The organism is Dictyobacter halimunensis (assembly GCF_036245075.1).
Genome location: NZ_BSRI01000001.1, coordinates 2997484 through 3055154 on the forward strand (window position 1 = coordinate 2997484; position 57671 = coordinate 3055154).

Below are 57671 nucleotides of genomic sequence, written 5' to 3' on the forward strand. Positions count from 1 at the left end.
GAGGCTATCGCACGCCACCAGGAGCAGGATGGCACGCCGGATGTCATTCGAGACTATGCGCGCCAGCAATTTGAGAAGCGGCTCAAGCGTATTAGCCGCGCCCGCACGCAGAGCCTGGAACAGGTCTATCATACCCCAGAGAACGAAGAGGCCGAAGCGGTTTAAGCGGGGCAAGCCCCGCACCTACGCGGCGGGCGGAGAGAGAAAAATCGGACGCAAGGTCCGAACATATGCGATTCAGCATGATCGTGCGTCGAGAGGCTAAATCGGACGCGAGGTCCGAACATATGGGAGGCTAGAATGCAGGTTAAGGCTGCTGTGTTGTACGAGGTGGGCAAGGCTGCCCCCTATGCGGATTCGAAGCCGTTGCAGGTTGAGCAGGTTGAACTGGCCGCGCCGGGTCCGGGTGAGGTGCTGGTGGAGGTGGTGAGCGCGGGTCTGTGCCATTCCGACCTGTCGGTGATTAATGGTTCGATGTATCCGCAACTGTCCAATCCGATGATCCTGGGACACGAGGCCAGCGGCGTCGTGCGTGAAGTCGGGTCGGGTGTTACTGATCTCAAGGTTGATGATCACGTGGTCTTCTCGTTTGTGCCCATGTGCGGTCACTGCGACAACTGTGCCGTGGGGCGTCCCGTGCTGTGCAAGAATGGGAGCGTCGCCAGTGCGCGAGGTACCCTGCTCAGCGGCGCGCGGCGCTTCAGTACCACCAGCGGGCAGCCGATCAGCTATTTTACGGCCACCTCGGCCTTCTCGCAGTTTACCGTGGTATCGCAGGAATCGCTGGTAGCCATCGATCGCGAGGTGCCACTGGATAAAGCCGCCCTGCTGGGCTGCGCGCTGATCACAGGTGTCGGAGCGGTCGTGAATACGGCCCGGGTCGAGGCCGGTGAGTCTGTCGTCGTCTTTGGTCTGGGTGGAGTTGGACTGAGCGCGATTATGGGCGCGAAGCTAGCTGGCGCCTCACCCATCATTGCTGTTGATATGCTCCCCTCCAAATTTGAACTGGCCCGACGGCTGGGGGCCGACCACACCATCGATGCCAGCAAGGACGATCCGGTCGCGGCCATCAGAGAACTGACCAGGGGAGGCGCCGCCTACGCTTTTGACGTTGTGGGCAACACCAATGTGCTGGCCCAGGCTTTCAGCGCCATTCGCCCGGGAGGCAAAGCCATCGCCGTGGGCATCCCACCCAGCGACAAGTTTCTCTCGCTGCGTGCCGCCGCCATGGTTGTGCAGGAGAAGGTTATTCAAGGCTGCTTTATGGGATCGGCGGTCCCGCGCCGTGATATCGCGCGCCTGGCCCACCTGTACATGACCGGCAAGCTGCCGCTGGAAGAACTGCTCAGCCCTTCGATCACCCTGGAGGAGATCAACACCGGCTTTGACCGTCTTGCTCAAGGAACGGCCATTCGGCAGTTGATTCGCTTCAAGGAATGATGGCGCCATGAATACGCTCCCCTAGGATGAGACGTGGGCGCCCGGGAACGAGGTCGAAGCCGGGGCGAGCCCGGCGGTGGCGATGATGATGTTATGACGGCTTTTCATCGGGGGCGCGGAGCACCTGTAAGCGGGCGCCACACGATTGGCGTACGATGAGCTGGGTTGGCAAGACAATGTGTTTGGGTTCGCCGAGTACATGCTTTTCGATACGATTAATCAAGAGCGTGGCGGCGTGCATTCCCATCGCGATACCCTGCTGCGCGATTGACGTGAGCGGCACACTCAAATGCTCGTCGTAGCTTAGATCATCGAAGCCGACGATGGCCACATCTTCTGGGATGCGCACTCCGGTGCGGGTGGCGGCCTTGATAAATTCCAGCGCCACCCAATCGTTTACCGCAAAGATCGCGCTGGGAAGATCCGGCCGCCGAATGAGCGCATCAAATAGATCTGTATCGGGCTCCGCATCGGTGGGCAGATCGGCCAGAATCAGGGAGTCGTCGAAAGGACGCTGGTACTCGTATAGCGCCTTGCGATAGCCTTCCCAGCGATCGCGCACCGACGTCGTGCGCAGATCGCCCGCGCGCGAGTAGGCAAAACCAATGCGTGTATGCCCCAGAATCGCCAGATGCTCGGTTGCCCGATAACCTCCCCCTACGTTGTCGGAGACGACGTAGTCATTATCCATATCAGCCAGATAGCGATCGACCAGCACTACAGGGAAGCCGACCTGCTTTAAGCGGACGATCGTGCTATCGATCGATCGATTGCTAAGTGGGAAGAGGATCAGGCCAGCCGTTGTCATCTGCAGGCTCGCGATATCACGAGCCAGTAACTGATCATTCTCTTCGCTATAGGCGAAGATTACCTGGTAGCCACGCGATCTGGCAGCCTGCTCAATGCCACGCAACAACCTCATGTTCAGCTCATCGGTGGCGTGGCTGAGAATGACCCCGATATTCTTTTGCGCGGGAAGCGACGTCTCTGCTTCATGCGTGTGTACAGACGAACGAACGAACGTTCCGCTGCCCTGAACGCGCTCCAGCAATCCCTCGCGGGTCAGTTCACCCAACGCCTGACGTACCGTTCCCCTGCTCACATGATACTGTTGAGCGATCTCATACTCGGTCGCGATCCGACTTCCCTGTGTTAGCTCACCAGACAAGATACGCGCACGCAGTTCGTTGACGATCTGCGTATACATGGCCTTGATTGTCTTCGTGCGTGACTCATTTTCGGGTTTTCGCACAGTACGAAATTCCTTCACTCGATGAATGGACGAATAGTAGTAAATAGGTATAGTGCAATTCATTGTACCGCTCTAAGCCAGTCGCTCATGCGATACTCGGTATACAAATTTGTACAGACAAATTTGTATACATATTCATGCCTGTCACAGTTCCTCCTCGGGCCATATATACCTGATCTTTATCCCTTTGTGTTTGCAGGGCTTGCGGATGGATCACCGACGTGAAAGACCTGTAACGCATAGTCATTATACCCATAGCGGCACATAGAGAGACAGGTCTTATTAGATAGAATGCCATAGGCCCTGGGGGTAATCGTGGCGAGATATTGGCTATTGGGCGACCAGGATAACTGGGTTGGATTCTTTGGGGCCGGGTACGAGAATACCGTTTTCCCATTGTGCGCGTCCCAGAACTGTATGACCGAACGATTGCCATTATCTCCCTGCACCAGTTCACCACCGCCCACCAGATAATTGCCCGCCGCCAGATAAGAGCCATCGGGCGACCATGTCGGGTAGACAGGTTGACCCGGAACCGCCTGGCAGGAAAAGAGATGCCGCCCCGTCTGGCTTGAATAAACGACCATCGTCGCGTTATGCTGGCCCGGAAGGCTAAAGGCCAGGCGCTGGCTATCGGGTGACCAGGCAATACTTCTATCCTTATTGTTGGGTGCGTTGGGACTGACCAGGGCATCCATATGGAAGCGCGCACGCCCACTATGGGCATCCCATACCTCCAGCGCTCCCTTTCCCTGGACGCCCGGCGTAGAAAAAGCCAGGGCCGAGCTATCAGGTGACCAGCTTAGCAGGGTAAGTAGAGTGCTTTTGGTCGCATAGCGCCAGAGAAGATGCCCATCAGAACCGTGATGTACCTGTACAGAGCCATCCTGGCCATTAATGGCTAGCAGAGTACTGTCGGGTGACCAGACAAGCGTATTTTTCGTGGAGGACGTTTGATAGTGCGAGAGCAGGCGCCGGGTGGAGACATCCCATACCTGCAGAGAATCGGGACCAGATGTAGTGGGCAGCGTCAGGGCGACGCGTGCCCCGTCGGCTGAGAACGCAATGGAGTGTGTGGTTGAGGGTATCATCGTGTGCGTCCACTGATTCTCGCCGCTGAGCGCGTTCTGGACCAGGATGGCGCTATTAGCCACGTAGAGGAGGTGCGTCCCATCGCTTGACCAGGCGACCGCGTAGGCATCGGTGTAGCGATAGCCCGGCCAGCTTTTCTGTTTCCATGCTTGCTGTTGCTGCTGGACATCGACTACGGATAGGCCCTGCGTGCTGGCGCAGGCGATATGTTTATTATCCGGCAGCCAGGCAAAGTCTATCCCCTGCCAGGGTATATCGCAGACCAGGTTCGTGGCGGACTTCTGCGGCGCGGCCGTATTGAGCCGTGCCGAGATGTCAGGGACGCAGCCAGCGCTTAAGAGCGCGCCACCTAGTAACACACCATTGCGCAAAATAGCGCGGCGTGAATAAGTCTTAGCGGTACCATAAAGGCTATGATGCTGTTTCGTATAACTACTCATAAAGCAATGACCTCCTTGTCAATACAGCATGGAATTAGTATACCCAATAGATGGACAAATTACGAGTTTAAAAAGACAAATTTGTAAAATTTGTTTCTAGCTATTGACAAAGTGATCCATACTTCATTAATATAACTTGTATAGATAATTTGCAAGAAGTCATTATTGATTCTTAAAGATTTCTAGTGTATTACTTTGTCAAACTTCGTTTGCTGGGTTATTCGCCCGCTATGCGGGCGATATGGGGGAGGAGATGCCGGGGGCACGGCCTCCGCTCCCCCAGTCAAGGGGCTCGCCGCTGGATCATGCCCCCGGCATGCTCGCTTGCATCCCTGCTCTCCCGCCAATTGAAAGTTGACAGAATAGTAGGTCTCTTGCTACCTTTGCCGATAAGTGATCGACAAAAGCAAGCCATGGCAGCGGATGCCATGCAACTTTCTACCTGTTGCTATCCCACAGTTATGTTTGAGCTTGCGTAAAGTGAGAACAACGGTATCAAGGAGGATGCCTATGAAATGTGTAGATTGCTTCATCACTCCCGGTTTATTACCGCATCCAGTCTCTAGCTACGACAAAAAGTATTACCTCCATTACCATGGCCCTTGCGTTACCTGCTGGTAAACATGACAACGATGTATCCATGTAAGTAGTTTACTGGCCTCAGCGCGCGTTATGGATGCTCAAGGAGCCGCCTGGGCGCGAACACATGCCAGTACAAGCAACCGATCTTCGCAGATCAGGAAAAGGGGTATTTTATGCCTGAGCAACCGAACATTGAGCAGCCCACTGGAATCGCGGAACAGCTATCCATGTCGCGTCGACAAGCGCTCCAACTCATGCTTTTGACCGGCGGCGGCCTGGCTCTGGGTAATGTGCTGGCCGCGTGTAGCGACAGCTCTCCACAGAAGCAGCAATCCCAGTCACTCTCACCCACGCCGCGCAACCAGACCGTTATTGTTGATCAAGGGCCACAGTTCGCCGTCTTTGATAGCTTTAATCCCTTCATCCCAAACGGGCAGGAGTACGAGACCGGGTTTGGCCAGATCTGTAAAGAGTTTCTCTTTTACTACAACATGATCAGCGGTGAAATAAAACCCTGGTTGGCTACGGGCTGGAAATACAACAATGATCATACGCAACTCACCCTGAACCTGAATCCCAAAGTGCACTGGAATGATGGCACCCCCTTCACCTCCAAGGATGTTGTATTTACCATTCAGATGTTGTTGGGAAACACCGCCCTGATCGGCGCATCCAGCTATACGCCGTACGTCAAGTCGGTCTCCGCACCGGATGCGCACACCGTCCTCTTCGATCTCAAGAGCGCCAATCCCCGCTTCCACTACAACTTTATTTGTTCTATTGTCTCCTCACAGGAGATCGTGCCCGAGCATATCTGGTCCAAACAGAATCCCATGAACTTCAAGGCGGCCCCGCCGGTCTGGACCGGGCCATACAAGCTCGATCGCACCATCCCGTCTCAGTTCATGTATATCTGGAAGAAAGATCCCAACTACTGGAACAAGGATGAGTTAGATCCCAAGCCGCAGTATGTGGTGTATCGTACCGCGCCCAGCATGGACTCGGAGGTAGAGCAGTTCAAGCGAGCCCAGGTAGATGTCCCGGCTTTTGACTATCAGCATGCTACCGCCCTCAAAAATAGCTACAGCAACATCATTATTGAGAGCAAGTTCCGTGATCCCTGTCCACGCGCTATCGGCATCAACAGCGATCCCTCCAAAGGCCTGCTATCCGATCCACGCATGCACTGGGTTATCTCATATTTGATTGATCGCAAGACGCTGGGACAGACCGTCTGGCCCGTACCCACGCCACCGGCGCAGTATCCCTGGGCCGACTATCCCGCCAACGACAAATGGTCCGACCCGGCGGTAGCTTCAAAGTATGCGCTGACCTATGATCCACAGAAGGCAAAGGATCTGCTCGACCAGATGGGTGCCAAAGCCGATAGCAGCGGGAAGCGCAGCTACAAGGGGCAGCCGCTGCAGTATGAGATCATGACCGGGGCCAAGGTCGGCGATCCGGAGTACATCAACGGTCAGAAGCTGGCCGATGAATTGAACAAGGTTGGCGTGGGCGCGACCGTTCGCTACTATGAGAACTCGGTCTGGACCAACAAGCTCAATAACGGTCAATTTGACATCACCACCTGGTGGCTGTGCGGCGACGTCTTTGATCCGGGCCAGTTGTACACCGGTTTTGAGATTAGCAAGTCCAAGCCCATCAACCAGGACGCCAGCGCTGGCGGCAACCTCTTGCGCGCCCAGTACAAGGACCTGAGCGACATCGCGACCAAGCTGGATAGCACCGATCCGCAGAGCAGTGCCAGCAAGTCGCTCTTCAGTCAGGGATTGGAGGCCTATTATAAAGACATGCCGCTGATCCCGCTCTATCAGACAACCTATCCGACCATCTTTAACAACAGCTACTGGAGCAACTGGCCCACCGACGACAACCTCTACCAGGTACCCTCCAACTGGTGGGGACAGTTCCTGTTCGTCATCGGCAGCCTCAAACCAACCGGAAAAGCGTAACGCGACCACCAGATTACACCCATCCTGACAACCACTTCATGCTGGTCAAGGCACAGATGTCTTGCCAGCATGAAGCTCGCATAAAGGAGCTTTGAGATGATCACGAGTGAGCCACAAAGAAGTGTTGCGGGTAAGGCCGCACCCTTCTCCGCCGCGCGCTCATGGCTGGTAGCCCATCCCTTAATCGCCTATGCACTACGGCGCTTTGTCGCCTATCTGCTCACACTCTGGGGATCGCTGACCGTCACCTTCTTCTTCTTCCGCCTCATTCCGGGCAATCCGATCGCCTCATTTGTGCAGAGCCTGCAATCGCGCCAGGTCTACAACGTGCACTCCAGCCAGGACGTTGTCCAGTATTATAACAAGATATTTGGCCTGGACGGCAACCTGTTTCAACAATATCTGCACTACATGTATCAACTGGTAGTGCTACACGACCTGGGACCATCCCTGATTAGCTTCCCCACCTCGTCGCAGGTGCTCATCGGCCGTTCGCTGCCCTGGACCATTGGCCTGCTGGGCCTCTCGACCATCATCTCCTGGGTACTCGGTCTCCTGCTGGGAGCGCTGATCGGCTGGAAGCGTGAGAAAAAGACCTCAGAATGGCTGACCAATCTGTGCATCGGGTTGTCGCACATCCCCTTCTACTTCATCGCCCTGATCCTCATCTTCTTTATCGCCTACCGGCTCGACTGGTTCCCCCCCACCTCGGCCTACGATCCCGCCCTCGATCCCAGTTTCAACCTCGACTTTATCCTCAGCGTCATCAACCATGGCACCCTGCCCGCCCTGTCGATTGTCGTGATTGGCGTGTGCAGCTGGATGCTCTCCACGCGCATGCTGATGATTACCATCGTTGGCGAGGACTATCTGACCTTCGCGGAGGCCAAGGGGCTCAAGCCGCGCAGCATCTTGACGCGCTACGCGTTGCGCAACTGCTACCTGCCGCAGATCACCGGCCTGGGTATTACGCTGGGATCGATCTTCAACGGCAACGTGTTGGTTGAACAGCTCTTCGCCTATCCGGGCGTGGGCAACCTGTTTGTGACCGCCATCCAGCAGCTGGATTTCAACACAATTCAGGGGATCGTCGCTATGGCCATTTTTGGCGTACTGACCGCGAACCTGATTCTAGATCTATTGCTGCCCGCCTTTGATCCACGGGTCAAGTACAACTAGGAGAGGTACCTCAATGCAAAGATTCCTGCACGCACTCTGGAAATTATGGACCTCCAGCATCAAAGTCCAGGTTGGCATCGTGATCCTGCTGTTTTTTGTTGTGCTGTCCCTACTCCATCCGGTCATCAACGGCATCATCGGCCACGGCAATGATCCGCTGGCCATCTCAGTCAACTCTCCCTGGCAGATGCCGAATGGACAGCACTGGCTTGGCACCGATCGCTATGGACGCGACATCCTGGCCATGACGGTGACCGCCCTCGCCGCCTCGCTTGAGGTTGGGGCTATCGCGGGTGTGCTCTCCACCGTCATCGGAGTCGTCATCGCCTTTGTCGCCGGCTATAAAGGGGGCAAGACCGACAGCATCCTCGCCACCATCACCGACGTATTTCTTGTAGTCCCAAGTTTTCCACTGCTGATAACCCTCTCGGCTTACTCCAAAGGGGTCAGCCTCTTTTCCGTGGCCGTGATCCTGGCCGTCTTCAGCTGGCCCTTTGCCGCGCGCACCATTCGCTCACAGGTACTGAGTCTGCGCAGCCGCCCCTACGTGGAACTGGCCAAGGTTACCAAGCTTAACGATTTCGAGATCATTTTTGAGGAGCTGCTGCCCAATCTGCTGCCATTTATCGGGGTTGGCTTTGCCTCGGCCTCGCTGGGCTCGATCTTCGCCCTGGTGGGGTTAGAGGTAATTGGCCTGGGACCCAGCAGCACGCTGGACCTTGGCCTGATGCTCAACTGGTCACAGAGCTGGGGGGCTTTGAGCCTGGGCGCGTGGCCTATCTTCGTCGCCCCCGTCATCGTGCTGGCCCTGCTCTTCTTCTCAGTCAACCTGATCAATATCGGACTTGAAGAGGTATACAATCCACGCCTGCGCAAGACGGCTGGCGCATAAGCAGGAGGCAGATCATCATGGCAAACAGTACATTGCAGAGTGTAGATAAACAACCACGGATAGGCTCGCCCTTGCTGGAGATCGAGGATCTGCGCGTCTACTACGACACGGTTAGCGGCATCTCCAAAGCGATCGATAGCGTCACCCTGAACGTCAAGCGAGGCGAGATCCTGGGCATCGCCGGTGAATCGGGGTGTGGAAAAAGTACCCTGACCACCGCCCTGCTGCGCCTGACGCAGCGACCCGGCTATATCGCCGGTGGCAGCATTCGCTTCTATCCCTCCGGTCAGAAGCCGATCAACCTGTTAGAGCTAAGCGGCGAACAACTGCGTACCATCCGCTGGAAGCATCTCTCCTATCTCCCACAGGGATCGATGAACTCGCTCAATCCCGTGCTGCGCATCGCTGACCAGTTCGCCGATGTTATGATCGAGCACAGCGCGATCAGCAAGCGCGAAGCCTTACAAAAGGTCCCGCAACTCTTGCAGCAGGTTGGACTGGACGCGCGGGTTGCCAGAATGTTTCCCCATGAGCTCTCAGGAGGCATGAAGCAGCGCGTCACCATCGCCATGGCTATCGCGCTCGACTCGGACCTGGTCATCGCAGACGAGCCGACTACCGCCCTCGACGTCCACAATCAGCGCATCATTATCCAGATGCTGGGCGAATTGCGCGATAGACTGGGGATGACCATCATCCTGGTCACCCATGACATGGCGGTCCATGCCGAACTGGCGGACCGCGTCGCCGTCATGTACGCGGGCTCGTTTGTCGAAGTGGGCGATGTGAGGCAGATCTTTAAGGCGCCCCGTCATCCCTATACCCAGGGTCTCATCAACTCTATTCCCAGCGTTGGCGGACCCCGCGTGCGATTGGCTGGCATCAAGGGTAATACCCCCAGTCCCCGCAACTGGCCGAGCGGCTGCCGTTTTCACACGCGCTGTCCCCAGGTCATGCCGCGCTGCTCGCAGGAGGTGCCTCCGCTGATCGCGCTCTCCAATCCAGATACGGCAGGTTTATCAGAGGCACAGATAGAGCAGCAGAGACAGATCCTGGTGGCGTGCCACCTGTACCCACAGCCTGAAATGGAGGGTGTTCATGGCAACTAGTTCCGGCGATATCGTACTAAATAACATTACCCAGATCTTTCACGGGGCGGTGATGCGGAGCACGGGCGGCGAATTTAGGGCCGTGGACGACGTATCGTTTACCCTCTCGGCTGACCCTCCGAGCATTGTCAGCCTGGTGGGGCAGAGTGGTAGCGGCAAGAGTACGATTGCCCGCATCATCCTGGGGCTGCAAAAGCCGACCCAGGGGAGCGTAACCTATCGCGGCAAGGATATCTATAAGCTGTCGGCGCATGAATACGATGCCTATCGCCAGGAGATCCAGCCGGTCTTTCAAGATCCCTACGGCATCTTCAATCCTTTCTACCGCGTTGATCGTGTCTTCTGGACCGCGATCAAAAAGTTCAAGCTGGCCGGTAACCGGCAGCAGGCGTTGAGCAAAATCGAGGAATCGCTGCACGCGGTCGACCTGCGACCGGAAGACGTCCTGAACCGCTATCCACACCAGTTGAGTGGAGGGCAACGCCAGCGCGTCATGCTCGCGCGCGTTCATCTGCTGCAGCCCAGGTTCATCATCGCCGACGAGCCCATCTCGATGCTCGACGCGGCGGTGCGCGTCCTCTTCCTCAACATCCTGATCGACTTCCAGCAGAAGTATGGCATGACCACGCTCTTCATCACGCACGATCTCTCAACCGCCTATTACGTAGGGGGTGAGATCCTGGTCATGTCGAAGGGGCAGATCGTTGAGCGAGGCGACATCGACGACGTCCTGGTGCATCCCACGCACCCCTACACCAAAATGCTCCTCTCTTCCATTCCCATTCCCGACCCCGATGCGCGCTGGCAGGACAAGACCAGCCTGGTCGATATCGAAGGCGCGACGCCCGACGTCGCACTACCAGACATAGAAGTACCTAGATAAGCAAGCAAGAGAAGGCCGGTGGAGCGCTCCACCGGCCTTCTCTTGTTAGAAATCATTGAAGAATCGCTATTTGACCAGCGCCACCAGGCGCCAGCCGCCGAAGATGCGCACGGCCAGGTCGGGATTGATCTCATAACAAAGCTTACCGGGCAATCTAAACAGACCTCTCTTTGCCATGCGCAGCGCCTTGACCAGGTCCTGTTTGGGATTGCTTCCGTGTGACCAGGGCGTGGCGTCGAGCGGCTGCAGACTATAAAAACAGTCCAGCACCTCATAGCCAGAGTCGCGTAGAATCTCCAGCGCGATATCTTTGGTGAAGAAATGGAGATGACCCGTGGCGTGGCGATAATCTATTAATTGATTGCGCGCAATCGAGTTCACTGAAAGATCGAGCGGCAACTGAAGGATCTTATATCTGCTTCTGGATTTCAGCTCACGCAGGACCTCAAAGCAATTCTCAAAATGTTCAAGCACATCCACCAGCAAGATTAGATCGTACTTTGTAGATGCAGGCTCCTGAAAAAAATCGGCCAGATGAAAGTGGAGGCGTGGAGTTTCACGTTGCTTTGCTAGCGCGATGGCTTGAGGAGCGATATCATAGCCATCGAGGGTGCATTGCTCTGAAAGGTTCTGCTGCAAGATGCGCAGCATTTCGCCGGCCCCGCAGCCGATGTCACAGACACTCTGAGGAGAAAGTGTGTTGCGCCTGATCATCTGGAGCACACTATCAGCCTTCCATTGTGCCGCATCAATATGCCAGCCGGGATTTTTCTGAAGATATTCACCATTTGTGTAGAAGTCTGCGACTACCATCTCGTGTTCTCCTTTATTGTTACAGGGCTATGCAAACGCATGAATAAGCCTGTGAAACATTTTATAGCCGCAAGATGAATATTAGCTGAAAAAGTCATTACGCCATTATCATCCTTTATTATAGCATAGCTTGAATTAGATTACTTGACTATGTAGCGTCCGCAAAAAACATTGAATCAACAAAAATTTACCTTTTAAATGTGTATTTAATCTAGCACGCTGTAAACATTTAAAGCTTCTAATGAGCTTGTAGATAATGATAATACTCAAAGATTAATCAGGCATGAATGGGAGGAGCACTCCTGCGGCTCCTACTCCGCCAGGTGATAAACTGGGGCAAAGCACCTACACGCTACGCGCCTACGGCGCTCACATAAGGTTTTTATTCGTCGGTGGTGTATCAGTAGCGCCACTGATACACCACCGACGAATAAAAACCTTATGTATGTTGTTTGTTTTGCTTTGTTTTGCGTTTTTTCCAGAGCCAGATGCCGCCGGCGATGAGGATGATGGCTGGGATGACGGGGAACGCGGTCAGGCAGGCGGCGTTCTGGAGGTAGACGGCCGTGCAGTCGGGCGCCGCGGATGTGTCTTTGAGCGCGATGGTTGTGCTGACTGTGGGCAGGTCTGGTCGAGGGACGAAGGTGGGGTCACGCTGCATCAAATTGGGAGTATAGCTGGTATAGAAACGGGTGAGGTAGGCATTGGATACGGGTTTATCAGACATGTAGCTACTGAGTGCATAGGGGCTGATCGGCTGCGCATATTCCGTGACGACGCCGTAGCCACCCGCCTGCTGGATGGCGCTATCGGCTATCTGGCCATATTTCTGTACCGGATCGGGATCAGTGCTGGGAATGCTGTCGGGGTGCACGTGCACCTCTTGATAGTTCTGGGGACCAAAGCGCTGTGACGCCAGGATCGAGACCTCCATACGCATGCGCTGCTGGATATCGGCCGCCGCCAGGTGGATAGGGATCGTCACCTGCTTCATGACGGTTGGAAACGTAACCTGCACCGGAGCGATATTGGCCACGCTCCCCTGGGCGCGCAGACGCATGGCCAGAAAATACATATGATTCTGCACATAAGGTTGAATAAGATCGGAAGTGTTGGCGGGAACGACGTATTGATGGGACCGCAGCCAGGAGGTAAGCGCCCCGGCATCACCTGAGCGAATGACCTGGTATGTGAATGGTCCCACCGATCCGCCAGCATAGATATCTACTTTTGAGCTTGTGGCGGGAGCGCCGGCGCCGCTACTATACGTTCCACCGCCGAACAAGGATTTCATAATATCGACGGAATCGCAATTTTTGGCTGCGGGCTCGAAAAAGCGTGGGGCGGTCAACGTCTCCAATTGGTTGAACAGTGCCGGGGAAGCGGTGTTGACCGTTGGTACCGTCGCCACAGGGAGCACCCAGGCGAAATCGTGGGCATCACCCTGATAGCGTATCTGCTCATACAGAGTTGTCTTTTGGGCGCCAATGGAGATGAGCAGGCGCTCGGTGTCCTGACTGACTCTGGTTTGATTAGTAGAGGTGAACAGGCCACCACACGCCTGGGCCGACGCTGGCAGGAGCAGCAGCAGGCAGGTAGCGAGTAAGACTGCTTTCAAGAAGAGGGATTGACGAGCAAATACGTGCTGGAAAAACATAGATACATGGAAGTCCTTTCTGTACATCTACCAGAAAAGACGCTCATGAAGACGGAATTTAGCGATGAGATAAAGAGAAAAGAAGGTATTTTATAACAAAACACCTTCTTTCGCGCTTCTTTGATGTTATTTGGGGCTCTCCGTTCTTTCCCCGAAGGACGGAGAGTCTTATTTGGTCACCGTATAGCCAGCATCGTCCAGCACTTCCTCGATCTTCTCCAGGGAGACATGCGAAGGATCATAGTTGAGATGGACGCTTTTAGTGGGGATATCGGTGTTCACTGACTGGACGCCATCCAGGCCGCCCAGGGCCTGATTGATGGTCTTTACACAGTGCTCGCAGCTTACATCAGGAACCGAGAGAGTAATCTCATGTGTATGTGTGGTCATCGTGTGTATCCTTTCAATGACTCAATTTCTTTATACGTTTTAAACCCACACCCAGGGGGTAGGCATATAGGGATAATAACACACCAGGAGCAATAAAAGCAAGCCCGGGTGTTATAATGTGGAGGTATTGAAGAAGTTAGATATTGAGTTGGAAAGAAAGAATAGATGTCGCAGACTGAGAATGAACCACTAACCTTTATGGCGGTCCACGCCCATCCCGACGATGAAGTATTTGGTACCGGTGGTACCTTCGCGCGCTATGCCGCGCAGGGGGTACGCACCGTACTGGTCACGGCCACTCTTGGCGAAGAAGGGGAGATCGTGGATCCCGCGTTGGACGAGCAGGCCAAAGAGGCTATGTTCCCCCGCCTGGCTGAAGTGCGTCGCCAGGAACTGAGAGCGGCGGTTGAAGCCCTCAATATTCAGGAATCGCGCCTGCTCGGTTTCCGTGATTCCGGCATGGCGGGCACGCCCTCCAACAACCATCCCGAATCATTTTACCGGGCTGTCTTTGATGAGGCCGTCAGGCGCCTGGTCACTCTGATCCGTGAGCTCAAGCCGCAAGTGTTGGTGACGTATGACGCCTTTGGGGGCTATGGCCATCCGGACCACATCCAGGCCAATCGCGTCACCAACGCCGCCTTTGACGCTGCCGGTGATGCCCGCTGCTTTCCCGATCTTGGTTTGCCAGCCTGGCAGCCGTCGCGTCTCTACTATACAGCTATGCCACGCTCAGCGATGGTTGAAGCCATGAAAGAGATGCAGAGATCCGGCGCGCCCGGCCCCTGGAACAATCCTGCCATGAACACGGCCATTATGGGCACTCCTGATGAGCTCATCACTACTAGAATCGATGTAAGGGAATACATAGATCATAAGATGAAGGCTTTCGCCGCCCACAAGACGCAGATCGCGCCCGACAACTTTATGTTTACTATTCCCGAGGCGCAACGAGAGCAGGCCCTGGGTTATGAATACTTCGTGCTGGTACGCAGTGCCCTCCAACCGGTCACGGGAGATTTGCAGCAGGATCTGATGGCGGATCTGAAATAATGATCGGACGTAGGTGCCCGGGGACGGGGTCGTGGCGCGACAAAGCCGGGGCAAGCCCGGTTGAGGATGCCCCCAGCATCCTCGCCTACGACGGTGGAAAATGATATAACATAAGGCTACACGGTTAACGACGAAGTTACCACATGTAGGAAGGAAACAATGATGAGAGGTTATGTCGTATTAGAGGGCGGCGATGAGTTTGGTGGTAAGATGGCGGTGCCAGATCGCCGGGCCATTGAGCTTGCCGGTGGGATGGATGCTATGATCAGTATTATCCCGACGGCCGCCGCCCCGGACCACAACCATCGCCGGGCGGGCATGAACGGGGTCAACTGGTTTCAGCAGCTGGGCGCGACGAATGTCAGGTCGCTGCCATTGATCGATAAGGCCTCGGCCAACGCGGAAGAGATTATCGCCGCGCTCGATCAGTCCCGATTGATCTATCTGCTGGGAGGATTCCCCCATCACCTGGGGCAGACGCTGCTCCGAAGCAAGAGTTGGGACGCCATGCGGCAGGCATATGAGCGTGGCGCTGTGCTGGCGGGCAGCAGCGCCGGCGCTATGGTGCTGTGCCAATACTACTTTGATCCGCAGAGCAAGAAGGTCGTCGAAGGACTGGGATTGATACCGGGAGCCTGTGTCCTACCCCATCACAACGCCTTTGGCAAAAACTGGGCGGGTCAGCTCACCGGTCCGCTGCCTGATGCCGTTCTGCTGGGGATTGATGAGCAGACGGGCATGATCAACGACGTAGACTCCGAACAAAGGAACACCTGGCGCGCGTACGGTAAAGGGTCCGTTACGCTGTATCGCGCGGGCCACACGAGCGTCTACAAGGTGGGTGAGCCCTTTGAGGTTTCCATCGGCTAAACTGGTTGGCTCCGGCGCTGGACGCGCATCTTCAGTCCATATCTGGGCCGGATGGTAATGGTTTTATCGTTATCTGGAATGATCTGCTGACCTGGCAGCAGCGAGAACGAGACGCGCTGCGCCAGCGCCGCCAGCAGCAGATGGCCCTCCATCAGGGCGAAATGGTTGCCGATGCAGATGCGTGGTCCGGCGCCAAACGGCAGATAGGCGAAGCGCGGCAGGCGGGCCTCGTTCTCGGGTCGAAAGTGGTCCGGATTAAAGCGCTCGGGATCGGGAAAGTAGTCGGGGCGGCGCTGAATCGTGTAGGGCACGATCATAATCGTCTGGCCCCGGCGCAGGTGATAGGGTCCCAGGTCGACCGGGCGCAGCGCCACCCGGACCAGGGCGATCGAAGGTGGATAGAGACGCATACTCTCTTTTAAGACCTGCAGTGTATAGGGGAGCCGCGCCAGGTCGGCATAGGTAGGTGAGTGGCCCTGTAGTACCGTGTCCACCTCGTCACGCAGGCGTTGATAGATGTCAGGATGCTCGGCGAGCAAAAACCAGGTCCAGGTCAAAGCGGCCGCCGTCGTCTCGTGTCCAGCCACAAACAGGGTCAGGGCCTCATCCTTGATCTGCTGATCGCCCATCGGGGCTCCATCCTCATCACGTGCCCGTAGGAGGATGGATAGGAAATCGTCTCCCTGTTCGCCGCTGGCCCTGCGCTCCTCGATCATCTTCTGCATGCGCCGATTGAGCAGATCCAGCGCCTGTCGCGTCCGCCTGTTGCGCTCCGTCGGCCAGTTGAGTGGAAGAGGAAAGAAGCTCGAAAGAATATAGTTGATATAGGCCAGCGCGGTGCTCAGGGCGGCCCCAAGCTCATCGGTCTCCGCCAGCACATCGGTCTGGAAGAGCACATTGCCAACGATGCTCATGGTCAGCGCCATCATCTCGCGGCTCACGTCCAGAGTCGCGCCATCCTGCCAGCCCCTGCTGCGCTCGCTCGCTATACTCCACCATTGTTCGCGCGTAGTTGACGATGTGTCGTGGTTGAAAGGAGGGAGCCATAATCTTGCGCTGGCGGCGATGCAGCTCGCCCTCGCTGCTGAATAGACCCTCACCCAGGACGGGCCGGAAGGCGCGATGGATAATAAAGCCCTTATCGAAGTCGTTCGCGTGCTCCACCAGGGCTGCGTGTACCAGTTCTGATGAATTGAGTAGCAGCATCTGGGCCGGTCCTACCCGGAAGGAGCCGATGTCGCCCGTCTGGCGCGCCACGGACAGCAGAAACGCCAGTCGATCCCTACGCATCGACTCCAGGCTACCCAATAAAGAATGCTCTTTAATGGCCGGAATCTGTGGTCCCGACATTGCCTCAACACCAGTTCCCATCGAATCTGCTCCTGCTATGTCAAGCTAGCTTCGAATTATCTACAGAGAGGTCAATGCACCAGTCATTGCAGCGCATAAAATGTCCTTTAGGATACTCGAACTCGCATTCCTCAATCAAGGTGAGCCCCAACTTGCGGCAGACCGCGTTTGAGGGTTGATTCTCAACGGATGGAAACGCGTGCAGGAAGCGATACTTGCCATCCAGGCGAGCCTGAGCGATAGCCAGGGCGGTCGCCTTGCTCGCGATGCCTTTGCCCTGGAAGGCCGGAACCACAAGCCAGCCCGCCTCATAGATATCCTCGCCGTTATGGCTGGTGTCCCAGTAGCCAACCGATCCGACCGCCTTGCCTGTAGCCACATGAACAATCTTGAACATACGTCCCTTCCCCTCATCTGTGAGCCGTTCATAGCGGACCTGCCGCCTGGCAAGCTGCTCATCGCTCTCGGGTCCACCGAGATACCTGGTTGTCTCCGGATTACCCAGCGTCTTCTTCAAGATATCCAGGTCGTCCTTGCCCCACGGTTCGATCTGAATGACATGCTGGTCGATTTCATCATTTGCTTGTTGTTTATTGCTCATGATCAGTCCGAGCTCCTTTCGGATGCTTGCCTCTATGTTCCCGCGATAGCTGTCGCTGGCTAATTCTGTGCGATCCCCTTATTTTCAATACGCATTCGTCGTTTGATAGGGAGGTCTTTTTCGCATTGTATCACAGGGATTCTGGAAGGCATGCTCTAAAAGCCCTTTCAGGATAAAGTGGAATCAACAGTTCTCAGGAATGGAGGAAAATTGGAAAGCGTTGTTGCGGGGGAGCCAGCACCAGTGCTGGCTCTTCCCTGATGGAGAGATGTGCTAGTCGAAGTGTACCAGGTGCGCGGTAAAGTTCTGGACCCGGGGTGTTTTTCCGCTGGTATCGACGGTAAATCCCTCTTTTCGTAGATTAGCTGCCTGTTCTTCTACGCCACCTGGAAAGCCGGACATCAGTCCTCCATTTTTAGTAACCACGCGCCAATAGGCGACGTTGTTCTGGGTGCCTTGCGCCACTGCGCGCAGGGAGCTTTTAGTTGTAATAGGGCATGTTCCCTGTACGTTGAACTGAGCTGTGAGCATCTTACATAGCAGGTTGGTTGTCAGCAGACTATGCTCGGGGATTTTCATGATCTGGGCCTCGATCGTTGCCGGGCACGGCAATAGCATCTTGCCTGTACCACCAAAGAAACGAACGCGATCCTCAGGGATATCAACGATGAGATCTTCTTGTAGCTCCATGCCGGGCTCCTTTTTGTGAGATCAATGTACTGAAGATGGATATTGATAGCGTAGCACCATTGGAAGCAGAAAAACTTCTCGTGACGCTCCTGCCCCCTAAAGGGAGATAGGCTTCTCAGCATCGTCCGGGCGGTAACCTGCCTCCGAAGAGGCCACGTCTGCAACGTGTGGCTGAGACCCGGACTGACTGAGACAACAGCTCTCCTTTTGGGAGACCAGGGGCGCGTCTGCCCTACTACTTCTTGACCTGCACATGGCGGGACGAAGATACGTGAATGAACGAGGAAAGTTCACTTGCTCATCAAAGGTGAGCGTATGCATATTGATCGAACCTACCAGATCGCGGTGTCCAGAGAACCCGCAAGCTTTGCAGATCCATTGCCTGTTTCTTGGCTTGTGTTTATGCCCACATGCAGGACACTGGCTACTTGTTCCTCGTTCGGAGCCAGTGAAGCACTCCATGTGGGCCTGGTTTGCTTTGTGGGTCAGATAGTCAATGTCACGCCCATATTCCCACAAGCTCCTACGCTGATTGTGGTGATGGCCATGGTTGTTGTTTCTGACACCATGGGGGTTACCAATGAAGAGAGTTCCAACCTTGTGCTCAACGCAGAAGTCGATCACGTTGCGGGTGGCCTGATGCCGTTGGTCACGAATGCGGCGCTCTGCTTGTCGTGATTGCTTGCGTTTGGCCCGTTGCAACTTCTTCCACCGATGGGAGTCTTTAGTGCAACGGGCCTGCTTCTTGCTGACGGTGCGCAACGCTTTGCTACGCCCCCGTTTGAGCGAACGAATGCCGCGCCCGGTGACGATGATGGCCTCACTGGTGTTGGTCATGACGGCCGCAAGGTGAATCTCTCCCAGATCGACCGTGGCGTGGACAGTGCCCGGAGCTTCTTCGGCTTGGGGAACCTCGACGCTCACATGCAATTCGTAGCCATCGTTCCACACCAGTGTCACTGACCGACTCTGTTGGGGCAGTTCGACGGGCAACACTAGCGAACCTCGCCCGCGTCCCATGGGCAACACCACGCGTTTGCTCTCTTTGCTCACGGCTTGGGCGGGCCAGAAAACAGGATAGAACTGCTTCATTTTGTAGGGATAGCGCATCTTCATTTGCGGATGCGACCGGCGCAATTGCCGAGTGGTATCGACGTTGGCCAGGAAGGCATGGGTGACCATCTGAACCGACTGGCTATGAAGCGCAAAGCGTCCTTTGGTGGCTTTCTGTAACGCATCGCGTCCAGGCCACGTGGTCTGCTGCATGCGCGCCTGCAGGTGCAATGTCACACACGCATTCCACACCAACGCCGCTTCTTGCTGTGCCGTCCGTAAGCGCTGATACTGCTCTAAAGAGAGGCGCTTCAGTTGATAGATCTTGACGGTGTTCATGTCTGCTAGTGTAGCATACTCGAACGAAATTTCCAAGTGGGAACATCAGGGAGGATTCCATTTCAATCATCATGCACGTAGTGTGGTTTCCTACCGACTGGGGGGCACCTACTTATTGGTGAAAAGCACGTTGAAATGAGCCGGTGACACATGCATTGGCTGAAGGCATCAAGCCCTCTAGGTGGTGCTTCAAGGAGATGATCGAGGCTGGTTGGATGCTTCGCCCCCCAACCAGCCCAAAAGGAACGGCGCTTTCATCCCGTCCCATGAATGGAGACGGGACTTCCCGCACCGAGTGTTAACTTGCTCTGCTGGCGTTTATATAAATGACTTGGTTTATTGGATAAATAAGAAGTACGTTGTAGCCGAAGCTCCCCAGACACAATTCCCTACTATCTAAACGAACATAAAGAAGCTGTTGTCCTGTACACATGATTACAGAACAGCAGCTTCTTTATAGCGCGAAAAGGAAATCAATGTTGGGAATAGTACTCCATTGTGTTGTTTTATAGTTAGCAATGAAGTAAATACATTGCGATGGTTACGCTCTCTGAGCGATTGCGGGGCGGTCCTGCAAGGCGAAACCAACGGCGGTGAGCACAACACCGATGACAATATGGAGGAAGTTATCCGCTAAATTGATCATGACCAGGCCCAAGAGCATGCCATTGGGAGCAAGGCCAGGGATGAAGCCAAGGATAGCAATCAGCAGATAGATGATACCACCAGCCCTGTTATAGAAGCGTCCCATTCCTGTAAAGGCGGCAGCGATGCCAAGTATGCCGAACAGCAGGTGAACGACGCTATGAACACCATTGACCATGAACAGGCCTAGTAAGGCTCCTCCTGGAGTTAAGGCGGGAACGAAACCAAGGATGCCGATCAAGAGAAAAACAATACCGAAGACAAGCGATGTGGTTTTTTGAATATTTGCCATGATATGAATGGCCCCTTTCTTTTTACTGATCTATTGAGCACTACGCTTGCCTGCTAATTTTGGATCACTATGATTGAGGTTTGGGGCTAATCCAGTTGAAGAGATAAAAGCTGGCTGATAATCAGGGGGGCGAGTCGGAGGTGTATAAATAGTGTAAATGTTTCCGCAGCAACCTTTTGCAGGACCTGAATTTCTCATTTTAATTGTAGCATATTCGTCAATAGCTCGACATCGTGCTTTTGGACGATGTTTTTTTGCATCTGCTTTCGGTATAGTTATCATCTATCTCGTTTGATGGAGTGGAAAGGAGAAGATATCAGATGGCAGATGAAGATTTATCTGAGCCGATTGATGATCCTGCCTCTTCCCAGGTGGCTGTGCCAGAGGAGGTTCTGGAAGCGAAGGCGCTGACGAGCGTCGCTTCTAAGCGGCCGAAGAAAAGCTTGCTACGAGCGTTCACTTCACTGCGGCATCGTAACTTTCGTCTGTACTGGTCGGGTCAGGTGATCTCTCAGCTGGGCAGTTATATGCAGGGGATCGGGCAGACCTGGCTGGTGTGGCAACTAACCCATAGCGCCTGGCAACTGGGGCTGGTGGGCGCGCTACAGGCTGTGCCGGTATTGTTCTTCGCGTTATTTGGAGGAGTCTTCGCCGATCGCTGGCCCAAACGACGCGTCTTGCTCAGTACCCAGACTGCGGCTATGATCCAGGCATTGCTGCTCTGGGCGCTGATCGCGACCGGAGCGGTGCAATTATGGCACCTGTATATACTGGCACTGATGTTGGGCCTCACTAATTGCCTGGGTAGGCCAACGGGTCAGGCATTTGTCGTCGAGATGGTTGGGCGAGAAGATCTGCCGAATGCCGTGGGTTTAAACTCCATGCTGTCACAGATGATGCGCATTGTGGGACCGGGACTGGGAGGCATTATTATTGCGCTCAGCGGTGAGTCCTTTCTCTTCTTATATAATGGACTGAGCTATCTGGCGGCGATTGCGGCCCTGTTGCTGATCGATAGCCACAAACTGTACGCTCAGGCATCTCCCATTAAAGGGGGAGAGAGACGGAAGAATACCTGGCAGAGCCTGCGTGAAGGCGTGGAATATGTATGGCATACCCCGACGATATTGCTATTGATCCTGGTGGTTGGCCTGGTGCTGCTCTTCGGCTCCAACTTTGGGGTGCTGCTGCCATCCTTCGCCACGGATGTGTTGCATGGAGGGCCGGAAAGCTTCGGCTTTCTCTCCGCAGCCATGGGGATTGGAGCGTTACTGGCCTCCTTATGGCTGGCCTGGAACAATGAGCAGCCGACCATTCGCCGCGTGTTGATCAGCACGCTGATCTTTGCTGTACTGGAGATCTTGTTCGCGTTATCGGGCTGGTATGCGGTGTCGCTGGTTCTAATTGCGGGCGTTGGAGGTCTGGAGATCGATTTCGCGGCCCAGTCCATGACCGCTCTGCAGACCACCGCGCCCGATCACCTGCGCGGGCGTGTCATGAGCGTACAGATCCTTTTCTTCGACGGCAGTCTCCCGCTGGGCTATTTATTGATGGGCTGGCTATCCGGGCTCTTTGGGCCGCAGGCCGCTATGTTCATCGGCGCCGTTTTCTGCTTGCTGGTCATAACTGCTGGATGGATCTGGCACAGAGCGAGTATGCGCTTCCCATAATTATGGGAAGCGCGGTTTCTGATGTAGGTGAGTGTTATTCCGCGAACCAGCTGTATGGGTAGGCGGGATCGTCCAGGGTGCGGGCGATGGTGGTGAACTTGAGCGGGTTGAAGGTATCGATCATCACGGCCAGCTCATCGGTGCGCTCGGCGCCCAGGCTCTTTTCGACGGCGCCCGGATGGGGTCCGTGGGGGATGCCACGCGGGTGCAGTGTCATCGAACTGCGCTCGATGCCCCGGCGGCTGCCGAAGTTGCCATTGACGTAATAGAGCAGTTCGTCGCTATCGATGTTGCTGTGGTTGTAGGGCACAGGGATCGAGCGCGGATGATAGTCCAGCTTGCGCGGCACGAACGAGCAAACGACAAAGTTGGGTCCCTGGAATGTCTGGTGGACCGGTGGGGGCTGATGGACGCGTCCCGTAATCGGCTCAAAATCGGCGATGTTGAAGATCCAGGGATACTCGCAGCCGTCCCAGCCGACGGTGTTGACGGGATGGAAATCGTACCAGTAGCTACTGATGACGCCGCCTACTTTGACCCGTACCTCGAATTCGCCGCGCTCGGTATGGGTGACCAGTTCCTCGGGACGGCGGATATCGCGCTCACAGTAGGGAGCGTGTTCGAGCAATTGTCCATTGGGGCTGAGGTAGCGGCGCGGCGGTTCGATCGAGCCGTGGGCCTCGACCACCAGGAAGCGAGACTGTGGGCTATCAGACGCGATAGTAAAGCGGAACGTCGTCCCGCGCGGGATGATGATGTAGTCCCCCTCGTGGTAAGGGAGCAGGCCAAAATTGGTCTCCAGCACCCCGTGACCATCGTGGACGAAGTACATCTGGTCCGCCTCGCCATTGCGATAGAAGTAGCTCATATCCTGCGTTGGCAGGGCGATCCCGATCGTCAGATCCTTGTTATACATCAGGACCATATTGCCCAGCACCGCATCGCTGCCGGGCTTGAAGCCCGCCGTCTTCAAGTGGTGGTGGCGATGAACATCCTCGTTCCAATCCTCAAACTGCTGCTTACTGAACGGCTCGATCTTCTTCACGCGGGTCGGAGGATAGTGGTAGTAGATGTTAGAGTAATTATTCGAGAAGCCCTCGATACCAAACAGTTCCTCCGAATAGAGCGAGCCATCCGGCTTCTGAAACTGCGTATGGCGTTTGGGCGGAATCTCACCCAGGCGATGATAAGGTGGCATCGGCCTCACCTCCTCTATTAAAAAAAGCTACACAATCCTATTCCGCAATACACCAATTCCCGTAATCTCCAGTTCAACCGCATCACCACGCTGCAGCCACGGATGAACTTCGGTACCAAGCTCCAGTATACAGCCCGTACCAACGGTACCGGAGCCAAGGATATCGCCGGGACGCAGACGAGCGTTGCGTGAGGCGTAGGCGATCAACTGGGGAAAACTATAGTAGATTTGGTTGAAGTTGCCGCGAGAGATCTCCTGACCATTTATCCGGGCCAGCATCTCCAGGTCGTAACGCTCACTGCTCCCGCTGCCAGCGCGATAGCCAGCCAGTTCATCGGGGGTGACCAGCCAGGGTCCCAGCGACGTGGCGAAATCTTTGCCCTTGCCGGGTCCCAGATTGAGCTTCATATCCTGGCGTTGAAAATCGCGCGCGCTCCAATCATTCATGATGGTATAGCCCGCGATATAATGGTGTGCCTCATCGACTGAAATATTTTTGCCTTCGCGCCCGATCACGCAGGCGATCTCAAGCTCGATATCCAGTTCCTGGCTGCCGACTGGATAGGGGACACGCTCATCGTGTCCATAGAGCTCGCTGGTATTAGAAAAGTAGAAGGTCGGGAGCTCATACCATTCAGGGATCATATCTAGCCCACGCTTCGCGCGACCCGCCTTGACGTGTTGCTCAAAGGCATAGAAATCGCGCAGCGTGGGTGGATTGGGCACGGGCGTCATCAGGGTAAGCGTGCGCAGGGATAATCCTGGTTTATTACTCTCCAGCAGCTGGCGTGCTTGCTGCATGCCAGCTGGATCCTGCAATAGCCTGAGCAGGTTGGGGTAGTGGAGTAGAAGTATCTCTTCACCGCGTACTACGCCCGCATATGTAATATCATGGGCGGTTCTGACCGTGACCAGCTTCATTTAGAGATTTCCTCGCAGCTCTTGCTCCTGTTCCAGAGCCTGGAAGAGCGCTTTGAAGTTACCCTCACCAAAGCCGCGGGCACCTTTGCGCTGGATCACCTCAAAGAAGACCGTTGGACGTGCCACGATCGGCTTCGAGAAGATCTGCAGCAGATATCCCTCATCATCATGATCGACCAGGATGCTCAGATCGGCCAGTTGCGACAGATCCTCATCGATATGACCAACCCGGTCAAGTACATCATCATAATAGTTGCGCGGGGTGCGCAGGAACTCTACGCCACGCTCCGTCAGGTTGCGCACTGTCGACACGATATCGTCGGTAATCAAGGCCAGGTGCTGCACGCCGGGGGTATGATAGAAATCGAGGTACTCCTCAATCTGCGACTTCTTGCGACCGGGGGCTGGCTCATTGATCGGCAGCTTGATGCGACCACTGCCATTCTGCATCACTTTCGACATCAGGGCGGAATACTCGGTACTGATCTGACGATCATCGAAGTGGATCATCTGGGTGAAGCCCATGATCTTCTCGTAGAAGCCCACCCACTCGTTCATCTTGCCTAGCTCCACATTGCCCACCACATGGTCGATGCCCGCAAGGCCAGCGGGACGGGAACGGCGCGGCACTGACGAATCCATGGCGCGGAAGCCAGGCATAAATGCACCCTTATAGTCCTGGCGCTCCACAAAGGTATGCAGCGTCTCACCATAGGTCGCGATAGAGGCCAGCTTCACCGAACCGAAGTCGTCGCGAATCTCTTTTGGTTCCATCACACCGCGCGCGCCACGGCTGGTCGCCTCTTGATAGGCACGCTCGGCGCTCTCAACGCGGAACGCCACATCTTTGACACCGTCGCCATGCAGATGCGCGTGCTGCGCGATCGGGCTATCGGGATGCAACGCGGAGGTAATCAGCAGGCGGATATTGCCCTGTTCCAGCACATAGCTGGTGCGATCGCGCGTGCCGGTCTCCAGACCCGCGTATGCCACGGGCACAAAGCCCCAGGCGTGGGTGAAATAATACGCCGTATGTTTGGCATCGCCAACATACATCTCAATATAGTCGAAATTCTGGATCGGCATGAAATCCTGGTACGTCATTGGACTCTCTCTTTCCATGCGAATGCGTCATTGCTCTTACATGATCTGTGCGATAATCGGACAAAATATTCGTTAATCGGACCATCTGTGTTAGTTATAGCAGGGAACCTATTGGATGTCAAGAAACAGAAAAGGCGCAGGCATATGGACAAGAAAGCTATGATATTGTATAGTCGGTCGATATAGTACCTGTGCGGTGCAAATAGCGGATGAACGAGGAAATTGAGGTTATGGCACAACCGCGTCCAAATGAACGACCCCTGCAAGGCGAAACGGCTCAGACACTGGACCGTGGGTTGCGCGTGCTGGACATCCTGGCCAGCTATCCAGCGGGATTAAGCGTGCCCGACATCGCGCAGGCGCTGAATATTCACCGCACCATTGCCTATCGCCTCCTCAACACGCTGGTTGCCCACCGCCTGGTGCGCCGTACAGAGGATAGCCGGTATTGTCTGGGGATTGGATTGATTGAACTGGCTCGCCATGTCGTCCCACGCTTACAGGAGGCCGCGTATCCTGCCATGAGGCAGCTGGCGGAAGAGCTGCGGGCCACCGCCTGTCTGACGATCATGGATGGGGACGAAGGCGTTGTACTAACCACATTGGAACCAAGGACAACGACCATGCATATCGCTTATCGACCCGGATTCCGGCACGCGCTCGATAGAGGAGCGTCGGGCCTGGCCATCCTGGCCGGGCGCCCGCGACAGCCCGGCGAGCGCCGGGAGCTTACCCTGGCCCGCAAACGCGGCTACGCTACCAGCTACGACGAGATCCAGTATGGAGCCAGCGGCATCGCGGCACCCATCCAGCCCGATGGTCAGCAGGCCGAGGCCAGCATCGGTGTGGTCCTGCTGGGGAAGATCGACGAAGCCACCTTCGCGCCCCATATCATCGCCGCCGCCCACACCATCGCCGGCGCGCTGCTTCAATAAATGAAATTGCATCGGGTGTCTCTCTCTTCTTATAGAATGGGTATTACTTCCGTCATCCTGGAGGCAGGTGAGTGTTCCCACACGCGCGTCCGCTGCGCAGACGCGCTGGTTTTGCATGGTGGTGCAACAAGGGCGCGGAAGCGCCCTTGTTGCACCACCATGCTATGGGAGGGTGAGCACCGTAGGTGCGAAACCTCATGCAAGCCGCGGACGATGATCAGGAAGATAAGACACATCAAAGAGGGTCCCTTCAACATGCGAAGGAACCCTCTTTGATGTGTAGTTATCGACCTGCTTACAGAGCAATCCCACGGCAACCGGGAGAGCCAGCCCATAGATGGCTAAACGACAGCCGCCATGGTGCTACCGAACCGGGTAGTGCTTAGTGGTTGTCGCCGTGGTTGCCACCGAACCAGTTGCCGCCACCGTTTGAAGGCTGGAAGCCACCGAACCAGTTATTGCCACCATGGCAGTGGTGATGGCGACGATGGCAATGATGTGGTTGGAAGTAGCCGTCAAACTGGTAGCCACCGTTAAACTGATAGCCATAATAGAAGTTCTGATGGTTCTGGCTGTTTGATGCGCAGGCACCGCTGACAGCCGAAAGAGCTTCATCGGTCAATTCAACTGCAGCGATGGAATTCTGAGGAAGCTGCGCGAGCTCTTCACTGGTCAGGGTTTCACGATACTGAGCATCTTTCCCGGCTTTTGCAATGTTGAAGTTCATAAATGGTGCCTTTCTTTTCATGTGATAAAACGACAAATTTACTTTTGTGGTACCGTACGACGAACGCGCTACAGAAATGGCTATAGAGACAGCTATTGCAAATACCGCTATGGTATTTTTGTTTCATTGTTCTATGTCCGATCTCGTAGTGACTGCTTGCGTGTCTCAATGAATTTCGATACCTAAATCTATTATAAAAACCACCAAAACAAGCGAGCGCTTAAGGCGGGAAAATATATGTATATAAATTCATGAAGAAGCCAAAACAAGGGTGTTGCATAGCTTAATTAATGAATATAAATACACATGTGATGCCTTCTAGCAGAGGGATAAGCAAGCATTGATGGTCAGATCGTGCGAATTTGTGTGAAATTTTTATTTTCGGACATCAAATTTCAAAGTAAAAGAAAATGAATAGAAATTTATCATAATAAGAGGTTTTACGTATAAGGGGAGGAAGATTTGCTATACAAGCGAAAAGGTAGCGGCAAAAATCTCGTAACATGCAAGTCTTCTTTACTTGCGGCATTAACAGGATAAAGAAAACGAGCGACCAACTTCGCGTTGGTCGCTCGCTTCAGGTGCTCGGTGATTATCAATCGCTCTTAGAGAGGATTAGCAGCAGTGGCAGCAGCCACCATCGAAGCCACCGACGAATCCATAGCCGCCGCCGGCATAGCCGCAGCCGCCACCGACGAATCCATAGCCCTCACCGACGAGTCCATAGTTACCACCGTAAAAGGAACCCCCGGAGCGGCGGAAGCCAGGGATGGGATCGACTGGCCAGAGTCCGCCGCAGCAGGATGGATCAATGTGGCAGTGCGCGCCATTGACCGTGGCCAGGGCTGAATCGGTCAGTTCAACGGAACCGATGGGGTTCTGTGGCAACTGCGCGCGCTCCTCACTGCTGAGGCTCTCGGCATACTGGGCGTCTTTCCATGCTCGTGCGATATCAATGCTCATAATGTGTATTTCCTTTCATTCACTAAAAAAAAATTTAATGGTATCTCTCACAACGATAAGTTAATGGAATTGCCTATGCCCATGTGTACATAAATGGATTGTCAACCATAAACGACACCGACTACATAAACAACTTTGCACTCATTTCGTTTGTTTCCTTACGAATTTGGATACCTAAATGCATTATAAAAACCCCAAAAACAAGCGAGGGGTAAAAAATGGGGTGTAGATTGTCTGTTTTTTCAGAGAGCAAATGAAAATGGGATTTATGTTCAGTGCATATGAATAAAGCGTCAGGGTGATGGTGGCAGATGGGTGGAGTCGAACCTACCGATCCACATGAATTTTGAGCTTATCTGGCATGGGTAGAGCCAGGATTGTATACCAATTTTCGCAGCGTGGAAAAATGAATAAGATGTTAGGGAATTTGCTTGTTTTTGGCGGCACGAGAGGGAAATCTGGCTAACGAGCCACTAAAAAACGCCCACCGCTTACCCTTCTTCTGGTAGGTGAATGGTTAGCGAGACCTGTCTGTGTTCAAGGCCGTGGAGCACATCCAATACCAGAGGATTTTCCCTGGCCGTCAGCACCTGTTTATAGAGTTCTTCAATGGTGCGAACCTCTAATCCATTGGCCGCGATAATCAAGTCTCCTTCATATAGCTTAGATTGCGTAGTGGAACCCGATGATTTTACACTGCGCACTAGCAGACCAGGGATGTCAGGCAGTCCTGAGGCGCGGCGTATCGTTCTGGCTACCTGGACGGGCGCAAGGGACGCTCCCAGCCAGTGTAAGGGATGCCGAGGATCTTCGGAGGTGACCTGGTCGAAGCTGCTGAGCAGGATGTGAAGGAGATCAGCCAGTTGCGCGCGCTCCTGCTGATTCAATGCTGAGAGCAGACGTTCCTCATTGGCGAGATGCAATGGAGCGACCTGTTCGAAGAGCTGCAACCCCTTCTCGGTTAACCGCACCAGGACCCCACGCTGATCCGAGGGATCGGGTTGGCGCTCCACGATGCCATCGCGCTCAAGCCGATCGATGCGCACGCTGATCGTCCCCCCGGTCAGCTGCAGGGCATCCACCAGGGCACGCTGTGATAGTTGATAGGGCTGGCCAGCCCGGCGCAGAGTAGCGATCACCGCGAACGACGGCCCGGTCAGGCCAAAGCGTTCAAAGACAGCTGTAACTTCGGAGCGCAGATAGGTATGCAGCCTTTCCAATCGGCCGATGATCGCGATTGGCGCGACTGGAAGGTCCGGTAGTTCCTGAGCCCACTCTTCGAGCACCCCATCGACATGATCCTTAAGATAGTGTTTTGAATGAGAGGAGCGCTCTTTATCTGTCTCATCCGCTTGCCTGACATTTATTTTCTCTGGCAGAAATCTTTCCTGTTCCGTCATACTCCACCCATGCTTGTATCTATTCGTTGCTTTACAATCCACCCTCTAGCCTGAAGCGAAGCGCTGTACATTTTTGATCTAACCTCATGCACATAAAATCGCCCTGGCAACGAAAATGGATAAACCAATTTTGTTCTCCAATAATATCACATAGAATTATCGGAATAAATGTTTGAATTCAAACGTTGTATTGGAAGTAATAAGTGCGGTGAAATAGGGAGCCCAGAAAAGGTGCTATTTCGCCGCATTCAATAGATAGTTTATGGAGAAAACATGATGGAAAGAAAAGCGCTGGTTATTGCCGTACTGGGTGCCGGAAACATTGGACGCACGCTGGGTAAGAAGTGGAGCCAGGCGGGGCATGAACTGCATTTTGGCGTGAGCGATCCGGCGGGCAAGAACGCTCAACTGGTGCATAGCGAGTTTGGTGACCAGGCCACGGTGGGTACCATAGAGGACGCGCTGCAGAAGCAGCCCGATGTGGTACTGATCGCTTTGCCCGGCCCGGCAGTCGAAGAGGTAGCCCGGCAATATGCCACCCGGCTCGACGGGCGCATCATTGTTGATGCCGCCAATCGCGTTGGGGAAGATTCGATGCACAACCTGGGTCACTTCCAGCAGCATACGCCACAGGCTCAGCTTTATCGGGCCTTCAATTCTCTGGGATGGGAGAACTTCGCCGAGCCCAATTTTGAGGGTATCCAGGCGGACCTCTTCTACTGCGGAACCGATGGTGCTACCCGTGCCACCGTCGAGCAACTGATTAGCGAGGTTGGCCTGCGACCGGTGTATCTGGGTGGGGTTGATAAAGTTGGCGTAATGGACGCGGTCGCTTCCCTCTGGTTCGCCCTGGTCTTTGGCCAGAAGAAGCCTCGCCACCTGGCCTTCAAAGTATTAGGCATGTAGTGTACGCATAGTTCTATAAAAGAAAGAAGAAACAGTTCATGGCAGATATCAGCATTCAGAATAGCGGTTCTCACCACTCAGTGGTTGACACCACGCACACCAAACCCTTTCGCATCTTGCAGGTCGTAGCCAACCCTTCCACCTCCACCACCACTGGCTGGCCGGTAGGATTCTGGGCGGCCGAACTCTCGCATCCCTTCTATGAATTTAGCGAGGCCGGCTACGACGTCACCATTGTCAGCCCCGCTGGTGGCAAGGTCGAGGTCGACGCGCTTAGCGATCCGCGCGACCCCAGCAAGTGGTCGTCTGATGACCTGATCAGCATGGGATTTCTCTCTACTCCCGATCTGGTGGAACTGCTAGAGAACACGCCACGGCTGGCCGAACTCGACTACAGCTCGTATGATGCGCTGGTTATTTGCGGTGGGCAATCGCCGATGTTTACGTTCCGCGACAACGAAGATCTGCACAGCGCCATTCGTAGCTTTTATGAAGCTGAAAAGCCGGTAGCTGCCTTCTGTCATGGCGTGGCGGCCCTGGTGGACGCCACGCTCTCCGACGGCAGCTATCTGGTCACCGGCAAGATCGTCACTGGCTTCGCCAACGTAGAAGAGGATTACTCGGACAAAGCGGCCGGCGTCAAGATCATGCCCTGGCGTCTGGAGGACGCACTCAGAGAGCGAGGTGCCAACTATGTCCAGGCGGGTCTGTTCAAGCAATTCGCCATCCGCGACGGACGCCTGATTACGGGCCAGCAACAATACTCGGGGCGTAAAGTGGCGCAGTTAGTGATTGCCGCGCTGGGTCAATAAATAGCCGCCAGTTGGTGGCGGTTTCGCCATATGCTTGCCAACTTTGCGCAGTACCCAAACGTATACGTATACGTAGCGTCTAACGCATACCTGGTTTCATCAGAGCCGCTAGATGGAACTGGCGGGCAAGGGCAGCTGTGTGAAAGGATGAGCAAGATGAGCCAAAAGAAGCCGTCAACTGGCAAAACCGTGGCCTGGATGTATGGGGTGGTAGCCTCTTTTGTCACCGTATATGTCGTAGGAGGTATCCTGCTCGACAAATTATGGCGCAAGTAGTGGGCCGCAAATATATAACTTGTAGATTGAGAGAGGAGCATGACGTGAATTATCCTTATGGGTTAATTCGCGCCATGCTTTTCATTGTCAGAAAAGGATAGTTATAGTTAAGCTAGTGATTGCTGGACTGAATGAACAGGGATGAAATATTTCTGGAGGATAACGTGGACAAAACGAATTTGTTGAACACGATCCAGACTGAATATGCACGACTCGAAGCATTGCTCACGCCCTTAAGAGAGGCGCAGATCTGTACACCTCCCTCGGCGGGGGAATGGTCCATCAAAGATGCCATGGCGCATATCGCCGCATGGGAACAGATTTGTACGCGTTGGCTGGACGAGGTTGTGCGTGGCATTACCCCCAGGCCGGTGGAACGGACTGACATGGGGAGCAATGACCGCATTTATCGTGAGAACCGGGATCGCTCCCTGGCAGAGGTACAGGAGTTCTTTCGCCAGGCCCATCAACGCTTCGTTGAGCAGGTAGAGATACTGGTGCAGACGCTTTCGGAGGAGGATCTCAACACGCCGCATCGTTTTGCCTGGACCAGAGACTGGCCGGGTGATACCCTGGTCGCTGTCATCGCCGATAATTCCTATGAGCATTATCAAGACCATGAACAGCAGATCCGCGGCTTGTTGCAAGCTAAAAGTTAAAGTAGCATCGAGGTGTCTGGCGTATTCCGCGCCAGACACCTCGATTATGCTGGTTCCCAGGAAAAACGATTAGACGATGAACTCGCTCGCGAAGCGCTTAATCGAAGTTAACTGAGTGGCATCGGGGAAAGCGATGAGCAGTTCCTGCACGCCGGCTTCTTCGTATGCCTGCAGGCGCTGACGGATGGTATCGATGCTACCGACAAGTGTATTATTGATGGCATTGCCAAAGCGAGCCTTCATCATTGGTGGAACTTTGGCCAGCGCCTCTTCATCGGTTTCACCAATAATGCAGACGCTCATCGATGTACGATGGATACTGTTGTAGTCACGTCCGATGGCCTCGCAGTGCTGGCGGATAACCTCAAATTTGTGTTTGAGGGTTTCAAGGTCGCCGGAGACATTACAGGCATCGCCGTACTGGGCCACCAGCTTGAGGGTCACTTTTTCACCGCCGCCACCGATCAGCAATGGGATGTGTGGCTTCTGTACCCCTTTAGGCTGATTGATGGCGCCATTGACATGGTAATATTTGCCTTCGAATACAGCCTCCTCCTGCGTCCACATAGCCAGAATAACCTGGACAGCCTCGCGCAGATAGCGCAGGCGTTCAGGGGCATCAGGATAGTCATAGCCATAGGCACGGTATTCATGCTCATACCAGCCGGCGCCGATGCCGAAATTGAGGCGACCATGCGACAGGACATCGACTGTACTGGCCATCTTGGCCAGCAGGGCGGGATTCCGATAACCGTTGCAGGAGACCATCTGGCCGATACGGATGCGCCTGGTATCACGGGCCAGAGCGGCCGTTGTGGTCCAGCACTCAAACGTCACTTCCTGAGAGGGCTGAGGGATGGTATGAAAATGGTCCACCAGCCACGCTGAATTGAAACCAGCCTCATCGGCCGTTTGCGCCACACGGGTCATGGTTTCGTATGCCTCAACAGGATCCTTGATATGGGCCAGGTCCATGGTCCAGCCTTGCGGGAGTGAAATGCCAAACTGAAGTGCCATGAATAGAAATACCTTTCTGCGAAAACGCTATCCACAATTAGATGACAGGTAAAGGAAGTGAGATCGACTATAAATAGGTCACTGTGGGAGTAAATGCGAACACCGGACACTGACCGCTTTTATTGTAATACATATCATGGTTAATTGTCTGAGATATTATTTACCAGAAGACGAACCGGCCGAGAACGGGGTCGCTACGCTCCAAAGCTGGGGCAAGCCCAGCACCTACGGGGCCTTTCATTTTCCGAAGGCATGTTCCCTCTTCTTTGTACATTCCTGTTTGCAAAATGTGGAATGGTATTTTGTTTGCATTGCCATGTGGATAGGGGGTAGAGGATAAGTTATACTTTGATTAAAATGTATGATGCTATTTGATCAATGTTGACGAGATCCTGAATTGATGCAGGGGGTAATGATGGAGCAGCCGTACGATGGTCTGGCAGAGCAAGCCATGGTTGAGATGATTGAGGCAAATACGAATGAATTTTTGCTCACCCTGGGACGCCGGGGGGGCGGTGAGGAATGTAATGAGGCGGGTCGGCAGTGGATTATCGGTGGATCTCCGCTTGCCTATCATAATTGTGTGATACGTGCCCATCTCAGCGAGGAGAACGTGGATGAAGTTATCGAGGACTCCATACGGCTGCTGCAGTCCTACAACGTGCCCGGTTCCTGGCATGTTGGACCGTGGATGGGTCCGGATAATCTCGGCTCGCGGCTGATTGCGCATGGTTTCACGCATGAGGGTAGTGAGCCAGGGATGGCGCTTGATCTGGGGCAGCTAAACGAGTCTATTTCCGTACCCGATGACCTGGTTATTCAGCGCGTACGTAACGAGCGGGAGTTGGAGATATGGGCACGTACGCTAGGGATGGGATTTGGAGAGGGAGAGATTGAGGCGAACTGGGTGGGAGCCATGTATCGCAAGATAGGTTTTGACGAGGATGGGCTGTGGCACCATTACCTGGCACGGTGGCATGGTGAGCCGGTAGCCACGGCATCGCTTTTTCTAGGGGCCGGTGTGGCGGGCATCTATTTTGTCTTCACTTTGCCGCAGGCGCGCCGCCAGGGGATCGGGGCCGCCATCACGCTGGCCGCGCTGCAGGACGCCAGCATGTGGGGTTGCAGTGTCGGCGTCCTGGGCTCATCTTCAATGGGTTACTCGGTCTACCAGCGTCTGGGTTTTCAGGAGTATTGCCGGATTGAGATGTACGAGTGGACGCCTTCTGATAGCAGATAATCTAGACTATCTGCTATCAAGGACTTTTATGGTACATTCGTTGTATTAACTCATGAGCCATTGCATGATGTAGCGTATGTTGTCGTTGTGGGCGCCGCTATAAAATGGGCGGTCGATTGGTTCGGGGATTTCGATCATGCGTGAGGCGTCCGCGACCACTTCATCGAGCGGATAGTTGATCAAGGCGGCGGCCTGCTCCAGGTCTTTTTCGGTTGGGAGTTGCTGTTTTAACACGCCGCGGCAGCGCTGCTCGATCTCGCGGAAATAGGTGAGGTTGGCGTCGATGATGCCAGGGCTGGTCGTGCCCCCATGGGAGCAGAGGACGCGTTGAGGTTGCAGGCTGGCGAAATGCTCCAGGGTCGAGAACATGGACGGGACGCCCGCGACGTTTGCTAGCAGTGGCAGCGGTGTCTCGACGGCATCGAAGGCGAGCAGCAGGCGTAGTTCAGGGAGCCAGGCTGCGATGTGGTCCCGGCAATGTCCCGGCGCGCTAAAGAGCTCAATCGTCAGATCGCAACCGTCCAGGGTGAGTCTATCAGGAAAGGTGATGGTTGGAGGAGTGAGAGCGACCGTGTGGAAGTGGTTGGGATAGCTCCGCTGAAATCCGGCCAAAAAGGTCTGCTCTTTCTCCGATTGCAGGCGCGTCCGACAGTGTGCATGCGCGATGATTGGCGTGGTACGCTCTCCCGTAAAGTAGCTGTTGCCCCACGAATGATCCCAGTCTGCGTGGCTATTCATGATCAGCAAAGGTTTTTTGACCGGATCCGCGCATATATCCTCGAAGATCGTGGCCATATCTTCCGGTCGAATCGATGTATCACAGAGCAAACGAAAGCGATCGGTGGTCAGGAGATAGCAGTCGACCTCCATGCCATCGAACTCGGTTGGCCCTGAGAAGTTGTTGGGGCAGACACGCAGGCGGCTGCCGCGATAGACGCGCACGCGATCATCCTGGCTCATCTCGGGTATGATGGAGATATCGGACATTGACATTGGTGAGGCTCCAATCTATTGAATTGTGTGTTATCCTCTGCATCTTACCCTTTCTGACCGGGTTATGTCTATTGGTGGAAGGTGTTCGACCGGAAACGGGGTTATAAGCCGGGGCGAGCCCGGCACCTATGAGGGGAGGTGGCATCGTTGGTGGAAGGTGGGCGCGGGGGAACGGGGTTGTAAGTCGGGGCGAGCCCGGTTGAGGATGCCTCCGGCATTCTCGCCCACGACGACGATGATTTGTGATGATCATGTGTTTATTCGAGGGCAAAGCCGATCTCCAGGGTGACCTGGTATTCAATGGCTTCTCCGCCGATGCGGCCCCTTTGTTCTTTGATCTCGAACCACTGTACGTGGCGCAGGGTTTTTTGCGCTCGCACGATGGCGCGTCTTACGGCGTCATCAAAACCGACGCTTGAGGTACCGACCAGTTCTGTTTTTCGGTAGATTTTAGCTTCGTGTGTTGACATAACTCTCATCCCCTTTGTGATTGCTGTGTTTACTTTACCTCTCTTCTTCTTATACGCTGATCTTTTCAAATGAGACGAGTTGGATATAATGCTGAGATGTAGATTTGTGTGATGGGCACAGGGTCTCTGGATAGCGGGAAATGACGTGGTTTTGGGGAACATACGTGTGGCGGTGAATTGTTATAAATATTATCATGAGTAAGAGATGTTTTTTTATGAGGACAACCTTGAGAAATTGAGATAGGGGAAGATAGATATGAACAAATTAACACCGCAAGAAGAGTGGGTCATGGTCCATAAGGGGACCGAGCGCCCTTTTAGCAATGAGTATGATGAATTTTTTGCCGACGGCACCTTTATCTGTCGGCGCTGTAATGCCCCGCTCTTTTCTGCTGAGAGCAAGTTTAATAGCGGTTGTGGTTGGCCTGCTTTTGATGAGAATTATCCGAACGCGGTCCGCCGCGAGACGGATGCGGATGGCAGGCGCACCGAGATCTTGTGCGCGAACTGTGGTGGACACCTGGGACACGTTTTCCTGGGTGAGCGCCTGACAGAGAAGAATACGCGCCACTGCGTCAATTCGCTGTCGATCCGCTTTATCCCCAAAGGGAAAGAGCTTCCTGCCACACTGCATGAATAATCATGGTTGAGGGTCCCATTCGGGCGGTCGCATATGCGGCCGCCTGTTTTCTTATATGGTGAGGCAGTGCTAGCGCATACTTACTCAAGACCTGGGCTACGTATTGTTGCACTCAATGATTGCGGTAAACTGGTCATCTGAGCGAGCCGTCAGAGTGAGCAGTATTGGTATACTTTTCTCGCGGAGCACCACCAGCAGGTGCGACTTTTGTGAGAAAGGCAGAAACCATGCTCATCGTTAATAGCAACCACCTCATGTGAGCAGGAGTAGGCAATCTGGATGAGCCATGTCCCTACTGTGGGTCAGCTTTGGCGAACTATCCCCTAGTTGTCAGCAAATTACTTCCCTTGTTTCTGTTGTGCGGTAGTGTCCTGTTTTAGATATCAAGCATCTGCGGCGGCCTGTTTGAACAAGGAGCTAAACGCTTGTACCACCTTGCTTTGTGGGAGCGGAACTTCTCTGGTGATGAGACCAAGAGGCATATGCAGCTTCCAGTCTTTAATATGTCGGATAACTGTGCCGTCTGGAATATGGTATGTGGCGAGTTGAGGCATGATTGCGACTCCCATTCCTTGCTGGACGGCTTGCTTGATGATTTCGAGACTACCGATCTCAATGCCAATTGCCAGTGGAAGTCCGCGTGCCATAAAGGCTTGCTCGATAGCCGTGCGATAGGCACAGGGCGGATCCGTGAGGAGCAAGCATTCAGCGCATAGATCGCTCAGCAAGATCTCGTCTTGTTGCAGGAGAGCATGGTTTTTGGGGAGGAGTAGGACAGGCGTTTCGGTCAGGATTGGTTCGAAGATGAGTCCTACGTTGGCGGGTGGTGGGGTTGAGATGCCAAGATCAATCTGATTGGCTATGAGTTGTTCGTGCGTGCGGTTTGTGCTCAGGATCTCGATTGTGAGACGGATACGGGGATAGCGCTCACGAAAGGTGCACATGACCTGCATAAGATAGAGTTGTGCTATTGGCTCGATCATGCCCACACGTAACGTGCCGCTCTCTCCTGCGGCGAGATCTGAGAGATCCTGCTGCATTTGCTCGACTTGATTGAGTACATGCTGAGCGTGGATGAGGAGTGTGTGTCCTGCGGCGGTAAGCTGGATTTTTCTCCGTTGGCGATCAAAGAGTTCGACTCCGAGTTCCGCTTCAAGTTGCTGAATTTGTAGTGTGAGTGTTGATTGCGCGTATTGCAGTCGCTCGGCAGCCTGGACAAAACTACCTGTCTCCGCAATCACCTTGAACGTCTGCAAATGCCGTAGATCCATAATCCTCAACCTATCAGTAAAGATGAATGTTTGCTTCGAATACTTTGTGTTGTTCGATATATCATACTCTGTTATGCTGATGGAGCGCAAGCAAATTATCCGTGTGACGACTTATTGTAGGATACGTCTGTACAGAACCCTGTCTGCTCAAGAGGGGTTCAACAAGAGAAGGGACAAAATGACTACGCCACTTCCGGCTCAATTAGAGCCTCTCTTTACGCATCAAACAGCACAAGTCAATGGAGTCCGTTTACACTATGTCATTGGCGGTCAAGGATTTCCGGTGGTGCTGCTCCATGGCTGGCCTCAGACCTGGTACGAATGGCGAAAAATTATGCCTGCACTCGCCGAGAAATATACGGTGATCGCGCCCGATTCGCGTGGGATGGGCGATTCGGAAAGAACGGAAAGCGGCTATGATGCCTCAACACTGGCTGAGGACGCCTTCTCTCTGGTGCGCTCTCTAGGTTTCCAGCAGATTTTCCTCGTCGGTCATGATCTGGGGGTCTTAACCGCCTATGCCTATGCCGCTCGGTACCGTGAGGCTGTGCAGCGCCTCGTGATCCTGGACAGTCCCCTCGAAGGCTTTGGGGGCGAAGATTTTGTCACCAAACTCAAAATCTGGCACTTCGGCTTTTTCCAGGCTCCTGGGAGCCTGGCGGAATCTCTCGCCGAAGGACGCGAGCACATCCTGCTTCAGTGGTTCTTCTCCCGTGCGAGAAATTCGGCTGCATTCACTCAGGAAGATATCGACGAGTACGTTCGTTGTTATTCTGGCCGAGACGCCTTACGAGCCGGATTTGAGTATTATCGCTCGTTCTCAACCAATGCACAGCTCTTTAAAGAATACAGCAAAGAAAAGTTACACATCCCGGCCTTAGCGTTGGGAGGCGAATACAGCGGTGCAGGCTGGCCTTTCCATAGTCTCGCTCAGCTTGCTGAACACGTCTCCGGCGGCATCATCCCACAATGCGGCCACTATATTGCAGAGGAACAACCAGAAGAACTACTACAACGACTCAACGCATTTTTCTCTGAACAAGAGCCGTAGGCCGCCAAAAGCAGGCACAGTACGTGCAAGAAAAGTATCTTTATAGAGATGAGATATCTTTTATGACAAAAAGGAGATGTATTCCATAGTTATGGAAATACATCTCCTAATGATGTGCTAGCGGATCACGTTTGCACCAGGCACAAACATGACCCGCTAGCACTACCTCACCATATTTCTGAATACGTGCTCAAGTGCCTGGATGGGATCGGGCGGGAGAGAATGGGCGCGCCAGGCAATGAAGCCGTCAGGTCTCATCAGCACTGCCCCACTGCTGGTGAGACCATAGCTTGATTGGAATTGCAGCTCTGCGTCGGCGTATGGCTGGTGAGCGCCAATGCCGTGTATGGCAAGTGGAACATTGAGTTTATTGGATGCATTGGTGACGGCTGCGGCCCAGGAATCGCTGCTGGGGGTGAGCAGAACGAATTCCCGGCCGAAGAGATCGAGGGTTGACAGGGTTTCTCCGTTGGAAGAGAGCCAAATGTGTGGGGCGCGGGTGCCGGGGCTTCCTGATGGTGCGTTTTCAAACAATGGTGTGATGGTCTCATCCTCGGGGATAATGGCGTTTGAACGGTAGAGGTAGCCGCTGACGACGCTAAAGCCGGTGGGCTGAGGCGCATCAGGGAGCAGGCGCACGCGTTTTATGAGCTGGGAGGCGCTCCGCATGATCTCCTCGTGCTGTTCATGCTGTGGTAAGCGATAGGCATACAGCCAGGAGGAGACGCCGACCGCCAGGTCAGCGGCTGGCTGGCGCTCGGCCCCGTAGGTGGCAAGCAGGGAGGGAGCAACCTGGCCTTTCAGAACCATAGCCAGCTTCCAGGCCAGATTGTGGGCATCGGCGATGCCTGTATTGGCGCCGAATGCCCCCATGGTGGTCATCACGTGGGCGGCATCTCCGGTCAGAAAGATCCGGCCCGCCTGGTAATGTTCGGCGACGCGAGCGGCCAGCTCCCAATATAAGGTACCGACAAGCCTGACTGGCCAGTCGGATCTGCCGATGGCGGCGCGCACCAGTTCGAGGCAACGCGCCTCTGATAATGGTGTGGGCTCACCAGGTTTAAGGTGAGCCAGTAACCCCCACCTGTCCTCAGCCGATTGTCCGATTATTCCCTCTACAGTAGGATTGTTGATAAATCCGAGGGTGATCTTGCGACCGGGTAGCAGGGGACTGAGATCGGCCTGGAACAGGATACTGATCCAGTTTCCCAACTCGCCATAGCCATAGCTATCGATGCCCAGTTGCTGGCGCACCATACTGCGATTGCCATCGGCGGCCACCAGGTAGGAGGCGCGCACCTGGTATTCACGGCCCGTCTCACGTTCTTTCACCCGCGCCGTTACCTCGGCCGCATCCTGCTCAAACGATACAAGCTCGTTGGAGAAACGGATATCGCAGCCAGCGCCCCTGGCATGGGCCAGCACGATCGGCTCAAGCTTATCCTGCCCAATCAGGGCGCGGCGCGTTGGACTGACGAAGGGATCGGGTTGTTGATACTGCTGATTGATGATCCGCTCGCTAGCATCAACGACCGGACCCACCAGGCTGGCGGCGCGCAGTCCCATTTCGCCCAGTTCATTCAGTGGCGTTTCCGCCTGGAAAATAGCGGACTCCAGACCGGCCTGGCGGAAGATCTCCATGCTGCGTGGGTTAAAGGAGCCTGCGCGCGCATGGATTGAGGTGCCGGAATGACGCTCAATCAGTAGACAGCGTATCCCCTGTCGAGCCAGAAAGAGGGCCAGCGAAAGGCCAACGATACTGCCTCCAACGATAAGGACCGGTGTCTCCTCCAATGTAGTAGTTGTCTGGTTGCTCATCGTGTTGTACTCCTATCCCTGGTGAAATTGATCAAGAACTGTCGATGAGCAGCAGTATAAAGTGGAGGCGGGTGATATGGCATCACCCGTGCTGGTGAAATCGGAAAGGTATTCAAGAAAGTCGGCGACGTTGGACGGTGGTCTGCAGTTCTCGGCGTGTATGCACCCCTAGCTTGTGATAGATGCTGCGCACCTGGGTCTTGACTGTATTGAGCGAGACGACCAGCTCACGCGCGATCTGAGGATAAGAGAGGTCAGCCAGCAGCAGGCGCAGCACACGCTGTTCCTGACGAGAGAGCGGCTCGGGTGTTGCCAGAAAGGGTGCCTGATTCGGTCCAAATGCCTGCAGTACAGATTGGAGGTAGCGGGCCAGGGCCGGTTCATATATCTGTCGCTGCAGCGAGCGCAGCAGGACCGCCGCGTCCTCCCCCTGATCCAGGAACAGGCGATGATAGCCTTCGGTATGGGCGCGAATCAGGATCGTCTGCAGCGTCTGGCGCACCTGGAGGGTACGGTGTTGAGCGTATTGGATGCTAGCCACCAGGAGCTGCATCTCCAGCCATGCACGCAGACGTCCCGCCGCCTGTGCTTTTTCTTGTAGTCGTAAAAGCAGTTCAGAGGCGGCCGAAAAGTCTTTCTGGCGCACCAGCAGGCGAGCCTGCAGTATGTCGAGCTGCTCCTGGAGCGGTTCTGGTAGGTCTGAAGTTTCGGAAATGAGGGTAGAGAGCTGATGTTGGGCGGTCACAAGATCATTTTCCAACAGCAGGAACTGGATCTGGCAGATCTGGACCTCGTAGGCGAGCGACTGGTGGTCTGAAAGTCGTGTGAGCAGCGCGGACAGGCGCTGTTGAGCATGGCTTCTCTGGTCGCGCGCATAGGCGATACGCGCGATGACCAGGGCTGCCTGCGTCTGTAATAGCTGGCTCTGTAACTGCTCAGCAAGGGCAATCGCCTCTTGAGCCGCGCGCTCAGCCGCGTCCAGATTATTCCATTCATAGAACAGGCGCGCCTGACCGAGTAGGGCTGGCGATAGATCTTCTACATCACCTAAATCCCTGGCTTCCTGCAGAACAGCCTGGTAGCAAGAGGACGCCAGCTGTAAGGCTCCCTGTTCGAAATAAACGAGTCCCAGGGCTAGCCTGCAGCTACGGGCCCCATGGAGATGATGCAAGGTTGTCCATATAGCCTGGGCCTCCTGCAGGGTCTCGCGGGCCCGTATGATCTGACCAGCAATGAGCTCGCCTATGCCAAGGATATTCAGGCTCATCCCGCGCCAGTGCTGGGCCTCGGCGGGCAGCAGATCCAATGCCTGGCGGGCGTAATCTGCGGCCCGCTCAACCTCGCCGTGCCAGATGGCGTGCTGGGCACGGAACGTAAAGACCTCTCCCAGCCGTACCGTGTTGTCCTGCGCGCGCCAGCACTCCTCGGCGTGAAGCAAGAGCCGCTCGATATGGGCCAGTTCCACGCTGGACGGGGGAGAGGGGACGAAGCTCAAAGAGAGGACCCAGGCAAAGCCCAGGCAGAGCAATGGATGCAGGTAGAGCTCCTGTTCTGGCAACTGCTCCAGCCAGCGGCGCAGGGTATGAACCTCCTGTAGATCATTGAAGCCCTGCAACGTCAGCATCTGCACCATCATCTCGGCGGCCAACGCCAGCTCCTCGGCTCGCAGGGCCGCCTCGATGGCCTCATTTAGCATATGCTGCTGCAGATACCACAGGCTGGCCTGCCGGGCCGCCTGCAGCATTTTGTCTCGCTCAACGCGGTGTCTGGCCTCGGCTCGCAGCGCTTCCGCAAAAAGCGGATGATAGCGATACCATGGCCCGGGGCCTTCCAACTGTTCCAGGAACAGACCGCGTTGCGCCAGAGAGTGCAGCAGTGACGCGCTAGTGCGTTTACCGGTTACCGCGTCACAGAGAGATGGCGTCAGGCGATTAAGTATGCAGGTAGAGAGCAGGAACGTTTGCAAGGCTGGTGGGAGCGTATTTAGAACTTCGTCAATGAAATATTCCTGCAAGGGGAGCTGATTACGCACAAAGCTGTTTAATTGCTGCTCAATAGTCTCCTGTGCCTGGTTTTTTCGCAGAGAGAGTGAGAACAGGCGCAGGCCTGCCGCCCAGCCTTCCAGTTGCGCATCGATCTGCTGGAGCGTCTGAGGGGTCAATGGCGCGCCAACGAGCGGCTGCAGGAAGGCCGCCATCTCGTCCGCATTAAAGCGCAGCTCGTCTGTTCCAATCTCGCAGAGCTCGTCGCGGATGCGCAGCCGGTTCAGCGGCAGGGCCGGTGTGCTGCGGGTAATGATCACAAGGTGCATGGTGTGTGGCAGGTGATCAAGGAAAAAGGTTAGCGTCTGATGGATGGTAGGAGCGGTAATCAGGTGATAGTCTTCTAGCACCAGGATGCCGGGTCTGGCGATGTGGGACAGCGCATTCAGAAAATAGGTGAGGATGGTATCCAGAAAATGGGTCTCATGCAGATGCTGAGAGATCAAGGCCAGCTGCTCAATGGCGGACTGTCCGGGGTCGGGCTGAAAAACGCGGCAGGCAGTCATCACATAGCGCCAGAAGCGCACCGGGTCGTTGTCGTTGGCATCCAGGGACAGCCAGGTCAGGGTGGGAAAGTGCTGCCGCGTATTGCGCGCCGCCTGCCACTGACTGATCAGGGTAGTCTTGCCACTGCCCGCGGGGGCCGAGAGCAGGATCAGGCGGCGCTCCAGCCCCGCGTCGAGTAACGTAAACAGACGCTCGCGGGGAACAAGAGCGCTGGCCACACGGGGGAGCTGAAACTTTGGTTCAAGCAAAGGAACCGACAGCATCCCCTGCAACTCCTGGCTGACCTCCTCCAGGCGAGAAATGGTAATATCGGTACTCTTGCCCACGTAGCGCTTAACGACGCGTTCGCCCTGACGCTGGTAGGCATACCAGTAGGCCTCGCTGGTACGTTTGCGCGTCTCTTTCAGCACATTGAAGCGCTGCTGTCCATGCTGAAAAGAAAAGGACTTATGGGTATGCAGCCAGTCCAACCACTCGGGTCCCGGCACCGGCAATAGAAAGCGGCCCCTCTCATAGAGTTCGTAACGGCACTGGGAGCCCGACCAGCGCAATGTGAAGAGTGAGGTTCGTGGCATAGCAGCTCGTCCCTTCGCGCGTTCTCAATTTGTTCCCCAAACATTTCTTACTAGAGAGTATAAAGGATATCTATGAGCCATACAAGTCAGCATTAGCATTGCATTACAGTCCCCCAGATATCTTTTGGGTAACATACACGGGGTGAAAAAAGTAGAATTTTAGCCACGATATCGCCGCCAGCGCGTTGTAATTCGCAGAAATAAGAGGTAAGATCTTAGTACAGACCGCGGGGCGAAGATAGAAACAACGTATCTCACCCTGACCGGGCTGAAAGATCCAATCATCGCGGTATTGGTAGGGCAAACTACAGTACCGTGAGACAACCAAATAGTGATGCTACGATCGATGGTGCCGCACTAGCGTCGGTGCGCCCCCGACTCTTCCAATCAGATAGATCTGGTACAACCTATCAAAGATAACCATGCATATCCACGTGCGATATGTCCGCTCTCAGAGGCTCCAGAGTAGATAAAGCGATCTTTATCCCAAAAATCAGGACGAATCGAAGTCCACATGTCATGTGACATAAGTATATAAATAATGTATCACTATAACTAGATTTCAGGACCTACAAGCAAGCCAATGCATTTTTGATGTCCCATTTGCAACTACCTATGAAGGTGTAGTTTTTCATGTCATACGGAATCATTAGAACGAATCAGACGCTACTTTTTTTTGCTTGTTGTTTTACATTTATTGCAAGTGGACTACTCGGGGTTCTACCAGCAGCAAGTTTAGTTGTATTAGCGCAAAACACACACACAGATACCAGCACAGCTGGTCTCATTTTTACAGTAAGTTCATTAGGAACGATTGTCGCGGTGGTCGCCAGCAACGCGTTGGTCAAGCGGCTTGGATCGAAAGCGGTCGTCATGGGCGGGCTGGCAGGGCTGATAGCTTCCAGCATCATGATTCCGCTGGCCCAGCAATTCAACGTCTGGCTGGCGGCTGAGATGCTACAGGGGATCAGCATCGGACTGATCAATATCGGTGTCATCATGATCCTGACACTGAATTTTGGCGACAGGCTGGGTGAAAAGTTGAATATGCTGTACGGCTCGGTCGGCATGGGTTCGCTGCTCGCGCCAATCTTTCTATCGTATGTACTCTCGTTTACCGGGAGCGCACTGGCGGCATTCATCGTTACCGCGCTAGTGGGGCTGCTGTGTCTATCGACATTTTACGTCTTACGCTTTCAAACCAGGGCGGTCAGGCGCAATGTCAGTGAGGAAGTATATGTCGCGCAGCCATCCCTGATGCCCGACCGGACCGGGCCAGCATTTAAGCAGCCGCTGCTGTGGCTGATCGCTCTGCAGGTATGCCTATATGTGGGTGCTGAGGCAGGTTTTAGCAACTGGGTGATTACCGCCATCAGCAAGGAAGCCAATATCAGCATCCGGATGACCACGCCAGCGGCAACGCTGTTCTGGATCGGCATCACTGTTGGACGCATGGTAGTGGCGCGCTTAATGAAGCGGGGTCACCTCACCAATGCTCAACTGCTCTATATCAGCATGCTGGGTGGAGCAGCCTGCGGCGTTCTGCTGATCGCCTGTATGCAGGCGCCAATCATCTGTTTTGTGGCCAGCTTCGGGGTAGGACTCTTCCTGGGACCCATCTTCCCGACCTTGCAGGTCATCGCCACCCGGCGCTTCGACCGTGTACCAGCGTTGGTCTCCAGCGTCATCATGGTCAGCTCGGGCTTCGCTGGCATGACCATTCCGCTGTCAATGGGGATGCTCATTCCCCAGATCGGCGCGCGCGAAGTCATGATGATCCCAGCGTTACTATGCCTGCTGGTAGCCTTTCCATACTACCTGGCCAACCGGAAAGAGCAGAAGATCGTCGCTTACCGGCAGCAGCAGACGGAGCAGCCCATTTATGAACTGCCCACGATCCAATTGCCGATCGTCGAAGGCGTCGCATAAGTTATACATAGCATTGTCAGAAGCAGCATCGAAGCATGTGTATCGTACTTCGATGCTGCTTTATTATGTATTGCTTGCTATTTTATGGGTGTAGACGATCGCTGCATCCGCATCCCCTGAAAGCCAATGCCTTAATGGTTCACTGTCGTACCACGTATGTACGCTGAGCAGATCAAGCACAGATTCCACCTCTTTCCAATGCGCGGAAAGCACCAGATCATCTGGGTCCTGAGGGCAAATGTGTCCCGAAACTTCGCAGGCGAAATGAAAAGCAAAGCCAGCGTCGCGCAGACCATTTTCAGTTGTGCGTAGCAGTTGCACCACGAATGCGAGCTGTGGAGTGCCCGTAAGCTGCAAGCCAGTTTCCTCCAGCAATTCTCGCCGTAAGGCTGCTACAAGATCTTCCCCAGGCTCTTAGCCTTAAGGGCTAGCTACAATACCAATCAGTGTAAAACGTTGGTCACCTCGTAGCGTAGTAATAAGCGATAGCCGTTAGTGAGTGGGTATGTTCTCCAGAAAGGGAACCTCTCATGTTTCGATTTGTATACAGAAGCTGGCGGGCGCTAACGATGCCGCAGGTGAGTATGAATCCGCAACTGAATGAAGAGGAGCGCAGGGCCAGGTTGGCAGAGGAACAGGAACGACTGCGCGCGCGGCATGACGCCTTGCAGCAGGCGCGGCAAAAAGCTGGCCCATTAAAGCTGGGAGACACCGAAGCGCAACTGAAGCGCGTCTCCGAGGAAGTTACCATAGAGGCCGCCGAAAAGAAGAAGAGGCACTAGGAAGAGCCAATACCCCTTGTATATTTTGTCGTTAGCACGTTATACTACTCTAGTATGCGAAAGATAGCAGTTAAAAGGAAACGTGCAATGTTTGCTCATTATTGACGCTGACATGTAACCCAGTATCTCTATACACTGTCACCACTCAGTAGTACAGTTGCTATTGAGAGGGTTTTCTATTGCATATTTCCGTGGATTATACATGCGCATCTATCTACCTCTATTCGTGCTCCTCCATTATCTTTTCTGGTATATCCACATATGACCTTCAATTGGTGGGACGTGGGCGCCCGGGAACGGGGTCGCTGCGCTCCAAGTTGGGGCAAGACCAGCACCTATGGGGAGGCGGCGGCGTTGGTGGGACGTGGACGTTTGGGAACGGGGTCGCTGCGCGACAAGCCAGGGCAAGCCTGGCACCGACGATGATTACGAAATATATTGATACCAGAGGAGAAAACGGGTTTGTTTACTATTCCTGATAACTTTGCGCAATTTATGATTAAGCAATTTGGGGCAGAGGGGCGTATCTGGTTGGATCAGTTACCGGAGAGGCTGGCGTCCTATGAGGAGCGCTGGAGTATAAAGATTGGCGAACCGGTACGGAATCTTTCCTTTAACTATGTGGCGCCGGCTGTGGGCGTGGATGGGAGGAGGGTGATGTTGAAGACGGGATTGACCGATGAATTTCCCATTCAGCCGGAGGCGCTGCGTCATTTTGGTGGTCAGGGAGCTGTGAAGATGCTGGCCTACGATGAAGCCAATGAGGTGATGCTGATGGAGCGCCTGGCTCCAGGCACCTCCTTGCGCGTGGTGGAGAACGATGAAGCGGTGATAACGGCCGCCACAGAAGTGATGCGCAAGCTCTGGCGTCCCTTGCCCGAGCAGCATTATCCTTTTCCCACCATTATCGATTGGGGAAAGTCCTTCGCTGAGTTGCGCCAGCAATATAACGGTGGAACGGGTCCGATCCCGGCGGCTGATTTCGACCGTGCGGAGAAGTTGTACGCCGAGTTGAGTGCTTCTATGGGAGAGCAGGTGTTGCTGCATGGTGACCTGCATCATGACAACATCCTGCTGGATGAGTACGAGGGCTGGCTGGCGGTTGATCCAAAGGGGGTTATTGGTGAGCGGGTCTATGAAACTGGCTCGATATTGCGTAACTTCTGGCCTGACATCCTGTCCAATCCTGATCCCAGAGCGTTGACGAGGCGGCGCATCGATCAGATGTCCGAGGAGCTGGGCTTTGATCGGGAGCGCATCTATAGCTGGGCCTTTGCCCAGGCGGTGCTAGCGGTGGTCTGGAGCGTTGAAGATCGCGGCCAGCTGGAATACGAAGGGCTCTACTTCGTGAACTTGTTGAATTCGATCAGGTAAGCCTCTTCTAGAGTGGTTTTACTTACGTCACCTAGGGGCACGTGATAGCCCCCGCACGGGCGTCCGCATGCGCGGCCGCACTGGTTTTTTTATGTTGGTGCAACAGGGGCGCATCCGCGCCCCTGTTGCACCAACATATTATGGGTTGTTGAGCATTGCAGATGCGCCCCTGTTGCGCCGATATACTATGGGCTGTTGAGCATTGCAGATGCGAAGATACAGGTAGGCGATGATCATGAGAGTTAGACTCTCTCTGAGGAGAAGAGGGGGGTGAGGTAGCTGATGAGCATGGTTTTGAGGGCGCTGAGGACTGTGGACTGTTCGTGGGAAGGAACGGTCTCGGATAGTTCGAGGAGCGTCTGGGTGGTGGTGTAGAGGATGCGCAGGGTGAGGGCGCGCTCAGCGGCAGGCAGGTGTGGGATGCAGGCCGCCAGCAGATCATCCAGGCGCTCAAAAAGCTCCTGGTTGATCTGTTGGGCCTCGGCGGCGAATTCGCTGGATGCACTGGCGCCGATGAAAAAGGCGCGTATCCCGCCATGGCTGGCATGCAATGTGAGGAGGGCGCTGATCAGGCTATCGAAGGCATCTGAGAGCGACTGAAAGAAGAAATCATCGGTCAGAATATTTTGGATCAGGTCGCGATACTGCTGGTGATAGCGGGCCACCACGGCCTGTAGGATCGCTTTTTTGTTGGGAAAAAACTGGTAGAGTGAACCAATCGATGTGTTGGCGCGCTGGGCGATCACATTGGTGCTGGTGGCCTGGTAGCCGATCTCGGCAAAGAGCTGTTCAGCGGCATCCAGAATCGCCGCCACGCGCTGTTGTCCTCGCATCTGCTGTGGTTGACGACGAAAATGCGTTTCTTGTACCTCTGTTTGTATCTGCTCCTGGTCCATCTGCTCCACACAATCTCTTACTTACTGGCTCGCCACAATGTAAACATGCCCAGTATAGCACAAGTCTATCCGCCTGTTCCCCTCTTTGTATCCTATCAGTGACAAGAATCGTGTATATATAAATATAAAATGTGAGTTATTTGCTCATATTTTTATGGTAGAATATGCATGGAATGAGAACCAGATTGAGATAGAAAGAAGGGATAACGAGCGATGAAAATCACTGTTGACCTTAATCGGTGTCAGGGGTATGGGCAATGTTGTTTCGCGGATCCGAAAGTATTCAAGCTGCATGGAGAAGAGGCGTTGGAATATGATCCATCTCCCAGCGATGAGCGCCGTCTGCAGGTAATTCGCGCCGCGAAGGCGTGTCCTGTGCAGGCTATCTATATTGGTGAGTCATTTGAGGAGCAAGAAAAGAGGTCGAAAGCTCATGGGGAGTGATCGCGCACAGGGAAGGCGCAAAGACGAACGGATCGTGATTGTTGGCGCCTCGCTGGCGGGCTTGCGCGCCGCCGAGGCACTGCGCCGCGATGGCTTCGCGGGCCAACTCACGATTGTCGGTAATGAGCCATACGCGCCATATGATCGGCCGCCCCTCTCCAAGCAGGTACTGGCCGGCCGCCTGCCGGTAGAGTATACATCGCTTGCCCTGTTTGAGGATGTGCGTGCGCGCTGGATACTGGGAGTGGCCGCCACCTCGCTGGATGTTGAGCAGCACCAGGTCTCGTTAAGCAATGGTGAAACGCTGCCTTTCGACCAATTGTTAATCGCCACCGGCACCCGCGCCCGTCCCTGGCCCGAAGCGTATGGAGGCAAACTGGACGGCGTCTTTTTGATCCGCGACCGCGATGACGCACAAAAGCTGCGGACATACTTGGAGCGCAAGCCCGGACGTGTCCTGATCGCCGGAGGAGGTTTTATCGGATGTGAGGCCGCCAGCGTCTGTCGTGACCTGGGACTGGATGTTACGCTGATAGAGCGAGGTCCGACTCCGCTGTACGGAGCGCTGGGGAGCAGCATTGGTGAGATCGTCGCCCGCCTACAGCGGCAGCATGGCGTGGATCTGCGCCCCAACATGACGGTGGCAGCGTTTGAGGGAGACGAAGAGGGACGCCTGCGTCGCGCCCGTCTGACCGATGGGAGCATGATGGACGTAGATGTGGCGATCGTTGCCCTGGGCGCTTTGCATAATACCGAGTGGTTGATGGATTCCGGCCTGGCTGTGGATGATCGTGGCGTAGTCTGTGATGCCTATTGCAGGGTATTGGATGCGCAGGGCCGGCCCAGTCCGGGGATCTTTACCGCCGGGGACGTAGCGCGCTGGCCGCAGCATCTCTATGAAGAGGATGTTATCGCCGTTGAACACTGGGGCAATGCTGTTGGCCAGGCGGAAAACGCGGCGCACAATATGCTTAGCGAGATGGATGACTATCGGGTCTACCGACACATGCCGATGTTCTGGTCGAGTCAGTTCGGCGTCAACATCAAATCGGTTGGCCTGCCGAATCTAGGTGATGAAGTCATGATCACGCAAGGTTCAGTGGAACGCTATCGCTTCGTCGCCGTGTATGGACGTAAGGGGCGCCTTATCGGAGCTGTGAGCTTTGATCAGGGACGCTGGCTGGATGCCTACAGCGCGCTGATCGATGCCGAGACCGCCTATCCACCCCAACTTGCAGCCGCTGATCAGCCAGAAGATATGCAGTCCCTACAAGCCGGTTTCCCGGTAGCTACCCGGCACGCCTGAAGTAGTATTGGCACAGACGAAAGGACAGACAACCATGGTGCAAAAGTCAAAGGTAAACTTCAAACAGATTCTGGATCACTCGCATATAGCTAATCCCTATCCGCTCTACGAGCAGTTCCGTGAGACGCCCGTAGCTGTACAGGAGGATGGCAGCTATATCGTCAGCACCTATAACGAGATTGTCTCCTTGCTCCACGATCCCCGTGTAAGCGCTGACATGCGCAACTCCGACGCCCAGAAACGGGCAATGGAGCAAATGCAACAGAGGCGGGCACAGATGATAGCACAGGGGCAGCCCGTACCCGAGCAAGAAGAGGTTGAGCCTCCGTTCATCTTCCAGGATCCCCCCAACCATGACCGTCTGCGGCGTATCGTGATGAGCCAGTTTACGCCCGCGCGCATCGAGGGCATGACCTCACACATCGAACAGATCGTCAAAGAGCACCTGGACAGACATACACAGGGTGGCCAGATCGACATCGTCGATGACCTGGCCTATCCGCTGCCGGTAACGGTTATCTGTCAACTGCTGGGTGTACCACGCGAGGATGAGGCGCGCTTCCACGCCTGGGCCGAACTACTGGCTACCGTCCTGGATCCAGGCCAGATCCAGACCGAAGAGCAGCAGAAGCAGATTATGGGCGCCGGTCAGCAGATCCGTGAATACATGACTCAGTTGCTGGAGAGGCTCAAGACCAATCCCGGTGATAACATGCTCTCAGGCATGATGCGCACCGATGACATCGAAGGTCCGATGACGCCACGCGAACTGATCAGCACCGCCGTTCTGCTCCTGATCGCCGGACACGAGACGACCGTCAACCTGATCACCAATGGCACGCTGGCCATGGTGCGTTCTCCTGAACTGTTAAAGCAGTTGCGTGAGGATCCCGACCTGGTGATCACCTATGTTGAGGAACTGCTGCGCTACGATCCACCGGTGCATTTCCGCACGCGTACCGCGCTGACCAACATAGATATTGCCGGAGTAACCATCCCTAAAGGCGCCACCATCATCCTGGTGCTGGCCTCTGGCAGCCATGACGGGGAGCGCTTTAAAGATCCCGAAGAATTTATCGCCGATCGTCAGGGCAACGAGCACCTGGGTTTTGGCAGTGGCATCCACTACTGCGTTGGCGCGCCGCTGGCGCGTATCGAAGCCCATATCGCCCTCCGCGAGCTCAGTCGCCGCCTGATCGAACCGACGCTCGCGGTTGATCCTCCACCCTACAGGGATAACGCAGCCCTGCGCGGCCCCCGCCACCTCCTCGTCAACTTCAAAGGACTGGTAGATTAAAACAGCAGGGTGATGTGCGACATCGCACATCACCCTGCTGTTTTAATCTTAGAAATCGAACGTATATCAGTTGCCATAGGTGACGACCAGGGGGGCGGGCTGCATGGAGAGCACTTCCGCTGGTGTCATAACGCTGGTTTTGGACTCGATGTTGTAGAACAATTTGAAGCCACCGTAATCGAAGTTGTGATAGGCCTGAAAATCGTCGTGTACCCACTCGTGATACTGGTGCATCTTATCGCCATGGTCACCGGGATAGCCCCCGACGCTATCGACATGGATGACGGTATCCACCCGAGGGTCAATAATGATGTCGCGCTTATCCGAGATCTCCGCCTTGCCCGCGTCATTTGGCGTTGCCGTACCATCGCCGCTGGGGCGATACTGATGGATAATGAGAATCTTGCGCGGCACATGATACTTCATCGGGATGGCCGCCACCGCCTCGATGATTGGATTGAGATCGGAGGCTCGCACATTGCTGAGATTTGTGCCGGGGATGCCATCATGGCGAGGAAACATCCACTCGGGATCGATGGCCATGTGGACAAAGCTATATTTTTCCAGGTAGGGGAGGAAATAATTGACCTCCGGCATAACTGGTGACCAGCCAAAGTTCAGGTCAAGGAAAAGTAATAGATTGTTACTTTTACAAAAATCAATATACTGCTGAAGGGTAGCCGAATCGAGGTGATGGCTGTAGGTATTGTCTGGTCCGGGAAAGCCATCAGGGATACTTACGACCAGGTCGATCCCTAATTGGACAGGGTGGGCCGGGTCAAGACGCTCATATTCCGCTCCCTGCGCCTTTAAGTGCGCCAGCATGTCATCGCTTAACTGGTAAGCGGGACCTGTCGCAGCGGCACCGGGTATCGCGTAGAACGCGACGATACGATGGGTAGGCAGGATCGCATTGAGATTGGGATCAAATGCTGACGTCGGTGTTGGGGTTGGCATGGGTGGTTGTGTTGGTTTGGGCGCCATCGTAAATGTCTCGCCCGACTGATCGGTTGTTGACCTGCTTGATGGAAACACATATGCCAGAAAGACACTTGTGGCAACGATCACCAATAGCAAAGCTAAGACACACACAATGAGTAATCTACCCGATCTCCAATTCTGACCTTGTAGATTGAGCGGCCCTTTCTGTTGAAATATTTGTGGTAATGATAATCTACTACGCATCGACTGACTGTTTTCCTTCGAAAAACTGGTGGGTTCTCTGCGGACCCATGTCTAAATTAAGAAGGCCAACGAGAATCCGAAAAAATAAGAACTGATAGAACTTGCATCAACTTTAATCAGAGCATCTCCATAAATAAGTGCATCAATATAAAGTTGTCTCGCTATTTTCTGTTTCCTACCTATAAAAAATAACGCTATTTTTTAACCATAGCATACAGTATATTTCTATTTATATATGTGATGTAGCTCACAATCTGAGCCACTGCGCAGGGAGAGAAATCCTGTGCACTTTTTATGCTCAACTGTATGATAACAGCTTTGTAACATTCGTATACCCAAAAGGACTAATGGGATAGGGAAAGGTGGGACTTTTAGGGCAGAAATGCAAGCCGGGGCGAGCCCGGCACCTACGGGGGCGTGGTCGTGGAGGCAAGGGGAAAGCCGGGGCAAGCCCGGCACCTACGGGGGGCGTGGTCGTGGAGGTAAGGGGAAAGCCGGGGCAAGCCCGGCACTACTGGTATATACATATTGACATATACACCAGGCTTGGGTACACTTTCATCAGAGGTATATGGTACGTAAAGGGCTTTTCTGGAAAAGCTTTTGTTTTCGAGCACCATATTTTTATAATGAAGGAGTAGATAGTTGCTAAGTCATTTTGTTGTTCTAACAACTAGATGTACTTGCAACATGAAAGGAGGAACTCATTCGATATAGATTGTAGATCCTGGTGCGAGCCGGGCACCTATGGGTGTCGTAAGCCGGGGTGAGCCCGGATTGAGGATGCCGGGGGCATCCTCGCCTACGGTTTCAGGCGATCATTTTAGCATGGACTGCTTGTCAGATGAACGCAAGGAGCACCTTATGACAAATACAAAGTTGTGGCAGCCAGGAAGAGTAGGTCTGTTCCTGCTTCTGTTACTTGCCACCGTGTTCTATGTACCCTCAATTGCGCACGGAGCAACGGATGCTTCTACCATTTCAACGCCTACCAATGTAAAAGTTGTCTTTAGCGGATCTCAATCAATTACCCTCAACTGGTCCGCCTCCACCGATAATTCGAGGACCGGGGATGTCGCGGCCTACTATGTTTTTAATAGCTCACAGATAGTCGCGACCTCTATGGGGACAGCGGTCACGATCAGTTCTCTGCGGCCCTCAACCAGCTATACCTTTACTGTGCAGGCATATGACAAGGACGGAAACGTCTCGGCGCAAAGTTCGGCTGTCAGCGCCTCGACCCAGGCAGCAGGGAGTAGCTCTTATCAGAACATCGCCTATTTTGATCAGTGGGGCATCTATGGCAACAGCTACTATCCCTCAACCGTTGACACATCGGGAGCAGCCTCCAGGCTAACCGCTATTATCTACGACTTTGAAAACATCGATCCTACCAATCTGACGTGTTTCGAGACCATCAAAGCCTCTGACTCCAGCAACGAGAGTGATCCAAACGCGGGCGACGGTGCCGGTGATGCGTTTGCCGATTACCAGAAGAGCTATAGCTCCAATTCGGTGGATGGCAGTTCGGATTCCTATAGCCAACCAATAAAGGGGAACTTCAACCAGTTGCGCGAGCTCAAGGCAAAGTACCCCAATCTAAAACTGTTGCTCTCGCTGGGTGGCTGGACCTATTCCAAGTATTTTTCCGATGTGGCCGCCACGGCAGCCTCACGGCAGAAGTTCGTCAGCTCGTGCATCTCGATGTTTCTTAAAGGCAATCTGCCCACGGGGATCAGTGGTGACCCCTCGGGAGGGAACGCGTCCGCCGCTGGTATCTTTGATGGTTTTGATATCGACTGGGAGTATCCCGGGACTCAGGGGCATACCGGCAATCACTATGGCGCGCAGGATAGCGCCAACTACACCCTGTTGTTCCAGGAGTTCCGTACGGAGCTAGACTCCTATGGGAACAGTATCGGCAAGCATTTCCAACTGACGGCGGCGGTACCAGCGGGACAGGATAAGATTGCGCACATCCAGACCGATCAGGTTGGCAAGTATCTCGATTACGCGGATGTGATGACCTATGACATGCATGGAGGATTTGAGAGCACCGGTCCCACGAACTTTCAGGATCCCCTGTATGCCTCGCCCAACGATCCATCCCAACCAATAGCGCCCGGCAGCGAGAAATACAACATTGATAGCGCAATCAAAGACTGGACAACGGGTTCGGCGGCCTATGGCATCCCCGGCGGATTTCCATCTGCCAAGCTGGTGATGGGCTTCCCGCTCTACTATCGCGGCTGGACTGGCGTCGCCGTTGGCAGTAATCACGGTCTCTATCAAAGCGCAACCGGACCATCGCCCTCATTTCCCACCAGCCAGCAGGCAGGCATCGCGGACTACAAAGAACTGGCCGCCGCAGGACTGACCAGCAACGGCAGCGACAACTTCTTTGATCCCATTACGCAGGCTAGCTGGATCTATGATGGCACTAACTTCTACACGGGTGACACCCCACGATCGATCACCGCAAAGACCGATTACATCAAGTCTCACAACCTTGGTGGCGCGATGCTGTTCTCCCTGGACGCCAATGATCCGGCTGACACGTTACTCAACGCCATCGCCGATGGCCTGACAGGAGGAACTATACCAACCCCGACGCCGACGCCGAATCCAACCCCGACGCCGAATCCCACACCGACTCCGACACCGAAGCCAACTCCAACTCCCATTCCAACGCCGTCGCCCACACCGACTCCGGGCAACCTGGTGACAAATGGAGGATTCGAGACGGGGAATCTCAGTGGGTGGAGTTGTGATCCAGGAGATACCGTAGTGAGTAGCCCTGTGCACAGTGGGAGCCATGCCTTGCAGTTGACGCCTTCGAATTCGACCACCGGTCAATGCACGCAGACGATCAATGTCCAGCCCAACCATGCTTATACGTTGAAAGCGTACGTGCAAGGGAACTATGTCTACCTGGGTGTCAACGGGTACTCCAGTAACTGGATGAATGCGAGCAGCTATGGATTGCTGAGTTATTCATTCACGACCACTGCCAGTACGACAAGCATCACGATCTTCGTACACGGCTGGTATCTCCAGGGCAACGTCTACGTTGACGATGTCTCTTTAAGCTGATGGCGCGCGGTCGGAGGGCTATGGCTCTTCGATCGATTGTCTGTTTGATTGAATTTGTGTTGAACATATTGCAAGGAGCGCAAGAATGTTTCGCAGCAAACTGGCACAGATCGGTGTTGCGCTGTGCGTCTTGAGCGGTATGGTGCTACTGCTCTTCTTCAACAGGTCGGTGGATGTGGCCGTGGCGGCCAACAACCTGGTGACAAATGGCGGCTTTGAGGCGGGAAACCTTAGCGGCTGGAGTTGTGATGCCGGAGATACTGTCGTGAGCAGTCCAGTGCATAGTGGAACGCATGCGTTGCAGGTCAATCCGAGCAACTCGACCACGGGACAATGTTCGCAGACCATCAGTGTTCTGCCCGGTACGGCATACACGCTCAGCGCGTATGTTGATGGATCGTATATGTACCTGGGCGTCAACGGCTATGGCAGCAACTGGACGAACAGCTCAAGCTATACACAGCTCTCCTATTCCTTCACCACCAATAGTAGTACGACCAGTATCACGATCTATGTACATGGCTGGTATGCGCAAAGTAGTGGTTATGTCGACGACATCAGCCTGGCGGGTCCTGGTGGGAATGGGACGCCGACGCCCACCCCATCGCCAACGGCCACCAGTACCCCGACGCCGACGCCGACGGTGATCCCAACGGCAACACCTACACCCTGTCCCGCCTGTGGTGGAGGGTTGCCCAGGCATATCTTAACCGGTTATTGGCAGGACTTCACCAATGGTGCGACTCCGCTCAGGCTAAGTGGGGTCGATGCGCAATATAACCTGATCGCGGTGGCCTTCGCCAATGCTGATCCCTCCAGGCCCGGAGGCGTTACCTTTAGCGTTGATTCTGGTCTGTCCTCTGCCCTGGGAGGCTATAGCACGGCGCAATTTACCAGCGACATCGCGACGCTGCACGCGCAGGGCAAGAAGGTGATTATCTCCGTTGGTGGGCAGAACGGAACCATCAGCGTCAGCGACGCGACCTCGGCCAGCAACTTCACGAACAGCGTCTACCAGTTGATCAAGACCTATGGCTTTGATGGGGTCGACATTGATCTGGAGAACGGCATCAATCCGACCTATATGGGCAGCGCCCTGCGACAGCTCTCCTCGCTGGTCGGCCCGAATCTTGTAATTACGCTGGCACCGCAGACGATCGACATGCAATCCACGGGCAGCGGCTACTTTCAACTGGCCCTGCAGATCAAGGATATCCTGACCGTCGTCAACATGCAGTACTACAACTCTGGCAGCATGAACGGTTGCGATGGGAGAGTCTATTCTGAGGGGAGCGAGGACTTCCTGACGGCTCTGGCCTGCATTCAACTGCAGGGAGGATTAAGGGCCGACCAGGTTGGGATTGGTGTTCCCGCGAGTAGTTCGGCCGCCGGCGGAGGGTATGTCTCACCATCGGTCGTGAACAGTGCCCTGGACTGCCTGGCAAGGGGTACGAACTGTGGCTCCTTCAGGCCATCGACTACCTACCCAACCATTAGGGGAGCGATGACATGGTCGATCAACTGGGATGCGTCAAACGGATATAACTTCGCGCACACCGTTGGCGCGCACCTGGC

The 57671-nt window shown here is 54.6% G+C and carries 51 protein-coding genes and 1 pseudogene (2 of these 52 only partly in view); 26 read left to right on the forward strand and 26 right to left on the reverse strand.

What is annotated here, in order from left to right; all coding sequences use genetic code 11:
• A protein-coding gene (locus AABA21_RS12225; protein ID WP_338250250.1) for a R2-like ligand-binding oxidase crosses the window boundary here: on the forward strand, positions 1 to 165 show its final stretch. It extends 717 nt beyond the left edge of the window; only the last 165 of its 882 coding nucleotides appear in the window; its start codon lies beyond the left edge, outside the window; it ends in the stop codon at positions 163 to 165.
• A gap of 135 nt (positions 166 to 300) precedes the next feature.
• Positions 301 to 1440, forward strand: a complete 1140-nt coding sequence (locus AABA21_RS12230; RefSeq protein ID WP_338250252.1) for a zinc-binding dehydrogenase — start codon at positions 301 to 303, stop codon at positions 1438 to 1440.
• A gap of 91 nt (positions 1441 to 1531) precedes the next feature.
• Here the strand turns inward: AABA21_RS12230 and AABA21_RS12235 are convergent, their stop codons facing one another.
• Entirely contained in the window at positions 1532 to 2692 is a 1161-nt protein-coding gene (locus AABA21_RS12235) for a GntR family transcriptional regulator (protein WP_338250254.1), read from the reverse strand.
• Positions 2693 to 2871: 179 nt separating this feature from the next.
• Positions 2872 to 4224 carry a WD40 repeat domain-containing protein gene (locus tag AABA21_RS12240; RefSeq protein ID WP_338250255.1) on the reverse strand — a complete coding sequence of 451 codons (1353 nt, stop codon included), beginning with the start codon at positions 4222 to 4224 and terminating at the stop codon, positions 2872 to 2874.
• Between the two features lie 755 nt (positions 4225 to 4979).
• Here AABA21_RS12240 and AABA21_RS12245 point away from each other — a divergent pair.
• The 5 genes from AABA21_RS12245 to AABA21_RS12265 all read left to right on the forward strand — a co-directional run bounded on the left by AABA21_RS12245 (position 4980) and on the right by AABA21_RS12265 (position 10842).
• Entirely contained in the window at positions 4980 to 6779 is a 1800-nt protein-coding gene (locus AABA21_RS12245) for an ABC transporter substrate-binding protein (protein ID WP_338250257.1), read from the forward strand.
• A 96-nt stretch (positions 6780 to 6875) separates the two neighbouring features.
• Positions 6876 to 7958: an ABC transporter permease gene (locus AABA21_RS12250; protein ID WP_338250260.1), complete on the forward strand. Its 1083-nt coding sequence runs from the start codon at positions 6876 to 6878 to the stop codon at positions 7956 to 7958.
• Between the two features lie 13 nt (positions 7959 to 7971).
• Positions 7972 to 8850 carry an ABC transporter permease gene (locus AABA21_RS12255; RefSeq protein WP_338250262.1) on the forward strand — a complete coding sequence of 293 codons (879 nt, stop codon included), beginning with the start codon at positions 7972 to 7974 and terminating at the stop codon, positions 8848 to 8850.
• A 17-nt stretch (positions 8851 to 8867) separates the two neighbouring features.
• Positions 8868 to 9959 (forward strand): ABC transporter ATP-binding protein, encoded by a 1092-nt coding sequence (locus AABA21_RS12260; protein ID WP_338250264.1) that lies wholly within the window; start codon positions 8868 to 8870, stop codon positions 9957 to 9959.
• Positions 9949 to 10842 (forward strand): ABC transporter ATP-binding protein, encoded by an 894-nt coding sequence (locus AABA21_RS12265; protein ID WP_338250266.1) that lies wholly within the window; start codon positions 9949 to 9951, stop codon positions 10840 to 10842. Before AABA21_RS12260 ends, AABA21_RS12265 begins: the two co-directional genes overlap by 11 nt.
• A 66-nt stretch (positions 10843 to 10908) precedes the next feature.
• Here AABA21_RS12265 and AABA21_RS12270 read toward each other — a convergent pair whose 3' ends face one another.
• From AABA21_RS12270 to AABA21_RS12280, 3 genes are all read right to left on the reverse strand, one after another.
• Entirely contained in the window at positions 10909 to 11655 is a 747-nt protein-coding gene (locus tag AABA21_RS12270; RefSeq protein WP_338250268.1) for a class I SAM-dependent methyltransferase, read from the reverse strand.
• A gap of 439 nt (positions 11656 to 12094) precedes the next feature.
• Positions 12095 to 13312 carry a DUF2330 domain-containing protein gene (locus tag AABA21_RS12275; protein ID WP_338250270.1) on the reverse strand — a complete coding sequence of 406 codons (1218 nt, stop codon included), beginning with the start codon at positions 13310 to 13312 and terminating at the stop codon, positions 12095 to 12097.
• A gap of 168 nt (positions 13313 to 13480) precedes the next feature.
• Positions 13481 to 13702: a heavy-metal-associated domain-containing protein gene (locus AABA21_RS12280; RefSeq protein WP_338250272.1), complete on the reverse strand. Its 222-nt coding sequence runs from the start codon at positions 13700 to 13702 to the stop codon at positions 13481 to 13483.
• Between the two features lie 165 nt (positions 13703 to 13867).
• Here AABA21_RS12280 and mshB point away from each other — a divergent pair, with 165 nt between their 5' ends.
• Together mshB and AABA21_RS12290 are read left to right on the forward strand one after the other, a co-directional pair.
• Entirely contained in the window at positions 13868 to 14755 is an 888-nt protein-coding gene (mshB, locus tag AABA21_RS12285) for an N-acetyl-1-D-myo-inositol-2-amino-2-deoxy-alpha-D-glucopyranoside deacetylase (protein WP_338250275.1), read from the forward strand.
• A gap of 159 nt (positions 14756 to 14914) precedes the next feature.
• Positions 14915 to 15625 carry a Type 1 glutamine amidotransferase-like domain-containing protein gene (locus AABA21_RS12290; RefSeq protein WP_338250278.1) on the forward strand — a complete coding sequence of 237 codons (711 nt, stop codon included), beginning with the start codon at positions 14915 to 14917 and terminating at the stop codon, positions 15623 to 15625.
• Here the strand turns inward: AABA21_RS12290 and AABA21_RS12295 are convergent.
• The 6 genes from AABA21_RS12295 to AABA21_RS12320 all read right to left on the reverse strand — a co-directional run bounded on the left by AABA21_RS12295 (position 15622) and on the right by AABA21_RS12320 (position 20595).
• A complete protein-coding gene (locus AABA21_RS12295) occupies positions 15622 to 16566 on the reverse strand; it encodes a cytochrome P450 (RefSeq protein ID WP_338250280.1) in 945 nt (314 codons plus the stop codon). The two genes, AABA21_RS12290 and AABA21_RS12295, sit on opposite strands and share 4 nt — an antisense overlap.
• The gene (locus tag AABA21_RS12300) at positions 16484 to 16996 is read right to left on the reverse strand and encodes a cytochrome P450 (protein WP_338250283.1); all 513 of its coding nucleotides are present in this window, start codon (positions 16994 to 16996) and stop codon (positions 16484 to 16486) included. The genes AABA21_RS12295 and AABA21_RS12300 overlap by 83 nt, the downstream gene beginning before the upstream one ends.
• 19 nt (positions 16997 to 17015) lie before the next feature.
• Positions 17016 to 17576 (reverse strand): GNAT family N-acetyltransferase, encoded by a 561-nt coding sequence (locus tag AABA21_RS12305; protein ID WP_338250285.1) that lies wholly within the window; start codon positions 17574 to 17576, stop codon positions 17016 to 17018.
• A 273-nt stretch (positions 17577 to 17849) separates the two neighbouring features.
• Positions 17850 to 18266 carry a hypothetical protein gene (locus AABA21_RS12310; RefSeq protein WP_338250286.1) on the reverse strand — a complete coding sequence of 139 codons (417 nt, stop codon included), beginning with the start codon at positions 18264 to 18266 and terminating at the stop codon, positions 17850 to 17852.
• A gap of 96 nt (positions 18267 to 18362) precedes the next feature.
• The gene (locus AABA21_RS12315) at positions 18363 to 19658 is read right to left on the reverse strand and encodes an RNA-guided endonuclease InsQ/TnpB family protein (protein ID WP_338250289.1); all 1296 of its coding nucleotides are present in this window, start codon (positions 19656 to 19658) and stop codon (positions 18363 to 18365) included.
• A 541-nt stretch (positions 19659 to 20199) separates the two neighbouring features.
• Entirely contained in the window at positions 20200 to 20595 is a 396-nt protein-coding gene (locus AABA21_RS12320) for a DUF4383 domain-containing protein (RefSeq protein WP_338250290.1), read from the reverse strand.
• 320 nt (positions 20596 to 20915) lie between these two features.
• On the opposite strand from AABA21_RS12320, the gene AABA21_RS12325 reads away from it, so the two are divergent.
• Complete coding sequence (locus AABA21_RS12325) at positions 20916 to 22265, forward strand: MFS transporter (protein WP_338250292.1); 1350 nt, start codon at positions 20916 to 20918, stop codon at positions 22263 to 22265.
• 34 nt (positions 22266 to 22299) lie between these two features.
• Here the strand turns inward: AABA21_RS12325 and AABA21_RS12330 are convergent, their stop codons facing one another.
• Genes AABA21_RS12330 through hppD form a run of 3 tightly spaced genes read right to left on the reverse strand, consistent with a single transcriptional unit; the run spans position 22300 to position 25488 of the window.
• On the reverse strand, positions 22300 to 23463 hold the full coding sequence (locus AABA21_RS12330) for a homogentisate 1,2-dioxygenase (protein ID WP_338250293.1): 1164 nt from the start codon (positions 23461 to 23463) through the stop codon (positions 22300 to 22302).
• A 27-nt stretch (positions 23464 to 23490) separates the two neighbouring features.
• A complete protein-coding gene (locus tag AABA21_RS12335) occupies positions 23491 to 24384 on the reverse strand; it encodes a fumarylacetoacetate hydrolase family protein (RefSeq protein WP_338250295.1) in 894 nt (297 codons plus the stop codon).
• The gene (hppD, locus tag AABA21_RS12340) at positions 24385 to 25488 is read right to left on the reverse strand and encodes a 4-hydroxyphenylpyruvate dioxygenase (RefSeq protein WP_338250297.1); all 1104 of its coding nucleotides are present in this window, start codon (positions 25486 to 25488) and stop codon (positions 24385 to 24387) included.
• Between the two features lie 230 nt (positions 25489 to 25718).
• Between hppD and AABA21_RS12345 the strand changes: the two genes are divergently transcribed.
• On the forward strand, positions 25719 to 26423 hold the full coding sequence (locus AABA21_RS12345) for an IclR family transcriptional regulator (protein WP_338250299.1): 705 nt from the start codon (positions 25719 to 25721) through the stop codon (positions 26421 to 26423).
• Positions 26424 to 26805: 382 nt separating this feature from the next.
• Here the strand turns inward: AABA21_RS12345 and AABA21_RS12350 are convergent, their stop codons facing one another.
• The 3 genes from AABA21_RS12350 to AABA21_RS12360 all read right to left on the reverse strand — a co-directional run bounded on the left by AABA21_RS12350 (position 26806) and on the right by AABA21_RS12360 (position 29513).
• Positions 26806 to 27150 (reverse strand): mersacidin/lichenicidin family type 2 lantibiotic, encoded by a 345-nt coding sequence (locus AABA21_RS12350; RefSeq protein ID WP_338250301.1) that lies wholly within the window; start codon positions 27148 to 27150, stop codon positions 26806 to 26808.
• A 615-nt stretch (positions 27151 to 27765) separates the two neighbouring features.
• Positions 27766 to 28113, reverse strand: a complete 348-nt coding sequence (locus AABA21_RS12355; RefSeq protein WP_338250303.1) for a mersacidin/lichenicidin family type 2 lantibiotic — start codon at positions 28111 to 28113, stop codon at positions 27766 to 27768.
• A gap of 491 nt (positions 28114 to 28604) precedes the next feature.
• Complete coding sequence (locus AABA21_RS12360; protein WP_338250305.1) at positions 28605 to 29513, reverse strand: MarR family transcriptional regulator; 909 nt, start codon at positions 29511 to 29513, stop codon at positions 28605 to 28607.
• A 273-nt stretch (positions 29514 to 29786) separates the two neighbouring features.
• On the opposite strand from AABA21_RS12360, the gene AABA21_RS12365 reads away from it, so the two are divergent.
• The 3 genes from AABA21_RS12365 to AABA21_RS12375 all read left to right on the forward strand — a co-directional run bounded on the left by AABA21_RS12365 (position 29787) and on the right by AABA21_RS12375 (position 32166).
• Complete coding sequence (locus AABA21_RS12365; RefSeq protein ID WP_338250307.1) at positions 29787 to 30419, forward strand: NADPH-dependent F420 reductase; 633 nt, start codon at positions 29787 to 29789, stop codon at positions 30417 to 30419.
• Positions 30420 to 30457: 38 nt separating this feature from the next.
• Positions 30458 to 31231: a type 1 glutamine amidotransferase domain-containing protein gene (locus AABA21_RS12370; protein ID WP_338250309.1), complete on the forward strand. Its 774-nt coding sequence runs from the start codon at positions 30458 to 30460 to the stop codon at positions 31229 to 31231.
• A 440-nt stretch (positions 31232 to 31671) separates the two neighbouring features.
• Positions 31672 to 32166, forward strand: a complete 495-nt coding sequence (locus tag AABA21_RS12375; RefSeq protein ID WP_338250311.1) for a ClbS/DfsB family four-helix bundle protein — start codon at positions 31672 to 31674, stop codon at positions 32164 to 32166.
• Positions 32167 to 32235: 69 nt separating this feature from the next.
• Here AABA21_RS12375 and AABA21_RS12380 read toward each other — a convergent pair whose 3' ends face one another.
• Positions 32236 to 33183: an LLM class F420-dependent oxidoreductase gene (locus AABA21_RS12380; protein ID WP_338250313.1), complete on the reverse strand. Its 948-nt coding sequence runs from the start codon at positions 33181 to 33183 to the stop codon at positions 32236 to 32238.
• A gap of 412 nt (positions 33184 to 33595) precedes the next feature.
• Between AABA21_RS12380 and AABA21_RS12385 the strand changes: the two genes are divergently transcribed.
• Positions 33596 to 34423: a GNAT family N-acetyltransferase gene (locus AABA21_RS12385; protein WP_338250316.1), complete on the forward strand. Its 828-nt coding sequence runs from the start codon at positions 33596 to 33598 to the stop codon at positions 34421 to 34423.
• 45 nt (positions 34424 to 34468) lie between these two features.
• On the opposite strand, the gene AABA21_RS12390 is transcribed toward AABA21_RS12385, so the two are convergent.
• Together AABA21_RS12390 and AABA21_RS12395 are read right to left on the reverse strand one after the other, a co-directional pair.
• Complete coding sequence (locus AABA21_RS12390) at positions 34469 to 35416, reverse strand: MBL fold metallo-hydrolase (protein WP_338250319.1); 948 nt, start codon at positions 35414 to 35416, stop codon at positions 34469 to 34471.
• A gap of 257 nt (positions 35417 to 35673) precedes the next feature.
• Positions 35674 to 35886 (reverse strand): dodecin, encoded by a 213-nt coding sequence (locus AABA21_RS12395; protein ID WP_338250321.1) that lies wholly within the window; start codon positions 35884 to 35886, stop codon positions 35674 to 35676.
• Positions 35887 to 36142: 256 nt separating this feature from the next.
• On the opposite strand from AABA21_RS12395, the gene AABA21_RS12400 reads away from it, so the two are divergent.
• Positions 36143 to 36526 carry a methionine-R-sulfoxide reductase gene (locus tag AABA21_RS12400; RefSeq protein ID WP_338250322.1) on the forward strand — a complete coding sequence of 128 codons (384 nt, stop codon included), beginning with the start codon at positions 36143 to 36145 and terminating at the stop codon, positions 36524 to 36526.
• 383 nt (positions 36527 to 36909) lie between these two features.
• Here AABA21_RS12400 and AABA21_RS12405 read toward each other — a convergent pair whose 3' ends face one another.
• Positions 36910 to 37797, reverse strand: coding sequence for a LysR family transcriptional regulator (locus AABA21_RS12405; RefSeq protein ID WP_338250324.1), 888 nt, complete (start codon positions 37795 to 37797; stop codon positions 36910 to 36912).
• 178 nt (positions 37798 to 37975) lie between these two features.
• Between AABA21_RS12405 and AABA21_RS12410 the strand changes: the two genes are divergently transcribed.
• Positions 37976 to 38848, forward strand: a complete 873-nt coding sequence (locus AABA21_RS12410; protein WP_338250326.1) for an alpha/beta fold hydrolase — start codon at positions 37976 to 37978, stop codon at positions 38846 to 38848.
• 162 nt (positions 38849 to 39010) lie between these two features.
• On the opposite strand, the gene AABA21_RS12415 is transcribed toward AABA21_RS12410, so the two are convergent.
• Both AABA21_RS12415 and AABA21_RS12420 read right to left on the reverse strand, forming a co-directional pair.
• Positions 39011 to 40666: an FAD-dependent monooxygenase gene (locus AABA21_RS12415; protein WP_338250329.1), complete on the reverse strand. Its 1656-nt coding sequence runs from the start codon at positions 40664 to 40666 to the stop codon at positions 39011 to 39013.
• A gap of 112 nt (positions 40667 to 40778) precedes the next feature.
• Positions 40779 to 43790, reverse strand: coding sequence for a winged helix-turn-helix domain-containing protein (locus AABA21_RS12420; protein ID WP_338250331.1), 3012 nt, complete (start codon positions 43788 to 43790; stop codon positions 40779 to 40781).
• Positions 43791 to 44423: 633 nt separating this feature from the next.
• Between AABA21_RS12420 and AABA21_RS12425 the strand changes: the two genes are divergently transcribed.
• Positions 44424 to 45719 carry an MFS transporter gene (locus AABA21_RS12425; RefSeq protein ID WP_338250333.1) on the forward strand — a complete coding sequence of 432 codons (1296 nt, stop codon included), beginning with the start codon at positions 44424 to 44426 and terminating at the stop codon, positions 45717 to 45719.
• Positions 45720 to 45782: 63 nt separating this feature from the next.
• Here the strand turns inward: AABA21_RS12425 and AABA21_RS12430 are convergent.
• A pseudogene (locus AABA21_RS12430) lies at positions 45783 to 46121 on the reverse strand (NUDIX domain-containing protein); the annotation flags it as partial.
• Between the two features lie 128 nt (positions 46122 to 46249).
• Between AABA21_RS12430 and AABA21_RS12435 the strand changes: the two are divergent.
• The 3 genes from AABA21_RS12435 (at position 46250) to AABA21_RS12445 (ending at position 47875) form a co-directional block, all read left to right on the forward strand.
• Complete coding sequence (locus AABA21_RS12435) at positions 46250 to 46501, forward strand: hypothetical protein (protein ID WP_338250335.1); 252 nt, start codon at positions 46250 to 46252, stop codon at positions 46499 to 46501.
• A gap of 261 nt (positions 46502 to 46762) precedes the next feature.
• Positions 46763 to 46927: a hypothetical protein gene (locus AABA21_RS12440; RefSeq protein WP_338250337.1), complete on the forward strand. Its 165-nt coding sequence runs from the start codon at positions 46763 to 46765 to the stop codon at positions 46925 to 46927.
• Positions 46928 to 46963: 36 nt separating this feature from the next.
• The gene (locus AABA21_RS12445; protein WP_338250340.1) at positions 46964 to 47875 is read left to right on the forward strand and encodes an aminoglycoside phosphotransferase family protein; all 912 of its coding nucleotides are present in this window, start codon (positions 46964 to 46966) and stop codon (positions 47873 to 47875) included.
• Positions 47876 to 48117: 242 nt separating this feature from the next.
• Here the strand turns inward: AABA21_RS12445 and AABA21_RS12450 are convergent, their stop codons facing one another.
• Complete coding sequence (locus tag AABA21_RS12450) at positions 48118 to 48771, reverse strand: TetR/AcrR family transcriptional regulator (RefSeq protein ID WP_338251025.1); 654 nt, start codon at positions 48769 to 48771, stop codon at positions 48118 to 48120.
• A 213-nt stretch (positions 48772 to 48984) separates the two neighbouring features.
• Here AABA21_RS12450 and AABA21_RS12455 point away from each other — a divergent pair, with 213 nt between their 5' ends.
• The 3 genes from AABA21_RS12455 to AABA21_RS12465 are packed head-to-tail and all read left to right on the forward strand — an operon-like array spanning position 48985 to position 51818.
• Positions 48985 to 49215, forward strand: coding sequence for a ferredoxin (locus AABA21_RS12455; RefSeq protein WP_338250342.1), 231 nt, complete (start codon positions 48985 to 48987; stop codon positions 49213 to 49215).
• Entirely contained in the window at positions 49205 to 50521 is a 1317-nt protein-coding gene (locus AABA21_RS12460) for an NAD(P)/FAD-dependent oxidoreductase (RefSeq protein ID WP_338250344.1), read from the forward strand. Before AABA21_RS12455 ends, AABA21_RS12460 begins: the two co-directional genes overlap by 11 nt.
• Positions 50522 to 50555: 34 nt before the next feature.
• Positions 50556 to 51818 carry a cytochrome P450 gene (locus tag AABA21_RS12465; RefSeq protein ID WP_338250346.1) on the forward strand — a complete coding sequence of 421 codons (1263 nt, stop codon included), beginning with the start codon at positions 50556 to 50558 and terminating at the stop codon, positions 51816 to 51818.
• Between the two features lie 66 nt (positions 51819 to 51884).
• On the opposite strand, the gene AABA21_RS12470 is transcribed toward AABA21_RS12465, so the two are convergent.
• Entirely contained in the window at positions 51885 to 53003 is a 1119-nt protein-coding gene (locus tag AABA21_RS12470) for a hypothetical protein (RefSeq protein WP_338250348.1), read from the reverse strand.
• 864 nt (positions 53004 to 53867) lie between these two features.
• On the opposite strand from AABA21_RS12470, the gene AABA21_RS12475 reads away from it, so the two are divergent.
• Complete coding sequence (locus AABA21_RS12475; protein ID WP_338250350.1) at positions 53868 to 56096, forward strand: glycosyl hydrolase family 18 protein; 2229 nt, start codon at positions 53868 to 53870, stop codon at positions 56094 to 56096.
• An 85-nt stretch (positions 56097 to 56181) separates the two neighbouring features.
• A protein-coding gene (locus tag AABA21_RS12480) for a chitinase (RefSeq protein ID WP_338250352.1) crosses the window boundary here: on the forward strand, positions 56182 to 57671 show its 5' portion. It continues 13 nt past the right edge of the window; the window shows 1490 of its 1503 coding nt (coding positions 1-1490); the start codon lies at positions 56182 to 56184; its stop codon lies beyond the right edge, outside the window.

Coding starts and splice junctions, on each gene's coding strand:
- AABA21_RS12230 (WP_338250252.1), top strand. CDS start 301: ATGCAGGTTAAGGCTGCTGTGTTGTACGAGGTGGGCAAGGCTGCCCCC.
- AABA21_RS12240 (WP_338250255.1), bottom strand. CDS start 4,224: ATGAGTAGTTATACGAAACAGCATCATAGCCTTTATGGTACCGCTAAG.
- AABA21_RS12245 (WP_338250257.1), top strand. CDS start 4,980: ATGCCTGAGCAACCGAACATTGAGCAGCCCACTGGAATCGCGGAACAG.
- AABA21_RS12250 (WP_338250260.1), top strand. CDS start 6,876: ATGATCACGAGTGAGCCACAAAGAAGTGTTGCGGGTAAGGCCGCACCC.
- AABA21_RS12255 (WP_338250262.1), top strand. CDS start 7,972: ATGCAAAGATTCCTGCACGCACTCTGGAAATTATGGACCTCCAGCATC.
- AABA21_RS12260 (WP_338250264.1), top strand. CDS start 8,868: ATGGCAAACAGTACATTGCAGAGTGTAGATAAACAACCACGGATAGGC.
- AABA21_RS12265 (WP_338250266.1), top strand. CDS start 9,949: ATGGCAACTAGTTCCGGCGATATCGTACTAAATAACATTACCCAGATC.
- AABA21_RS12270 (WP_338250268.1), bottom strand. CDS start 11,655: ATGGTAGTCGCAGACTTCTACACAAATGGTGAATATCTTCAGAAAAAT.
- AABA21_RS12275 (WP_338250270.1), bottom strand. CDS start 13,312: ATGTTTTTCCAGCACGTATTTGCTCGTCAATCCCTCTTCTTGAAAGCA.
- AABA21_RS12280 (WP_338250272.1), bottom strand. CDS start 13,702: ATGACCACACATACACATGAGATTACTCTCTCGGTTCCTGATGTAAGC.
- mshB (WP_338250275.1), top strand. CDS start 13,868: ATGTCGCAGACTGAGAATGAACCACTAACCTTTATGGCGGTCCACGCC.
- AABA21_RS12290 (WP_338250278.1), top strand. CDS start 14,915: ATGATGAGAGGTTATGTCGTATTAGAGGGCGGCGATGAGTTTGGTGGT.
- AABA21_RS12300 (WP_338250283.1), bottom strand. CDS start 16,996: ATGGGAACTGGTGTTGAGGCAATGTCGGGACCACAGATTCCGGCCATT.
- AABA21_RS12305 (WP_338250285.1), bottom strand. CDS start 17,576: ATGAGCAATAAACAACAAGCAAATGATGAAATCGACCAGCATGTCATT.
- AABA21_RS12310 (WP_338250286.1), bottom strand. CDS start 18,266: ATGGAGCTACAAGAAGATCTCATCGTTGATATCCCTGAGGATCGCGTT.
- AABA21_RS12315 (WP_338250289.1), bottom strand. CDS start 19,658: ATGAACACCGTCAAGATCTATCAACTGAAGCGCCTCTCTTTAGAGCAG.
- AABA21_RS12320 (WP_338250290.1), bottom strand. CDS start 20,595: ATGGCAAATATTCAAAAAACCACATCGCTTGTCTTCGGTATTGTTTTT.
- AABA21_RS12325 (WP_338250292.1), top strand. CDS start 20,916: ATGGCAGATGAAGATTTATCTGAGCCGATTGATGATCCTGCCTCTTCC.
- AABA21_RS12330 (WP_338250293.1), bottom strand. CDS start 23,463: ATGCCACCTTATCATCGCCTGGGTGAGATTCCGCCCAAACGCCATACG.
- AABA21_RS12335 (WP_338250295.1), bottom strand. CDS start 24,384: ATGAAGCTGGTCACGGTCAGAACCGCCCATGATATTACATATGCGGGC.
- hppD (WP_338250297.1), bottom strand. CDS start 25,488: ATGACGTACCAGGATTTCATGCCGATCCAGAATTTCGACTATATTGAG.
- AABA21_RS12345 (WP_338250299.1), top strand. CDS start 25,719: ATGGCACAACCGCGTCCAAATGAACGACCCCTGCAAGGCGAAACGGCT.
- AABA21_RS12350 (WP_338250301.1), bottom strand. CDS start 27,150: ATGAACTTCAACATTGCAAAAGCCGGGAAAGATGCTCAGTATCGTGAA.
- AABA21_RS12355 (WP_338250303.1), bottom strand. CDS start 28,113: ATGAGCATTGATATCGCACGAGCATGGAAAGACGCCCAGTATGCCGAG.
- AABA21_RS12360 (WP_338250305.1), bottom strand. CDS start 29,513: ATGACGGAACAGGAAAGATTTCTGCCAGAGAAAATAAATGTCAGGCAA.
- AABA21_RS12365 (WP_338250307.1), top strand. CDS start 29,787: ATGATGGAAAGAAAAGCGCTGGTTATTGCCGTACTGGGTGCCGGAAAC.
- AABA21_RS12370 (WP_338250309.1), top strand. CDS start 30,458: ATGGCAGATATCAGCATTCAGAATAGCGGTTCTCACCACTCAGTGGTT.
- AABA21_RS12380 (WP_338250313.1), bottom strand. CDS start 33,183: ATGGCACTTCAGTTTGGCATTTCACTCCCGCAAGGCTGGACCATGGAC.
- AABA21_RS12385 (WP_338250316.1), top strand. CDS start 33,596: ATGATGGAGCAGCCGTACGATGGTCTGGCAGAGCAAGCCATGGTTGAG.
- AABA21_RS12390 (WP_338250319.1), bottom strand. CDS start 35,416: ATGTCAATGTCCGATATCTCCATCATACCCGAGATGAGCCAGGATGAT.
- AABA21_RS12395 (WP_338250321.1), bottom strand. CDS start 35,886: ATGTCAACACACGAAGCTAAAATCTACCGAAAAACAGAACTGGTCGGT.
- AABA21_RS12400 (WP_338250322.1), top strand. CDS start 36,143: ATGAACAAATTAACACCGCAAGAAGAGTGGGTCATGGTCCATAAGGGG.
- AABA21_RS12405 (WP_338250324.1), bottom strand. CDS start 37,797: ATGGATCTACGGCATTTGCAGACGTTCAAGGTGATTGCGGAGACAGGT.
- AABA21_RS12410 (WP_338250326.1), top strand. CDS start 37,976: ATGACTACGCCACTTCCGGCTCAATTAGAGCCTCTCTTTACGCATCAA.
- AABA21_RS12415 (WP_338250329.1), bottom strand. CDS start 40,666: ATGAGCAACCAGACAACTACTACATTGGAGGAGACACCGGTCCTTATC.
- AABA21_RS12420 (WP_338250331.1), bottom strand. CDS start 43,790: ATGCCACGAACCTCACTCTTCACATTGCGCTGGTCGGGCTCCCAGTGC.
- AABA21_RS12425 (WP_338250333.1), top strand. CDS start 44,424: ATGTCATACGGAATCATTAGAACGAATCAGACGCTACTTTTTTTTGCT.
- AABA21_RS12435 (WP_338250335.1), top strand. CDS start 46,250: ATGTTTCGATTTGTATACAGAAGCTGGCGGGCGCTAACGATGCCGCAG.
- AABA21_RS12440 (WP_338250337.1), top strand. CDS start 46,763: ATGACCTTCAATTGGTGGGACGTGGGCGCCCGGGAACGGGGTCGCTGC.
- AABA21_RS12450 (WP_338251025.1), bottom strand. CDS start 48,771: ATGGACCAGGAGCAGATACAAACAGAGGTACAAGAAACGCATTTTCGT.
- AABA21_RS12455 (WP_338250342.1), top strand. CDS start 48,985: ATGAAAATCACTGTTGACCTTAATCGGTGTCAGGGGTATGGGCAATGT.
- AABA21_RS12460 (WP_338250344.1), top strand. CDS start 49,205: ATGGGGAGTGATCGCGCACAGGGAAGGCGCAAAGACGAACGGATCGTG.
- AABA21_RS12465 (WP_338250346.1), top strand. CDS start 50,556: ATGGTGCAAAAGTCAAAGGTAAACTTCAAACAGATTCTGGATCACTCG.
- AABA21_RS12470 (WP_338250348.1), bottom strand. CDS start 53,003: ATGCGTAGTAGATTATCATTACCACAAATATTTCAACAGAAAGGGCCG.
- AABA21_RS12475 (WP_338250350.1), top strand. CDS start 53,868: ATGACAAATACAAAGTTGTGGCAGCCAGGAAGAGTAGGTCTGTTCCTG.